Source organism: Gemelliphila sp. 1F1, from assembly GCF_056897515.1.
In genome coordinates this window covers 57,672-115,342 of sequence record NZ_JBXHBE010000001.1, presented here as the reverse complement: position 1 = coordinate 115,342, position 57,671 = coordinate 57,672, and the positions used below count along the sequence as shown (strand labels likewise).

The window sequence follows — 57,671 nt, the reverse complement described above, 5'->3', positions numbered from 1 at the left end:
GTATCGCCCATAAAAATTTTTGCAGGTTTTTTGTTAAATAATAGAAATCCTAATAAAGATCCTATAATACACAAACAAAATATTAATATTGGAATATTATTTTCTTTGTAACTGATAAGTGCAAACGCTGATGTAGTTATTATAGTTACACTAGTAGCTAATCCATCTAATCCATCAGTTAAGTTTACTGCATTAGAAAATCCTGTTTGCCAAAATACTACAAAAGCTGCATAAATTAGAGATAAATTAAGCTTATAATCTATAAATGGTATCTCTATATAGTTAATATCAGCATAGACGAATGTAAGCAATAAATAAAATATAAAAGAAAATAATATTTGCAATGCTAATTTTTTTCGAGGTGATAATCCATCATTTTTTTTCTTAACAACTATTAACATATCATCAATATAACCAATTATTGCAAAAGATATTGTAGTATATATAAATAATAAGTAATATTTTATATTGATACTATCTAGAAATGAAGCAATAACTAATGTTATTACTATTGATAGTATAAAAGATATTCCCCCCATAGTCGGCGTTCCTTTTTTCGCAGCGTGACTCTGTGGTCCCTCTTCCCTTATTGCTTGACCGAATTTTAGTTTATGCAAATACTTTATTAAACTCGGCAAAATAGCTACTGTTATAACAAACGAACAAGACAGCATTGCTATCATATATAGTGTATTCATTAGTTTCTCCTCATTTTATTCTAATTTTACTTTTAATTTATCTCCATTTTTTATTACTTTATTTGACGATATGGATTGATCTTTTACATATCCATTACCTTCAATTTCTATATCTATCCCTGTTAATTCCTTGTACCTCAATATGTCAGTTTTTGACCAACCTTTAAAATTTGGTAAAACGATATTTTCTGTACTAGTAACAACAAATACTTTATCATTTACATTAACAATACTACCTTCATTAGGAAATTGTTGTAAAACTGTTGTTCCATTACCTATTAATACTGTATTTTCTGTATACTTAGATAAATTAGAAACAACACTATTAGTACTTTGACCAACATAGTTATTTATTTTATATGTTTTGTTATTAGATTCAGATTTTTCTTTTTGGACATTAAGATAATCTAGTATGTTGGTCATAATAGGGTTAAACAATTCTTTAGTTGAATTACTGTAGTTTTGGACAGCATTTTTTGTTGGTAATTTTATAGCAGTATATAAAATAACTTCAGGGTTTTCACTAGGTGCATATCCTATAAACGAGTGCATAACTTTATAAGGACTAGAATAATAAGTTCCAGTTTCAGGATTAACTAATTCTGCAGTTCCTGTTTTTCCAGAAACTGTATATCCTTCTAATTGATATTTTGAACCACCATTAGCCCATTCACCATTAACAACTCCGTATAATTCTTCTCTAGTTTTTTCGGCAGTTTCTTTTGAAATAGGGTTTCCTACAACTGTACGCTCTCCTTTGTTAACATCTACATCATTTGTTTTATCATGAATTTTTTGAAGAAAATATGGTCTTAACATTTCTCCATCATTAACAATTGCTGTTTCTGCTTGTAACATTTGAATAGGAGTTACTGTACTACCTTGTCCAAAGACAGTTGTAGAAGCTGAAACTTTATTACCAAAAGCTAGTTCTCCTCTAGATTCATTTTCAAAAAGTGAACTTGTTGTTTTTCCAAAACCGAATTTCTCTAATCCATATTTTAGTTTATCCGTTCCTAGAGATTCTAACATAGTCAACATTAGAGTATTAGACGATTCTTGGAATCCGTGGCGATAAGTAATTGTTCCCCATCCTACTCTATTGTAATCTCTTATTACCGCATCTTCTACTTTATACGATCCCGATAAATATGTTTTGTTAGGATTGTAAATACCATTTTCTATCATAAGGGCTAACGTATAAGTTTTCATAGTAGATCCAGGCTCCAAAGCAGAATTATAAATAGCATTAGTCCATGCGCTAGAAATATTTTCTTTAGTATTAGGATTAAAAGCAGGTGTTTGTCCTATTCCCAAAATTTCCCCAGTTTTTGCACTAATAGCTACTGCAAATGCACTTTCTGGTTCATACTTAGATTGAATATCAGACAGACTGTTATCTATAAAAGTTTGAATATTTTTATCAATAGTTAAATATATATCAGATCCATCAACAGGTTTAATTTCTGTAGTTGGCTCATTAGAAACTACCCTTCCCCAAGCGTCTCTAGCATAAATAATTCTTCCGTTTTTTCCTCTCAAATAATAATCAAAAACTTTTTCAATACCTAAACGTCCAACAATTAAATTACTATCATCAGACGATTGAGCAAAGCCTAAAAAATTACCTAAAAGCGTTCCATTAGGATAGTAACGTTTAGTAGTTGTTTCAAATTTTAAGCCCGGTAAATTTAAGTTCTCTATTTTCTTTTTGTTTTCTATACTTATATCTTTACCATAACTACCAAATTCAACTTGATAAGCTTTATCATTGTTTAAAATATCTAAAATACTACTTTTATCTAAATTTATTATTTTTGACAGTTCTTCTGCGGTTTTATCCTTATCTACTACATGAAGCCGTTGTGCAGAATCATCTAATCCCTCAGAAGCTTTATCCGATAATACTGCAACTAATTTATATGATTCGATATTATCTGCCAAAATGCTACCATTACGATCATATATTTTACCACGATTAGGCTCTAATACTCTATCTACTACATATTTTTCTTGAGCTATTTCATTAAGATTTTGGCCTCTTATAGTTCCTAAAACAGTCATTTGTCCTATATTTAATATTAATACCCATACAAATAAAAAAACAAAAAGTATTGTAAATATCATTTTTGTTCTTTTTCTTGATATATAATCTTTTGTTTTTATACTTTTAGGATCTTCCAAAAATCTTAATGTCAACAATCTTAAGAATTTTTTCAATTATCTCACTACCTTTACATTATCTTTTTGTGTCTCCATTCCTAACAGTTCTGCTATTCCTCTTATTCTTTCGTAAGAAGACAAGTCATTTATTATAACTCTTTGCTCTTCAGTGTCATTTTTCATTTTTTTGATTTCAGATGCATTTCTAGTTTCTTGATTTTGTAAACTATATACTTCTCCACTATAGCTTAGCATAAAATATATAGAAACTATTATAACTACCGGTAATGCAATATACGCAAATATTTCCGGTCTAGTTAATGTTACTTTTTCTTCTACTTTTTTGACACCATATTCTCTGCTATATACTTTTAATGTCGCCACTTTTCTTATTCCTCTCTATTTTAATATATTTATCTTTGAATTTCCACTATTCTTAATTTAGCACTTCGTGATCTATTATTTTCCCCTATTTCTTTTTCTGAAGGTAACATAGGTTTTTTATTAATCAATTTTAACTTTTGTTGATATTCTGATGGTATTATAGGTAAATTTCTAGGTACATTTTGTTCTTTTGCATAAGAATTGAATATTTGTTTACACAGTCTATCTTCTAGAGAATGAAAAGTAATTACCGCTATTCTTCCGCCAATATTTACTAAATCTATAGCTTGTTCTAATGAACTTTCAAATACTCCTAATTCGTTATTAACAGCTATTCTGATAGCTTGAAAAGTCCTTTTGGCTGGATGCCCGCCTTTTCTTCTTGCTGCTGCTGGAATTGCTGCTTTAATAATCTCTACTAATTCAAAAGTTGTTTCTATAGGATTTTGTGCTCTTTTTTGTTCTATTTTTCTAGCAATTTGTTTTGAAAATTTTTCTTCCCCATATCTATAAAATATCTTTACTAATTCATGATAATCATAATTATTAACTACTTCATAAGCACTAAGTTCTGAATCAGTATCCATACGCATATCTAATCTAGTATCAAAATTATAGCTAAATCCTCTCTCAGGGGTATCTAGTTGAGGAGAAGATACACCCAAATCATAAAGAATACCGTCAACTTTTTCTATTCCTAATTTATTTAATTCATATTTAATATTTTCAAAATTTGATTTTATAAAAACTACTTTATCTTTATAATCTATTAATTTTTTTTTAGCATTTTCTATAGCAACTATATCTTGATCAAAAGCATACAATTTGCCAGTAGTAAGTTTTTTTAATATTTCTAGACTATGCCCTGCTCCACCCAGAGTACAATCAACATATATACCATCTTCTTTTACTGCTAAACCGTCTACAGCTTCATTTAGCAGCACACTATAATGCTTAAACATCTAATACCTCTCATAATTCTAAAAATCAAAATTTTCTAATTCTTCTGCTATCTCTTCGAATGTTTCTTCACTATCAACTAACAAAATATCCCATTTTTCTCTATCCCATATTTCTATTCTATTAGAAACACCATTTACAACACATTCTTTAGTCAATTTAGCATGTTCTATAAGAGATTTAGGAATATTTATACGTCCTTGTTTATCGATCTCTACTTCTGCAGCTCCAGAAAAGAAGAATCTCTGGAAAGCTCTGGCATTTTTTTTCGTTATTGGTAGTGATTTTATTTTACTCTCTATTTTTTGCCATTCTTGTAGTGAATATCCAAATAGACACGAATCTAGCCCTCTAGTTATTATAAATTTTGAGCCTAACTCTTCTCTAAATTTTATAGGCATACTAATTCGCCCTTTTGAATCCATTTTATTATTGTATTGACCGATAAACATAATTTCACCACCTTACTAATATAATTTACCACATTTCCCCACTTTTTTCCACTATTTATAAAAAATTTATTTATTTTTTTGAATAAATTATTAAAATTAAATTATTACTTATAATATAAAAATTAAAAAACACTATTTTAAAGAAAACAAAAAGGAGATTTACTCAAATTTGAGTAAACCTCCTTTTATTGTATTATCAATTATGATAAAATAAATTTTTCAATTTCTTCTTCTGGTAGAGAAGAATCCATTACTATTTTTAATTTAGTATTTCTTACTAACAATGCAGGAACTGTTTTTATATCATATTTATCTCTAAACTCTACTAAATTATCATCAAAAATATTTTCACTATCTACAAAATAAATAGTCTTTTCTAATTTGTCTGCTACACTTCTTAATTTAGGTGCAAATTTTCTACAAAAAGGACAACTAGAGCGTCCTACGAAAACTATAGTACCTTCTTCAAGCAATTTCTTTTGTGCCTCTTCTGACATTATCTTCAAAAAATTTTTTGTACTATCTTCAAAAGTTTGCATAATTTTATCCTCCTTAATGAATTAAAATTATAACACAAAATATAATTGCAATAAATTAATATTGCTCAATTAACTAAAAGTTATATGGAATATACGATAAGAACACTACTGCAAAAAATAATAAATAGAAAAATATAAACAGCCATTTTAACTTTACTATTATTGCAACATACTCTCTAATAAACGCACTAGGAATATAATAACTAGCTGTACTACAACCTAAACCGTCACCTTTCATTTTGATTCTTTTTGCATAAGTACTAGTTCTAAAAACATGATAATCATTTGTAACAAATAAAAATTTAGGATTATCTATTATCTGCTCTCCTAACTTTTTAGAATTAACTAAATTTTCATAAGTAGTTCTTGATTCATCCTCTAGGATAACCCTATCTGATGGTACATCTCCTCTGCTCTCAATATAATTATAAATAGCTTGGGCTTCAGATATCTTCTCATCAGACCCCTGTCCCCCACTAGCTATTAATTTTACATCTTTATTTTTTGATCGATGAAAAGCCTCAATTGCTTTATCAATTCTTTTACGCAGTAAAGGAGTTACAACTTCACCATTTATTAATCCTGCCCCATGAATAATAATAAAATCGTATGATTTATTTTTAGGAATAATATTATATAAAATAGAATAAAATAAATATCCTACAAAACTAAAAACAAATAAAACAAAAGTATAAAATATAAATCCATTTATTATAGATAACAAGGGATTATCAATCAATATAGAACGTATATAATTGTTATTCATATTAGTAATAAAGAAATTAATATAAAATAACAAAATTGAAATACCTAAAAATAAAGATAAAATATTAGTTTTTGAATAGCCTTCTTTTCTTAGAATAATAATACCATTATAAATCAAAAATATTCCCATAACGAGTATTGCCAATGGAATTCCTGCAAATCCTGCAATCAATAATATTGTATAAATAGTAGAATACCCAATATCAAAGAAGACTTGCAGTAACGAGATATAAAAGAAAAAGAGAAATATTATTAAAAAAATAGGATTTAATAAACTTCTCAAATCTTTATACATAGAAATTACAAGCATGACAAATACTATAAATGTAATTATATATAAAAACATAATTTCTCCTTTTGATTCAACTTAATATATACTATGTAATTATACCCAAAATTAAAAGTGAACGCAACAATAAAAAGATACTCAGTTTGAAATATCAAACCCAGTATCTTTTTTTCTTACATATTTTTTTCTATATGATTTACTAAATCACTAATTTTTTCTATATTACTAGCATCTTCATCAGAAAACTCAAATCCGTATTTATCTTCTATATCCATAACAACTTCTGCTATTTCAATAGAATCTGCATCTAAATCATCATTAAGACTTGACTCTAATTTTATATCTTCTTCATTTACATGTATGTGTTTTGTAATTATTTCTTTTAATTCTTCAAATATTCCCATAATTATTCTCCTTTTATTACCTCAATCATCTTACTATATAAATTTGTTTTATACATTTGCTTAGCTTGTTGAACAGCAAAATGAACAGCTTTTTCATCAGCAGAACCATGAATTTTTATTGCAGGTTTTTGTAATCCTAGTAATATAGCTCCTCCATACTCACTATAATCAAACTTTTGCCTAAATGTTTTTAAACCTGACTTTACTAAAAGTGCTGATATTTTAGTTTTAATATTTTTTAAAAATATTCCTTTAAGTAATCCACTAAATGAAATAGCTACTCCTTCAATAGTTTTCAAAATAATATTTCCTGCAAATCCGTCAGCTATTACAACATCATACTTGTGATTCAATATATCTCTGGCTTCTATATTTCCTTGAAAGTTAGTAATATTATCTTTTAATAAATTATGTGTTTCTTTATATAATTTATTTCCTTTTGTAGGTTCTGCACCTATATTTAATAACGATGTACTAGGATTATCTTTTCCATACATATAATTTATATAAAGATTTCCTAGTTTGGCATAGTTCAACAAATCATCTGGCTTAGCTTCCACATTAGCACCTAAATCTGTAAGTAAAAATTTATGATCAGTTACTGTTGGCAACATTGTTGCTAATGCTGGCTTAGCCACCCCTTCTATTCTACCTAAAATAAATAAAGAACTTGCCATAAAAGCACCTGTACTACCTGCTGATATAGATATATCTATATTACCATCTTGTTGATCTTGTAACATTTTTATCATTGTAGAATCTTTTTTTCTTCTGTGTACACGCGCTGAATCGTCTTCAATTAAAACCTCTTCTGTACACAATATTTTCTCTACATTGTTATTATTTGTTATTAAGTTTAAATCTTCTTGCAAACCATATACAACAAAAGTTATATTCTCTTTATTAGAATTAATATAGTTAATTAATTGTTGTTTATCATCTGCTCCTCTTAAATCTAATCCTATTTTCATGTTATACTGTTTCTTCTCCGATTAATTTTGCTTCAACCACAAAGCGTTCTTCCCAAACACCAGTATTATAATTATACGCATCACAAGTAAACATTGTTAGCTTTTTAGGTTCTCCTGGTTTTTGATCAAGTATTTCTACTTGGGTGTCTGTAACATTATAAATCTTTGAAACCTCATATGTCAATAGTCTATCTTTCGTAGCTATTTTTACTGTAGTTCCCATCTTTATTTTTCGCAAGTTATAAAATCTAATATCAATTCCTTGAACACTATGCCCCGCTAAAACTACATTTTGATCATCTAATGTTTGATTATGATCAACAGTAGCTACACCATTTATTAAGTTAATTTCACTATCACCTTGAAATATAGGCTCTTGAATTTTTAAATCATCTATTAATAAAATACCTAACATAGAATCTGTAAGTTTTATGTTAGATGAATTATCTGTAAATAATTTTTGCCACCATGGTATATTAACATCATTTTCGTTATTTTTATACGCTGTGATTATCTTATCATTAACAGAACCTGTTAAATATTCTCTAATTTTATCTTTAAATATTAAAACTCCTGAAGTGATTAATAGAACTACTATCAAGATATTTATTAAGATATTTTTTAATCTCTTTTTGTTCATTCTTCCTCCTAATCAAAAATTATTACTTTCTATACCTAAATAATTAAGCAATTTTTCTTTATTATCAGTAACCTCTATTATTTTTGATGACAATTTCTTAGCTAAATACATCAATTCTGTATCGTTCAATAAATCTGCTGCCCTAAAACTAGGTAATCCGCTCTGTTTCGTTCCGAAGAAGTCCCCTGGTCCTCTTTGCTTCAAATCAAATTCCGCTATTTTAAATCCATCATTTTCTAAACACATTATATCTACACGTTCATTTTTGCTATCACAAATTAAAATACAGTAAGATTGATGACTACTTCTTCCAACTCGCCCTCTAAGTTGATGTAATGTAGCTAAGCCGAATCTATTTGCATCAACTATCATCATAAAAGTAGCATTAGGAACATTGACACCTACTTCTATTACTGTAGTAGATATTAATATATGTATATCCCCTTTTACAAAACAATCAACTATATAGTCTTTTTCTTTATTAGTCATCTTTCCGTGCAAAATGGCTACTTTGTATTTATTTCCTAGGTAAGATTGAATTCTATCATACATTTCTTCAACATTTTTTAATTCAATTTTTTCAGACTCTTCAATTAAAGGACAAACTACATAACCTTGCCGTCCTTTATCTAATTCTAATACTATATTATCCAAAACGGAATTTAATTGTTTATTGGTTGCCTTATATGTATGAACTTTCTTTCTACCACGAGGAAGTTCATCAATAGTTGATACTTTTATATCCGTTATTAATGTAATTGCTAAGCTTCTTGGAATCGGTGTTGCCGTCATCATCAAAGAATTAACTTTTTCTCCTTTTTCTCCAAAAATTTTTCTTTGATTTACTCCAAATCTATGTTGTTCATCAGTAATTACAAATTTTAAATTTTTAAATTCTACATCATTTTGAATTAATGAATGTGTTCCTATGAGAACATCTATCTCACCAATCTTTAAAAGTTCTAAGATTTTTAATCTTTCTTTCTTTGGAGTACTGCTTGTCAATAACGCTACACTAATATTCAAATCTTTAAAAAAATTAAAAAATGTATCAAAGTGTTGATTAGCTAATATCTCTGTAGGTGCCATAATTGCTGTCTGATAACCTTGCTTTATTACAGCATATATTAAAGTAGCAGCTACTACTGTTTTTCCACACCCCACATCTCCTTGTAACAGCCTATTCATAATATAAGGGGATGATAAATCTTTTGATATTTCGTCAATAACTTTTTTTTGTGAATTAGTTAGATCAAATGATAAATTACTAATAAAGAAATTAACATCATCTTCAGACACTTTAACTTGATATTCTATATCCATTAGTCTAGTTGAAATATTTTGTAATTGTAACTTTAATTGATAATCAAATAGTTCATGAAAAGCAAACATTTTTTTTGCTTTATCAAAAGATACACTATTTTCTGGAAAATGTAAAGTATATAGTATTTTCTTTAACGGCCATATCCCTTTAAAATCTTTAGGAACAAAATTAATAATTTTTTTATTGGTTATGTAATTAAAACAATTTTCTACAATTTCTCTATATTTTTTTTGAGTTATTCCTTGCTTTAAATGATAACTAACTTCTATACTATCATCACTAGAAAAAGATAAGTCTTTTGAAGAACTAGAAATACTAGAAGCAGTTATAGTGTTATTTCCAATATTGTATGTTCCTTTTACAATAATTTCTTTTCCTTCAGTCAGATTTTTTTTCAAGTATACTTGATTGAAAAATACTATCTTTACTGAACCATTTTCTGTATGCAATGAAAAATAAGATCTACTTTTTTTATTACCATAAAATTGAGTAATAATTCTATTTTCTACTATTCCTCTAGTTACAACTTTATCACCTTGACTCAAATTATTAGAAAATTGTGATGTCATAACTACTTTATAAGGTATATTAAATAATATATCTTTAATACTATAAATATCCATACTATTTAATATCTCTGCAGTTTTAGGTCCTATTCCTTTTAACACAGTTATATTATTAAGCAATACATTATCCATTTCCTAATAATATACTCCTATATTCTTCTCCAGTTTTTGTTATTGCTAAGCCACCTTTAGCTGTTTCTTTTAAAGTTGGCGACATTTCTTGACCTATTCTATACATCGCATCCAAAACTTCATCAGCAGGAATTTTACTTTTTATACCACTAAGTGCCATATCAGCTGCCATAACAGCAATACTTGTTCCCGCAGCATTTCTTTTTACACAAGGGACTTCTACTAAACCAGCTACTGGATCGCATACCAAGCCCAATAGATTCTTTAAAGCTATCGCAAAAGCATGACCTGCCATTTCTGGAGTTCCTCCCATAGTTTCTACTATAGCTGCAGCTGCCATAGCACTTGCAGAGCCTATCTCTGCTTGACATCCACCTTCGGCACCAGATACAGAGGCATTATTAGCTACAACAAAACCAAAAGCGCCTGCTGTTAATAACATATTAACTTGTTGTTCATAACTAATATTGAACTTTTTCTTTAATATATGAATACAACCTGGTAATACACCCGCAGAACCTGCAGTAGGAGTAGCACAAATAATTCCTAAAGAAGCATTTACTTCGTTAGTAGCAATAGCAGCTATAACTCCGTTTAAAAAATCTTCTCCAGATATTGATTTTCCACTATTTACATATTCTTGTAATTTTTTAGCATCTCCTCCAGTTAAACCACTTTTTGACTTAACTCCTTGTATTCCATCATCTATTGCAGAAAGCATAATTTCTAAATTTTTTCCCATTCGACTCAGAATCTGTTCTTTTGTAGTGCCATTAAGTTCTATTTCTTGTTCTATCATTACTTCATAAATTTTTTTATTGTTGTTCTGTGCTTGAAATATTAAATCTTCTAAACTAATAAACATGGTGTACTCTCCTTATATTTGGGGTGAATATTTGATACTATCTACAAATTCTAATGACAATAAATAATCAACCACTTCGTCCTCATAATTTTCCATTTCTATATAGAGTAAATTACGTCCTTCTATTATAGAACTAGAAAATTTATAACTTTTTATATTTTTTTTAAAAGATAATATTGATTCTTCCAGTTCCTCTTTATTTTCATCGGTCATTTCAAAAAAGACAAATATCGTTGGAAAATCTGCAGAAATTTCCACATCAAATCCTTGTATTTCAAAAATAACCATTTTTCCTCCACCAATAGATTTTCCACTAACTTCCAAAAATTCACCATTTCCTTCTAATTCTATCGTTGTAGTGTTGGGATGTATGGGTGTTATTTCACTTTCAATAAATTTAAAATTTATCCCTTGAGATTTTGCATCTTCTAGACTTGTTCTAATCCCTTTGTCAAAAGTATCACACCCTAATAATCCACCTATAATTGCAATATCAGTTCCATGTCCTTTATACGTATCTTTAAATGATCCATACAAGGTAACTTCTATATTTTGAGGTGAATTGTTGAATAAATTTCTAGTAAACAGTCCTATACGTGCAGCTCCTGCTGTATGAGAACTAGATGGACCCACCATTATTGGTCCTATAATATCAAATACACTTCTAAATTTCATACTTTTATCTCCTTACAAAAAGAAGTATAAAGTAGTAATACTCTATACTTCTTTTTTTAAACCTCTATTATTGTAGGTATTATTACTGGTGTTCTTCCAGCCTCTTTTTCTAAGTAACTACTTAACTTATCTATTATAGTTTGTCTAATGTTGTACATAGTACAAGCTTCATTTGACATTAAAATTGAAGAAATTTCTTCCTTAATTACTGATTTACAACTATCAATTAATTCTTTTGAATCAGTGTTTTGTATAAATCCTCTAGAAATAATATCGGGATTGCTCATTAATATCTTTTTATCTATATTTAGCACGATAGATACTATTAATGCACCTTTTTCAGAAAGTTCTTTCCTATCTCTTATAACTACACTTCCTATATCACCTATACCTAAACCATCAACATAAACATCTCCGGCTTCAATCTTTCCTGCTACTCTTGCACTATCCTTAGTTAATGCAAGAATATCACCATTACTTAAAATAAACGTATTTTCTTCCTTTACGTCACATTCAACCGCAGTTTTTGCGTGCATAACTTGCATTCTATATTCTCCATGAATAGGCATAAAATATTTAGGTTTAATTAATCTAAACATTAATTTTTGCTCTTCTTTAGCTCCATGTCCTGAAGTATGAACATTGTTAATACTAGATGTGATGACATTAGCGCCTAATTTAGAAAGTAAGTCAATATTTTTATTAATTGATACTGCATTTCCTGGTATAGCAGAACTGGCAAAAACTACAGTATCAGTAGGCATTATAGTTATTTTTTTATGAGTTCCGTGAGCTATTCTAGTTAGTGCTGCTAACTCTTCTCCCTGTGTTCCTGTACATAAAATTAGCAACTTATTTGGATCAACTTGCTTTAGATGTTTAGGATTTATAAAAGCATCTTTAGGTGCTTTTATATAACCTAACTCGGTTCCAATTTTTATTGCTTTTTCCATTGAACGTCCAAAAACAGCTATTTTTCTATCATGTTCTATACAAGCTTCTACTACTTGTTTAACTCTAAAAACATTAGAAGCAAATGTAGCAAAAATAATTCTATTTTTTACTTTTCTCAAAATATTAGAGATAGTAATTCCTACTTCTTTTTCACTCATAGTAAATTCATTTCGCTCAGAGTTTGTAGAATCAGACAGTAGGCATAAAACTCCTTCTTCTCCTACTTTAGCCATTTTGTACAAATTAGCTGGTTCTCCTACAGGTGTAAAATCAAATTTAAAATCACCTGTATGAACAACTTTTCCTTGCGGGGTATTTACTATAATTCCAAAAGCATCTGGTATTGAGTGTGTAGTATTGTGAAATTCTATTTTTAAATATTTAAAATTTAATACTGTATCTTCATCTATTTCATGAAATTCAGCCTTCGATAATAAATTGTGTTCTTCTAATTTAGATTTTATTAATCTTAACGCTAAAGGGCCTCCGTAGATAGGCAAACTTACATTTTTTAATAAAAATGGTATTCCTCCTATATGATCTTCGTGACCATGAGTTATTATTAATGCTTTTACTTTATCTATATTTTTCTCTATATAACTATAATCCGGAATTATATAGTCTATACCTAACATATTATCTCCGGGGAATTTAACTCCAGCATCAATAATTATTATCTCATCACGATATTGAATAGCATAAGTATTTTTACCTATCTCTCCCATACCACCTATAGCTGCTATTCCTACTTCGTGTTTATTGATAAATCTATCCATTTACCTTCTCCAATTTGAAATTAGCAGATTCTTTTTCAAATTCTAAATACTTTTCTCCTAATTCTTGTACAAATTCTATATTATAATTTCTATCATCTAAATATTTCAAAACTTCTGGAATACTTTCTGCTTCTACATATATTACTTCAGTATTTTCTCTTACTGGTATTTCTTGTGAATTTTCTTGATAATATACTTTAAAAATTGCCATTATATCTCTCCTATCATATTTTTTATTATATTAATTGTATAATCTATTTCTTCAAAATTAGTATTTCTATTTATAAATGAAAATTGTAAAATATTTTTTTCTCGTAAATATGAGCTATTATAATGAATAAATATATTATTTATAGATAGCGAATCCCCTATATTAACACTAGAAAACTCCTTAGGTACTTCTACTGTCAAAATAACTGGCGATAACTCTTCAGTATTTATTGACATAATAGGTAAATTCAATTGCTCTAATTTAGCTCGCATATAATTATATTTTTTTACTACATTGTTGTACGGAGTGTCTGATTCAAATTCATCTAAAGCTGAATTAAGCGCTTCTATTAATAAAGACGGTTGTGTAAACGGTATAGAGCTTAACTTATTAGCATAGTATAAATCTAGATAAATAGTTTCTTTTTCTAATTCTACTAATTCACAATTAGTCCCAACTATAGCCAATCCTGCTATCGAACAAAATGCCTTTCCAGATGAACAAGCCACATAATCTACATCTGAATAATTATATTTTATTGCACCCACTGCCGATATAGCGTCAACAGCTAGAACTAAATTATATTCCTTTGCAATATTAATTATTTCATCCAAATTATTCAAAATTCCAACACTAGTTTCGTGATGAACTACATATATAAACTTATAATTATTAGCTACAACATCTTTACGTAATTTTGCCAAATCAAAACTTTCTCCAAAGTCAACAATATAACTGTCATAGTCTAAAGCATGTCTTTTAGCTTGATTAACTAATCTATTTCCAAATTCTCCATTTGCTAAAATAACACCTTTTCCTAATTTTCTTTGTGCTAATTGAGCTAGTATTGCTTCATTGGCTAAAGTTCCTGATCCATGCAAAATAGTTACATCTTTAACATTTAAAATATTTTTTACTTTCCTTAATGTGTCTAACGTTAAACTAACAAATTCTTTACTTCTATGAGAATAAAGTTGTTTAGAGAACTTAGTCAATACATTTGAGGATAAATCTACTGGCCCTGGCAAATAATTTATTCTCTTTTGTGTAGATAACCTATCTACTATTCTATTACTTTCTCTTAAATCAAGTACCATAGGTATATACTGAGCATTCTCTGTACCTACATTATCGTGAAATCTAGAAAACCCTATATGACTATATAATTTTTCTTGGCGAGTTGTTCCAGATATAAAAACTAAATCATATGAATGTTGAGCTATATAATTAAATGTTCTCTCTAACAACCCAAAAAAAGCTTTTGTCTTTCTATATTCTTCCTTAATGGCCAATAACCTAATTTCTACTGGATTTCTAAAATCCTTTTTATAAACTTTCTCAATACTTCCTAATTTTTCATCTAACGAAAAAGGTCTCTCTGAATTTAGAGCAATCATAGCCACTATCTCTTCATTTTTCTTAGCTATTATATATGTATTTTTATCATGAAATTTATCTACTAAAATTTTTCCGTCATTTTCTTTATGCTGAGGAATTTCATCAACAAAAGTTGCGTAGTTTAATTTAAATATTTGATTATATTCTTCCTGTGTGTTAGCTATTTTATAAATCATATTCTTCCTCATATTTTATTTAAAAATTTCCTAACTTATATGATACCATATTGTTAAACATTTTTCAAACAAACGTTCTAACCAAGATATTATAAATTATTAAAAACTAATAAAGATTTAGTTAAAAAACTAAATCTTTATTGTCTTATATAATTAAAAATTTTTTCATTAAAATATTCTTTGATTTCTTATAGCTGTTTTTAAATTAGTGCATTCATTTATAGCTTTGGCTTCAATTGCTTTTTTAGTTTTAGCTGCTAAGAAACCTTTATATTTAAGTCCCATTGCAGCAGCTATTGCATCTTTAGAGCCTAGTGAACAAACTACTCCACGATTAATATATTTAAAGTTAGGTGTTGAATTACCTTCCAATCTATTTACTATATGTTTTGCTACATAAGTACCCATTTGACAAGCTATTTGTGCAGTTGTAGGGTATGGTCTTTCTTGTCCTTCTTCTATAAATGCAGCACAATCTCCAACTATATAAATTTCTTCTAAACTTGGAACTGTTAATTGTTGCGTAGTTACTAAACGTCCATTTTTAGATAATTCTGGGAATGTAGCATCCATAATTCTACTTCCTTTAACTCCAGCAGTCCATACTAATGTGCTAGCTAACAATTCACGACGTTCTCCATCTACTTCAATAATAAATCTATCTGAAGTAGCTCCTTTTATACCAGCTCCTAGCAAAATCTCAATTCCACGATCTTCTAAAAATTTTCTTGCATAATCACTATATGATTTTTCAAACATTGGTAATAGTACTGGAGCGGCATCTAAACCATAAATTTTAACTAATTTTTCATCAATACCGTATTTTTTACACAATTCTTTTCTAGTTTCTACTAATTCAGCTAAAAATTCAATTCCGGCTAATCCTGTACCGCCTACTACTACAGATATATCTTTAATATCTTTTTCTTCTGATTCTGCATATTTTTTGAAGTTATCTTCTAAACGTTTTGATATTTTTTCAGCAGCATTTACGTCTGTTATAGGTAAAGCATTCTCTAACATTCCTTCAATACCGAATGTTTGTGTTTCAAATCCTAGCCCTACTACTAACAAATCAAAATCAAGTTCCTGTTGCTTTGTATATACGATTTTTTTCTCTGTATCAATTTTTATAACTTCATCTTGAACAAAATTTACACCATCTGTTATAATGTCTTTTATTTCAATACAAATATCTTCTCTTTTGATATTTCCAGCAGATAATTCGTGTAAATTAACAGTATCATAGTGATAAGAATTTTTGTTTACTAACGTAACCTTAACTTTTCCTTCTTTTGCAACTTTTTTTAATCCTTTTAATGCAGTTAATCCTCCGTAACCTGCTCCTAATATTACTACATTTTTCATTTATATTCTCCTTTTTCTCTTTTCTTTTTAAATATAGTATTTAATTAATAACAACAACCACGACCGCAACAACCATCTTTTTCGTCATTTAAGTCAGATATTATGTTAGGGTTATCTAGTGTAAAATTTTCTCCAGATTCATCCATTATGTAATCGATATTTAAACCATTCAATAACAATTCGTCCTCTTCATTTACAATAATTTTTAAGCCATTATAATTATAAATCTTATCATTTTCTAAAGGGTTTTGTACTATATCCATATTATAATACATATTAGTTCCTTCTAATTCCAATGAAATTTTTAGAAAAGAATCCTGTTCACTTGCATCAAATAGCATTTGTTTAAATTTATCGATAGCTATATCTGTAATTGATATTAATTGATTTTTTTCAAAATCCATGTTATTCCCTCTTTTATTTTTTATACTATCATTATAACTGTTTTTATAGTAAAATAATAGTCTAAAGTTTTATTTTGTAAATTTTTTTTGAAAATATAACTAATTACAAGATACGAGGTTTTTTTACAATGAATTCTGAGTTAAATATTATAAACAAAATTAAATTTGAATTAGAGAAAATAAGACCTAAACTAAAATTAGATGGTGGAGATATAGAATTTATTAATTATAAAGATGGTATATTAAAAGTTAGAATGTTAGGTGAGTGTTCTACTTGTTCTATGGTTGATATTACTATGAAATATGCTATTGAAGATGTTATAAAATCTAAGATACCTGAAGTCAAAAAAGTTTTAAACGTTAAAATAACTATTAATTAAAAAACGAGCAGTATAAAATTTTACCGCTCGTTTTACTATTAATTTTATTGTTAAGAAACTCTACATCATAGGCATCTGTGGTGTAGTATCTTCTTCTGTGATATCTGCAACGACAGCTTCTGTAGATAAGAATAAACTAGAAACACTTGCTGCATTTTGTAATGCTGAACGTGTAACTTTTGTAGGATCAACAATTCCTGATTTTATCATATCTACCCACTCTCCAGTCGCTGCATTATAACCAAATCCTACTTCCGATTCTTTTAATTTAGCTACTATCACGCTACTTTCTACTCCTGCATTTTTTGCTATTTGACGTATTGGGGCCTCTAATGCAGTTTTTATAATATTAATTCCTGTTTGAACATCACCTTCCGCACGTAGTTTCTCTACTTCTGAAATTACTTGAATAAGTGCTGTTCCCCCACCGGCTACAATTCCTTCTTCTACTGCTGCCCTAGTAGAATTTAATGCATCTTCTATTCGTAATTTTCTTTCTTTTAACTCTGTTTCTGTTGCAGCACCAACTTTAATTACAGCAACTCCTCCAGAAAGTTTAGCTAGACGCTCTTGTAATTTCTCTCTATCAAATTCTGATGTTGCCTCTTTATGTAACGATTTTATTTGATTAGTTCTAGCTATTATTTCTTCTTTATTTCCTTTTCCGTCTACAATTACCGTGTTATCTTTAGTTACAGAAACTTTATTAGCAGTTCCTAACATAGTGATATTAGCATCTTTTAAATCATATCCTAAATCACTAGTTATTAACGTAGCTCCTGTTAGGATAGCTATATCTTCTAAGATAGCTTTTCTTCTTTCACCAAATCCTGGTGCTTTTACTCCTACTACATTAAATACTCCTCTAAGCTTATTTACTACCAATTGCTGACTAGCTTCTGCCTCAAAATCATCTGCTATAATTACTAGTGGCTTAGACGCTTGAACAAGTTCTTCTAATAAAGGTAAGATTTCTTGAATATTAGTTAACTTTTTGTCTGTTACCAAAATATATGGATTATCTAAGTTTGCTATCATTTTTTCTGTATCAGATACCATATATGGCGAAATATAACCTCTATCAAACTTCATTCCTTCTACAATTTCCAAAGTAGTTTCTAAACCTTGCGATTCTTCAATAGTAATAACACCATCATTTCCTACTCTTTCCATTGCTTCTGATATAAAAGATCCTATTTCTTCATCTGCTGCTGATATAGAACCTACTTGAGCTATTTTATCTTTAGAATCTACAGTTACGCTAATTTCTTGTAATTTTTTTACAGCTACTTTAACTGCTTGCTCCATACCTTTTCTAAGTCCTATAGGATTAGCTCCAGATGTTACGTTTTTCAAACCATCTGTTATCATTGCTTGTGCCAAAATAGTTGCAGTAGTTGTCCCATCTCCTGCAATTTCATTAGTTTTATTAGCTACTTCCGCTACTAATTTTGCTCCCATATTTTCATAGGGATCTTCTAATTCAATTTCTTTAGCAATAGAGACTCCATCATTAGTAATTAGTGGAGAGCCAAATTTTCTATCTAACACTACATTTCTTCCTTTTGGACCAAGAGTTACTTTTACTGCATTAGCTAATTTATCAACCCCTCTTTTCATTGACTGACGTGCATCTTCCGAGAATTTTATTTCCTTTACCATATTTCCATTCCTATCTATAAATTAATCTAAAATTGCTAATAATTCTTCTTCATTCACTACATAAAATACTTCATTATTGTAGTTTACTTTTTTATAATTATCAGAGAAAATAACTTTATTTCCTTTAGTTAATTCTCCTCCATTTTCTACTGAAAGTACGCTAGCCTCACCAATAGCATATATTTCTCCTATATTTGCATTAGTATCATTGGTATTTAATACGATACCACTTACAGTAGATTGTTTTTCTTCCACCTTTTTTAAAATTACATTATCAAATACTGGTTTAATCATTTTATTCTCCTATCTAAATAATAAAACTATTAATTATTTTTTACAAAATATATTACTATACTCTTTTATAAAAGTCAAATAAAGTCAATTATCCCGAATTTCTAAGTCCCGTCGCAATTCCATTTATCGTCGTATGAATTATTTGTTGATAACTTTCTAATATTTCATTAGTTCTTTCTCTTTTTATTAACTCTATTTGAATATAATTCAATGTATTAAAATATGGTAATCTATTTTTCAAACTATATTTTAAATATTCATTATCAGCTAATAATTCTTTATTATTTTCTATTTGTAAAATAACTTTTTTTGTAAGTTGCCATTCATTATAAATAATATCAAACACTTTTTTTGTATTTTCATTATTACTTAAATTAGCATATTCTCTAGCTATTGTCATATCTGTTTTTGACAATACCATATCTACATTAGATAACAACGATCTAAAAAACGGCCATTTTTGATATATTTCTTGCAAAATTTTAATATTATTTTTATCTTTATCTATATATTGTTTAAATGCTGATCCTACTCCATACCAACCTGGTAACATAACTCTATTTTGTGACCAAGAAAATACCCAAGGAATTGCACGAAGCCCACCTATTTCTGTAATAACTTTTCTAGCAGCTGGACGCGATCCTATGTTTAAACTAGAAATTTCTTTTATAGGCGTAGCTTCAAAGAAATAGTTATAAAAATCGTTATTTTCAAAAACTAAATTACGATATACATTATAACTTGTAGATACTATTTCATCAATAATAGCCGTGTATTCAGACTTTTTATTAGTTCTATCAATACTACCTATCATTCTATCAATAGTTGCTGATATCATAGTTTCTAAATTATAATATGCAGCATCTTTATTACCATACTTAGTCCCTATTACTTCTCCTTGCTCAGTAATTCTAATTTTATCGTTAATGCTTCTTAATGGTTGAGATATAATCGCCTCATAACTAGGTCCTCCACCACGACCTACAGTTCCTCCTCGACCGTGGAAAAATGTTATATTAACATTATTTCTATCACCTACATCTGCCAAATTATTTTGTGCTTTATAAAGTGTCCATCCAGATGATAAATATCCACCATCCTTATTGCTATCAGAATAACCCAACATAATTTCTTGATAATTATTATTACTATTAATCCATGTTTTAACTACATCTAAAGCTAAATAATTCTCCATAATAGCGACTGAATTATCCAAATCTTCAATAGTTTCAAATAGAGGAACAATTTGAATTCTAGAAAAGTCTTTATCAATTAAATTAACTTCTTTTAGCATAACTGCTAACTCTAACAAATCAGAAACACTGGTAGTATGAGAAATTATACTCTGTTTTATAATTTCATCACCTAACTTGTCTTTTAATTCTCTTGCAGTTTTTAATATTGTTAGCTCTTTGACTAATAATTCTGATTTTTTTACATTCGTAGACGATAATAATCTAGGTTCATTTGTTAATTGATTTAACAAAATTTTACATTTATCTTCTTCTGTAAGATTAGAGTAATTAGAAACTACATTTGCAGATTTTAGCAACTCTGCCACACATTCTTCGTGAACACTTGAATCTTGACGAAGATCAATACTTGCTAAATAAAAACCAAAAATTTTTACCGCTTGAATTAATTGCTCAAAATCTCCATCAATCATAACATACCCACAATTTTCTTCTAATGATTCTTTTACTATTAATAAATCAGCTAGAAATTCTTGTGATGTTTTGTAAAATTTTCCATCTTCGTTATTTATTTTTTCATTAAAATAATACTTAGTATTTTTTAATTTAGTTTTTATTTCAAAAATTGCTTTTCTATAATATTCTTTTTCTCTAAATTCTGAATTATCGCCTGATTGATTTGCCAATTCTTTTAATTTAATAGAAGTATTTACTAATGAGCTAGACATAGAATATGAACGATAGAGTTCATCTAACTTTTCTTCATAGTAATTAACAATAACATCAAACTGCAAATTAGCTGCAATTTTTAGCGTATCAGCAGTTACATAAGGATTACCATCTCTATCTCCACCTATCCACATTCCCATCGTTATTGGCGTTGATTTATCTAACTTTATCCCTTTGTCATTTGCTAATTTTCTATATTTTATTGTAAGATTAGTTATGGCATCTATAAGAGAAGTATGGTAATACTCCATAACATTACTTATTTCATTCGTAACTTTTAATTTTTTCTCTCTTATTATGTCTGTTTGCATAATAATTTCTACATATTTTTTTAATTCATTATGCCACTTTTCTTTATTAATAAGGCCTAATTTAACATCTCTATGTTTCCTTAATAAATTATGTATTTTATTGTTCAAATCTAACATACTTTTTCTTTGGACTTGTGTAGGATGGGCTGTTAAAACTGGAACAACATTAACTTTCTCTAATATATCCTTTGCATTAGATAATTTAGAAACATCATCAATAGTTTTTGAGATTTTTCCTAAATATTCTTTGTTAACATTGTTTTTATAATTTATCTCATAAGCTAAGTCAACATCTTCTGAAATATTTATTAATAACGGAAGAATAGAAAAAAATCTAGCAACTATGTCAATTTCTTCATCATTTAGTTTTTCTATTTCTAAATATAATTTTTCATAATCATTATTATTAGCTAAGTCTTTTATATATTTTATTTTTAAAAACGTTTCTTTTGACGTCATTTTTTCTGTAGCTTCTTCTAGAAGTTTTGTAAGTAACTCAATTTCTTCATTTATGATTTCTTTATTCATACTACTTTCCAGTTTTTTTATTGTCACCAAAGTTCACCTCAAATTATAAAAAATATTTAATACTCCATAAATAATAGTGATGAATATGAAAGAAAGTATTATTTATAATTTAATTTAAGTTTTCTTTCGATATATCATCACTATAATTATTTATATGCTAGTTTTCGTTTTCTATTATTTCTTCTTTTTCTGCTAATGTTACAGTAGCTACTTTTTGAGAATCAACTAAATTAATTAATTTAACTCCTGTTGCAGTTCTTCCTAGTGTATTAATCATAGATATATCTATTCTTATTATTATTCCTTGATCAGTCATAACCATTAAGTCTTCATTTCCACTTATAGTTTTTACAGCAACTATTTTACCTGTTTTTTTCGTTATTTTAGCTACTCGGATACCTTTTCCACCCCTATTAGTAACTTTAAACTCATTTTCTTTAGAGATTTTTCCTATACCATTTTCTGTTACAGTAAGAATTTTTTTATCTTTATTAATAACCTGCATTCCTATAACATAGTCATCTACACCTAGAGTGATACCTTTAACCCCTCTACTAACTCTACCCATTTGACGAACTTTTTCTTCATTAATTCGAATAGCTTGACCTACAGCAGTAACAATCATTATATCATTATTTTTAGTTATTTTTTGAACTTCAATTAATGTATCATTATCATCAAGTTTTAAAGCTATTTTTCCTTTTTTCATTATACTAGCATAGTCTGCAAGATTAGATTTTTTGATGACTCCATATTTTGTAACAAATACTAAACTTGTATCTTCTTCATTCAAATCTGAAATTGCTATAATTGAGTTTACTTTTTCTTCTTTATCAATTTCCAGAAGATTTATTATCGGTATTCCTTTAGCTTGTCTACTCATCTGATTAATTTCATAACCTTTTAACGTGTACACTTTTCCTTTGTCTGTAAAGAATAAAATATGATCATGTGTAGAACAAGTAAGCATATATTCAATATTATCCTCATCATTTGTAGTCATACCATTTATTCCACGACCACCACGTCCTTGTGATTTATAAGTACTAGCTGCAAGACGTTTAATATATTGATTATAAGATAATGTTATTACTATCTGTTCTTTTTCTATAAGATCTTCGTTTTCTATTTCGTCTATTTGTCCTTCTACTATAACACTACGGCGTTCATCATTATATTTATTTTTAATTTCTAGAAGTTCATCTTTAATTATTTGAATTACTCGATCTTCTTTTGATAAAATATCTTCTAAATCTTTTATAAGCTCTATAAGCTTATTATATTCTTCTTCAATCTTACCTCTTTCCAAACCTGTAAGTCGCTGCAATCTCATATCTAATATTGCTTGAGCTTGGATTTCTGTTAAATTGAATCCCTGCATAAGACCAATTCTTGCTTCATCAGTAGTTTGTGAAGAACGAATAAGCTCTATTATTCTATCTATGTTATCTAGTGCTATTCTTAGACCTTCTAAAATATGAGCTCTATCTTTAGCTTTTTTTAAGTCAAATTTAGTTCTTCTTACTATTACTTCTTTTTGATGTTCTAAGTAATAATATAAAGTTTCTTTTAAATTTAACGTTTTAGGGCGTCCATTTACTAGAGCTACCATATTAACTCCGAAAGAACTTTGCAAAGGAGTTAGCTTGAATAGATTATTCAAAATTACATTGCTATTAGCATCACGTCTTAATTCGATAACGATTTTTATTCCTTCTTTTAGGTTACTTTCATCACGTAAATCTGTAATTCCTTCAATTTTTTTCTCACGTGCTAAATCTGCTATTTTTTCCACTAATTTTGCTTTATTAACTTGATAAGGAATTTCTGTTATAAGTATGCGCTCTTTACCGTTTTTCATCTTCTCAATAGAAGTTTTACCTCGCATAATTATAGATCCACGTCCTGTATTATAAGCTTTTACGATACCACTTTTTCCTAGGATAAGCGCACCTGTCGGAAAATCAGGACCTTTTATTTTAGTCATAAGTTCATTAATAGATATTTCTGGATTATCTGCTAAAGATATAACTCCGTCTATAACTTCACCTAAATTATGTGGTGGTATATTAGTTGCCATACCTACTGCAATACCACTACCTCCATTTACTAATAAATTAGGTATTCTTGCTGGTAGTACTTTAGGTTCTTTTAGGCTACCATCATAGTTATCTTGATAGTCAACAGTATCTTTATTAATATCTCTCACCATTTCAGAAGCTATTCTACTAAGTTTAGCTTCTGTATAACGCATAGCTGCAGCACTGTCTCCATCTATAGAACCAAAGTTACCTTGTCCTGCAACCATAGGATATCTACTATTAAAATCCTGTGCTAGCCTAACTATTGTTCCATAAGTAGCTGAATCTCCATGTGGATGATATTTCCCCATTACTTCTCCGACTACAGTTGCACTTTTTCTAAATGATTTGTCATATGTAAGACCTAATTCATTAAAAGCATACAGTATACGTCTATGAACAGGTTTTAATCCATCACGCACATCAGGCAATGCACGCGAAACTATAACACTCATTGAATAATCTAGAAATGAATTTTCGATTTCGGTAGTTATATTGCGTAGTGTAATATTTTTCTCTTCCATTTATTTTCCTTTCATTATATATCTAAATTAACAACATTTAATGCATTTTCTTCAATAAATTTACGTCTAGGTTCTACTTTTTCTCCCATTAAAGTATCAAATGCTGCATCAGCAATAATGGCATCATCTATACTTACTTTATACATACGTCTAGTTTCTGGATCCATAGTAGTTTCCCATAACTCTTCTGCATTCATTTCTCCAAGACCTTTATATCTCTGAACGCTATATTTTTTATCTTTAGCATAGTTTTCTATATCATTTTTTAATTCTTCTTCAGTAAATGAATAATAAACTTTTTTTCCTACTTTCAAGCCATATAAAGGTGGTCTAGCTATATAAATATGTCCCGCTTCTATTAACTCCTTCATGTATCTAAAGAAGAATGTGAGTAATAATGTTCTTATATGACTTCCATCAACGTCAGCATCGGTCATAATTACTATTTTATGATAGCGTAATTTATCTACGTTCATTCCTTCTCCAATTCCCATACCAGCAGCTGTTATTAGAGAACGAATTTCATCACTTGCCAATACTCTATCAATTCTTACTTTCTCAACATTTAATATTTTACCTCTAAGCGGTAATATAGCTTGAAAATTACTATCTCGTCCTAGTTTAGCACTACCACCAGCAGAGTCCCCTTCGACTAAAAATAGTTCACACTTACTTGCATCTTTACTAGAACAATCCGCTAATTTTCCTGGTAAATTAGTAAATTCTAAAGCATTTTTTCTTCTAGTAGATTCACGTGCTTTTTTAGCAGCTATTCTGGCTCTTGATGCTTGGATAGCTTTTTCTATTATCGTTTTTGCGACTTTAGGATTTTCTAATAAGAATCTATCAAATTCTTCTGAGAACAATTTGTTAGTTATTGTACTCATTTCTGAATTTCCTAATTTTGTCTTAGTTTGTCCTTCAAACTGTGGATTAGGATGTTTTATAGAGATTATTGCAACCAATCCCTCACGAACGTCATCACCTGTTAAAGTTTCTTTTTCTTTTATAATATTATTTTTTTTACCATAACTATTTATAATCCTAGTTAATGCTGTCTTAAATCCTGATTCGTGAGTACCTCCTTCATGAGTATTTATGTTATTTGCATAACTTAATATATTATTAGAATATCCCGAATTATATTGCATTGATATTTCTACTTCTTTTCCATCCATTTCAGAATGTATATAGATAGCTTCGTGAATAGGATCTTTGTTTTCATTTAACATAGCCACATATTCTAAAATACCACCTTCGTAAAAGAATACTTCTTCTTTTATATCTTCTAGGCGTTCATCACGTAAAGTTATTGTAATACCTTTATTTAAGAATGCTAATTCTCTTATACGTGTTCTCAGTATATCATATTCGTAAATAGTAGTTTCTTGGAATATTGTAGGATCAGCTTTAAATCTAATAATAGTCCCTGTTTTATTAGTTGAACCCACTATCTCTAATGCTTGTACTACTTCACCTTTTTCAAAAGACATAGCATAAATATTACCATCTCTATGAACTTCTGCTTCTAAATTAGTAGACAATGCATTAACTACACTAGCTCCAACTCCGTGTAATCCACCAGATACCTTGTAGCCTCCGCCACCAAACTTTCCTCCAGCATGTAATACCGTAAGTATAACTTCTAAAGCAGGTTTACCTGTTTGCTCCTGTACATCAACTGGTATTCCTCGACCGTTATCCTCTACTCTTATCCAATTATCTTTTTCTATAGTCACTATAATATTATCACAATAACCTGCTAATGCTTCGTCTATAGAATTATCTACAATCTCCCATACCAAATGGTGTAATCCTCTACTTGAAGTTGATCCTATATACATACCAGGTCTTATTCGAACAGCTTCAAGTCCTTCTAAAACTTGTATTTGATCAGCATTATATTCTTGATTAATTTTCTTCTCTACCATTTTAAATCCTTTCAATATTATCACTATCGTCATCAATAGTTCCATTCTTTATATGGAAAACTATAGCATTATCTAGTAAGTCTTTTGTTATCTCATTAACTGATGGTGTCGTAATAAATGTTTGCACCTCATTATTTATTATAGATAACATTTTTTCTTGTCTATTTTTATCCAATTCACTTAAAACATCATCTAAAAGCAAAATTGGATATTCTCCTGTTTTTTCTTTTAAAAAATAAATTTCTGCTAATCTTAATGATAAAACTATACTTCTTTGTTGTCCTTGGGAAGCAAATTGCTTCGCATCCATATCATTAAGTAAAAATAATAAATCGTCGTGGTGTACCCCTATCTTTGTACTTCCATTATTTATATCATCATGCATTCTTCTCATCATAATTTTTCTTAACGATTCTTCATTAAATTTATCATCTTCAATATTATTAACTTTCAATGATTCCATTACTGATGATTTGTATATTATTTTTAATTTTTCTTTATTATCCGAAATTTTCAACATAGTATCGTAAGCAAAACTATTAATTTTTTTTACGAAACTTACCCTTTCTTTAGTTATATAAATTGCCAACTTGGCTAACTGTAAAGTTAATGTTTCTAAATACATTTTTGATACTTCATCATTACGATTTTTTCGCATTTCTTTGAGAAAAGTATTACGTTGTTTTAATAAATGTTTATAGGTCAAAGAATATTTATGATATATTTTAGAAAATTGATAAAATTCTCTATCAATAAAATCTCTTCTTAGTGATGGGGAACCTTTCACTAATTGTAAATCTTCTGGAGAAAATAAAACAATATTTAACTCTCCTACAAAATCAGTTAATTTTGATCTTTTTATTCCAGAAACTTTAGCATTTTTTCCTTTTTGATTAATTGCCAACATAATATCTTTTTCAGTATAATTATCTTGAAGAATACATGATACACATGTAGCTTCTTCACCAAACTTAATACATTCTGTATCTTTTTTAGTTCTAAAACTCTTTCCTAGAGCAAGTAAAAAAATCGATTCAATAATATTTGTTTTTCCGTTAGCATTATCCCCTACCAAAACATTCAATGACGGGTGTAAATTGATATTTATAAAATCGTAATTTCTAAAATATAATAAATTCAAATTTTTAATTTTCATTTACAATTAAATATTTCTCGTCAAATAGTTCTACTACATCGTTGTTATATAATTTCTTACCACGTCTATTTTCTTCTTCATCATTTAAAACAACATTATTATCTATTAGAAAATGTTTAGCTTCTCCTCCAGAACCTATGAAACCTTCAATTTTTAGAAATTGTGTCAAAGTTATAAATTCACTATCAATAAAAATTTTTTTCATACAACCTCCATAAAATTAAAACTAGATGCAAAACGCATCTTAACCTATTAATTATACCATACTAAACTATATTTTACAATTTTGAAACAGTAATTATACAGCTAATATCCATATATCAAGAATTTGTGTAGATAAAATTAAATTAATATTTTATTTTATGAATAATATTATAAATTTATATTTTTACGACAAAACATATCGCCTTAATTTACATTTTTACACTACTGTTATATAATTTAAGTAGGTGGTGATCTTATGAATATTAAACATAAAATAGAAAAAATTTTAAACGAAGAAGTTATAGATATTAAAAAAACTAGTTACGGAATTACAAACAACAACTATATCGTATCTACAAAAACAAAAAAATATTTTTGTAGAGTTCCAAAGGATAACTTATTATTATCTAAGAAAAACAATGAATCAGAAGCATTAAATATACTACAAGAAGAGCCTTATTTCCTAAAACCTGTTTATTATAGCCAAAGCTTGCTAATAACTCCTTTCCAAGCAAATGCAAAAACATTTATATCTAACAAGAATCTTTCAACAATAGTTGAAATAGCACGTATTTTAAAAGATTTTCATAATAAAAAATATATTGTAGAAAATGAATTTAATCCGCTAACTAAATTCAAACAATATTTTGAACAATTAGAAAATGACAATAACGATATAAGCAAGTACATATACTTATTAGATGACTTCGAAAAAGTTTATAGCCCTGACCGTTTATGTCACAATGATTTAGTAGAGGGAAACTTTTTATTTGTAAAAAATAATATTTACTTAATTGATTTTGAATATTGCGGACTTAATGATTATTATTTTGATATAGCTAGTTTTATATCAGAAAACAATTTAAATTATCAAGAAACAGTTACATTTTTAAAAAACTATTTTAATGATGAGCAGTGCAACTTCGAAAAATTAGATACATTCTTAAAATTTGCAGACCTTCTTTGGTACACTTGGGCATTGCTTCTCTATGAAAAAAGAGGAGAAGAAGTATATAAAACCATATTTGAAGAAAAACTAAATAATTTAAAATATCCAAGACAAATTAAATATTAGGAGAATTATATGGACTTAGGAAAAATTGGATTTGGAACTTACAAACTAGTAGATGAAGAACAAACAGTAAAAGCTATACATTTCGCATTAGAAAATGGCTATAAACTTATAGATACTGCATCATACTATAATAATGAACATATTATCGGAAAAGCTATAAAAGATTTAAACAGAAATGATTTTTTGGTAACTACAAAAATTTGGCCAACTGACTTATCATATGACGATGCAATGCGCTCATTTGAAGCTAGCTACGAAAAACTTAATGGAAAAATAGATATTTTATTAGTACATTGGCCTCATCCAGACAAGTATTTAGATGGTTATAAAGCATTAGAAGAACTGAAAGAAGAAAAAGTAGTAAAAGAAATCGGTGTTGCTAATTTTGAAATAAGACACCTAGAACAATTAAAAAATAAAGCAAATATCAAACCTTTTCTAAATCAAATAGAGGCACATCCAAAATTTGCTCAAAACGAACTGCATAGATATCTTGAAAAAGAAAATATTTTGTTGCAATCTTGGTCGCCTACTGCCCGTGGAAAATATAACGATGATGAAATTATTACAGAAATAGCAAAAAAACACAATGCAACTACTACTCAAATTTTATTAAGTTGGCATGTAACTAGAGGTTATCATCCAATTCCGAAATCTTCTACCCCTAAACATATTTTAGAAAATATACAAAGCTCTAAAATTAAGTTAGAAAGTGATGATATGATAAAATTAAATAGTTTAGATAGTGGTTTAAGACTTGGACATAACCCCGAACTATTCCCATATGAAAAATAACTAAAAGATTAATATATAAAAATAAAACTAGTCTAAAAAATTTAGACTAGTTTTATTAAGTTAATCTAGGAATTTTTAAAGATTGACCTACTGTTAAATTATCATTGTTTAAGTTATTTTCTTGCTTTATTGCATCAACTCCCGCTTGAGCATTTGTATCTCCATACGCTCTAGCTGATATTTCAAATAAAGTATCACCTGATTTTACAACATAGCTAGATCCAACAGTTATTGATAAATTACTCTGTGTTTGCTCAGTTGTACTATTAGTATTGTTTTGTGATTGATTTTGACCTTGTGTTGAATCATTGCTTGAAGAAGGTGAAGATGCACTAGGCATTTGTTGATCTTTCTTTTCTTCTTGTGGAACTTGCGCAACATTTTGACTATTACTAGTTGTAGTAGTTACTTTGTTACTAATATTTTGTCCCAAAAATGTTAATAAATATAATAACACTGGTGTTATTAATATAAGAACTATCGCTATTAAACTATTTCTTACTTTCTTATTCATATTTATTCTACAACCTCAAAATATTCTTTATAAAAGCCTCCTATTTTTCCACTATTATCCTTTATAAAAATATATTCATCTGTTTCGTTAACTACTTCATACACTTTTCCTACTGTAAGTACATTGTTTACAGTAAACTTCTTAGCATTGACGTTTATTACTTTTACTTGTTTCATAGTCTTTCTCCTTCAAAATAAAAATTCTTATCTTTCAATTTATTGTAACATATATTTGAAATAATTAAAAATACTATAAGTGATAAAATTAATGAAATTACAACAGGCTCTACAAAAGTTATTTTGTAAAATCTTTTAAAAATTATATAGCTTATTAAACCTATCGCAGTGGAAGCAAAAGCTCCGTACTTCTCTGCCTTTTTCCAGTATAGTCCCAAAATTATTGGCCATAAAAATGTCGCTTCTAAACCTCCAAAAGCAAATAAATTAATTTCGACTATCAGTGATGGCGGAGTAATACTAATCATTATCGCTAATAATATAATTATTAAATTAACTATATAAACTAGCATCGGTATTTTTTTGTCCGTAATTCTATTTTTTATCAAACTAATATTTAGCAACACATCCTTTACTAAAGTAGAAGAAACTAACAAAAATTGTGCATTGACAGTTGTTATTATTGCTGCCATTGGAGCCGAAAGAACTATGGCAACTAAATACCAAGGTAAGATTTTTAAAGCTACTATAGGTATTACTGAATCATAATCTGTTATATTAGGGAATACTCCTCTTGAAATAACTCCTATAAAATGAACTCCAAACATAACTATAAATATAACTATAGTTCCTATAATAATTGATTGTTTTAAGCTACGATTATTTTTGTACAACATTGAATTTATGGCAATTTGAGGTATTCCTACTAAACCTACACCTACTAACACCCAAAATGAAGATACATATATACTCGTTAAACTTTTATCCGCTCCGTACGGAGTTAATAAATTTGGATTTTGGCTGTATAAATTTTGCATTATAGAGTTTATTCCTCCACCATAATTAATTATAGCTAAAAACAAAACAACTGTTGCAAAAATCATAATCATACCTTGTATCATGTCCGTTATTAGTATATTTCTTAATCCACCGAATACAACACAGAATAAAATTATTAATGAAATAATTAATATACCTTTTTTGTAATCTATGTTTAATAAGGCAGATAAAAGTTTTGCTCCACCTATCCATTGTGCTGACATAGCTGCTAACAAAAATGCAATCATAGCTGTTGCAGATACATTAGCCAAAAATTTTGATTTATAACGATGACGTAAATAATCAGTTATTGTAATAGCATTTATTTTCTTCGCAATTGATTGAAACTTTCTAGCTAAAACTAATAGTACGAAATATCCTGCTGTTACTTGAATAACAGCTAACAATACCCATCCTAATCCTAATTTATACGCAATTCCTGGTCCTGATAAAAAGGTAGAAGCCGAACCATAAGTAGACATCAATGTTATAGCTAGTATAACTCCACTTACTTTTCTATCAGCTAAATAATATCGTTCAAAAAAACTACCTTTAAAATTTTTTGATGAATTAAATTTACTAATTAATAAAGGCATTAAAATTATAGTTAAAAATATCAAAGAAAATAAAATTACAATTTTATAATTTTCTATATTATTCATTTTCGTTAAATCGTCTTTCTTTTTCTATATCTTTGTTAAATATTATATTACAAATAATTATTAGCAACACAATAACAAAAATACTTACAACTACCGAACTGTAGAAAAACCATTCTGGCATTCCTAAAATATATTTATAGTCTTCTACAGCAACATTTTTATATTTTATATAAGCAAAATAATACCACAGTACAAAATGTATGGTTACTAAAAATATAGCATAAATATAATCTTTATTTTTCATCTTCAAGCCCCGTAATATTAGAAAATATAGTATATATATTAATATAAAATACTTTTACCAAATCTACCACTAAACTTCCTAACAGAACACCTGCAACAACATCTGTTACATAATGTGCTCCAACTATTACCCTTGCTATACAAATCAAAATTATAGCTATAGGTGCGATTTTTTTTATAACATCTACCTTTTTATTGTTAACTATAAATATCAATGATAAGAAAAATAATGTTGCTACTGTAGCATGACCACTCGGGAAACTAAAACCATCATACATTTCTAATGGTCTTGGTCTTTGGATAATATTTTTGAAAAATAACGCTAATATTGAACCAAAAAATGCAGTAGACAGAATAAATATTGATTTCTTATAGTATTTTGTAAAAAATAAAAATAAACCCAGTAATCCCATAAGTAAAAGTAATATTTTATCATGTAATAAATAAGAAATAAATTTGCCTATACTACTAAAAAACACACCACCAAAGACAGAAGTTGCTATATCAGATAAAATATAATCAAATAAATTATTGGGATATACTACTGCTATTAGTAAAAGCATAAAAAAAGCTAATATTTTTAAGTATGTTGTTATTTTAATATTTTTCAAAACTATCCTCCACTAAATGAACTATTTTTTTATAAAAAGTTTCAACATTATTTATTATGTTTTTCTCTTGCTTATAATTAATTATATTATCTTTATAATGTTGGAGATTATTGTAGAAAGCTAATATTTGTGCACTATCAAATCCATATAAATCTTCTTCGTTTACTACCTTAGAAAATCCTTTTCGCAAGAAAAATTGTGCATTTTCTAGCTGATCACCTCTACTTTGATTTGTTCCTAAAGGAATTAATATTGAAGGGATGTTTAATGCCAAAAATTCATAAATTGAATTTGCTCCCGCACGAGATATTGTAAAGTCAGTTATCGAAAAAATATCAAACAATTCTTTATTAACAAATTCAAATTGTTTGTATCCGTTTTTTTCTATATCATTATTATAAAATCCTTTTCCGACTATATGAACAATTTGAAATTCTTTTAGTAATTCTTCTAAATTGTTCCAGATAAACTCGTTTATTATTTTGGATCCTAAAGAACCGCCCATAATCAAAATAACAGGCTTGTTATTATTAAATTGACAAAGCTCATACCCTTTTTGTTTATTACCAGAATAAATATCATCACGAACTATTGCTCCAATTAAGCTAGATTTATCGTGTGGTAAATAATTTAAAGTTTCTTCAAAAGTTGTAAAAATATGATTACAAAATTTTATATTTATTTTATTTGCCAGTCCTGGACTTAAATCTGATTCGTGTAATATTGTAGGTACTTTTAATAATTTTGCTGCAATACATACAGGTACGCTAACAAAGCCTCCTTTAGAAAAAACAAAATTTGGTCGTTCTTTTCTAATTATTTTGATAGAATCAAATATCCCTTTAATAACTCTAAAAGGATCAGTGAAATTTTTAAAATCAAAATATCTACGTAATTTTCCAGAACTTATAGGATAATATTTTATATTATCTATTTTATTTACCATCTCTTTTTCTATTCCTTGCTTGCTACCTATATAAGATATTTTATATCCATTTTTAGCAAATTCGGGGATTAACGCTATATTAACTGATACATGACCTGCAGTTCCTCCCCCTGTGAATAATACTTTTTTCACGGTTATTCCTCTTTCAATTTTTTTTCTAATTTTTCTGATACTGCCGTAGGAACCAATTTTGTAAGATCAGCTCCAAAACCAGAAACTCCCTTTACAATACTTGAACTTATAAAAGAATATTTTGTATTTGTCATCATATAAAACGTTTCTATACTATCATCTAAAACTTTATTCATAGATGTAAGTTGCATTTCATATTCAAAATCAGATACTGCCCTAAGACCTCTAACTATAATATTAGAATTAACTTTTTTAGCATAGTTTACTAACAAACCAGAAAAAGTATCAACTCTTATATTACTTCGTTCTGATAATTCTTTTAAAGAATCTTCTATCATATCAATTCTTTCTTCAAGTGTAAATAAATATTTTTTATCTGGATTAACAAGAATAGCAACAATTATTTCATCAAAAATTTTGCTACTTCTTTCTATTATATCCATATGACCATTAGTTATTGGGTCAAAACTTCCTGGAATTATAGCTATTTTCTTTTTCAATATTATTTCTCCCTATAATTATAAATAGTAATCTTTATGCTACCATACTTTTTTTCTTTTTCTATTTCAAGTCTTTCATCAACAAAATTTATCGTTTCATCACTACTAGATTCACATACAATAGTAGAATTATTTTCTAATAAATTATACTTTAATAAATTTTCTAATGCATTGTCTATTATTTTTTTGTTGTAAGGGGGATCTAAAAAAACAATATCAAATTTTTCGCCCTTTTTTGATAATATTTTTAAAGCTCGCAAATAATCATTTCTATAAACAGCGTAGTTTTCTTTAGGAATTTTGCATTTTTCTAAGTTACTATTAATAACTTTCACTGCGTCTATGCTGCCATCTATAAAAATCACATTAGAAGCCCCTCTACTAAGAGCTTCTATACCTAATCCTCCACTACCGCCAAATAAGTCTAAAACTTTTGTATCATGACAATAAAGCATATTGAATAAACTTTCTTTTACTTTATCGGTTGTTGGCCTAGTTCCCATTCCTTCTAGACTATTTAATTTAATTGATCTATACCTTCCTGATATTACTCTCATTATAAATTAATACTCCTTAGATACTTCAAGTGATTTATCCAATTTAGCGAAATCAAATGACAATTCAGTCAATTCTGATTTTATTATTTTTTTTACATATTTTTTTGATTCTAGTTCTAATATTATATTATCAGCTTTACTTTCATCAACATATAAACAAATATATCTATTTTTTTTTGAAAAAGATATTACATTCCCGTATTTTTCTAATTTCTGTATATCTCTTACATGTTTAAAATAAACATATATTCCTTGTCTTTTTTTTTCAAACAATTCCATAATTATCCTCTACAATACAATTGCAGCATCCACTCTACCTTTATCATCAATATTTATTACTTTTACTTGAACAGTATCACCTATATTAACAACATCTTCTACTTTTGCTACTCGTTCTTTTGAAAGTTTTGAGATATGAACTAATGCATCTGTTCCTGCAAATAATTCAACAAAAGCTCCAAATTTCTCTATTCTTTTTACTGTTGCTAAGTAAACTTCTCCTATTTCTGCTTCTCGCGTAATATTTTCAATAATTTCTATAGCTTTATTTATGTCTGATATGCTTGTAGAAGCTATAAATACATCTCCATTTTGTTCAATATCAATCTTAACACCTGTTTGTTCAATAATTTCATTAATAACTTTTCCTCCAGAACCAATAACATCTTTAATTTTCTCTGGTTTAATTTTAATTATTTTTATTTTCGGTGCATATTCAGAAACTTCTTCTCTAGGCTTATCAATAATACTATTCATATGATTAAGTATTTCTAAACGTCCTATTCTAGCTTGCTCTAAAGATTCTTTAAGTATCTGTTCACTAAGTCCATCAATTTTTATATCCATTTGTAATGCCGTAATACCTTTTTCTGTTCCAGCAACTTTAAAATCCATATCTCCAAGATGATCTTCCATACCTTGAATATCTGTTAGTATAGTATAATTTTCATCTTTTTTTATTAATCCCATAGCTATACCAGCCACTTGAGCTTTTATTGGTACACCTGCTGCCATAAGAGCCATAGATCCAGAACAAATAGTAGCTTGTGAACTTGATCCATTAGATTCCAGTATTTCAGAAACTACTCGAATTGTATAAGGAAATTCTTCTTGGGAAGGTATTACTTGCTCTAAAGCTCTTTCTCCTAATGCACCATGACCTATTTCACGACGTCCTGGAGCGCGCATAAATCCGACTTCTCCAACAGAATACGCTGGAAAATTGTAATGAAGCATAAAGCGTTTATTTTCTTCTAAAGTTAAATCATCTATTATTTGTTCGTCAGAAATATTCCCCAATGTAACAACTCCTAAAGACTGTGTTTGTCCTCTAGTAAACAATGCTGATCCGTGTGTTCTCGGTAATATATCTATTCGGGAAGATAGTGGACGTATCTCTGTTAAAGCTCTACCATCTGGACGAACTTTATCTTCTGTTATTTCTCTTCTAACTTCATCTTTAACAATTTTATCTAATGATCCTTTTACTTCTTTAAGTAATGATTCTAAATCTTCTATTTCTAGTTGTTCATAAGAAGCCAGTACTTCTTCTTTTACTTTATTTATAGCATCATCTCGACTTTGTTTATCTTTTATAGAAATTGCATTTTTCATATCAGTAATAGATTTTTCATAAACTTCTTTATATACATCTTCATCTAAAAGTTTTAATACAACTTCCATTTTTTCTTGACCTATTTCTGATACAATATCTTGTTGGAATGATATCAATCTTTTTATTTCTTCATGGCCAAACATTATTGCATCCAACATAACTTTTTCAGATACTTCTTTAGAACCTGCTTCTACCATATTTATAGCATCTACAGTTCCTGCAACTTTTAAATCTATTAAAGATTTTTCTAAAGTTTCTACATCAGGGTTAATTATATATTTACCATCTACATACCCTACAGTAACTCCTGCTATTGGTCCTTTAAAAGGAATATTTGATACTGATAAAGCAAGAGAACTTCCTAGCATAGCCGCCATAACTGGATCACAATCATACTCTACAGATAAAACTGTAGAAATAACCTGAACTTCATTTCTAAATCCATCTTCAAATAATGGACGTATTGGACGATCTATAAGGCGTGCTGCTAAAGTAGCTTCAGTTCCTGCTCTCCCTTCACGACGTAAAAAACCACCAGGAATTTTTCCAACAGCATACATTTTTTCTTCATAATTTACAGTTAATGGAAAGAAATCTACATCTTTAGCTTCTTTTGAAGCAACGGCTGTAGTCAATACTACTGTATCTCCATATCTCACTAATACAGCTGCATTAGCTTGACGAGCAACCTCTCCTATTTCAACTATTAAATCTTTATCAGCTAACGTTGTTTTATATACTTTTTTTTCTTGAAACATATCTGCACCTTTCATTCTTATTTTTTCAATACAAAATCACTACTATATTATACTATGTAAGAACTTAAAATACAATGAAATATAACCTTTTAATAATATAAAATTATAATTATTACTAAATTTTAATAAATTATTTTTCTATAATTTTTTGATTGCTTATAATTATTCATAAATATTTTTATCATCTATACTCAATATAAAATAAATTAAAAATAGGATTAATGATTTTATCATCAATCCTATTTACTATAAAATATAGATCTTTAACATTATTTATTTAATGTAACATATTGCTGAATAGCGTCACATACATATTGTGCTGTTCCATTTCCAAATTTATCTAAATTATTTTTAAATTCTTCATTTTGAACATATCCATAACCAATACTTGAAAATACATCTATTTTACAATCAAAAGCATATGTACAAATACACTTATGAAGTTGCTCTGCTAAATCTACGTTTTCTTTAGATGTAGCACTTATTCCATTCGACATATTTTTTGAAAAAGCAAAAAAAATTTTATTAAATTCATCTACGACTTCTTGCTCTTTTCCTTTTTGTTTCGAAATAGCTTGTTCAATAACTTCTTTGCCGTACTTATCTATTGCCTCTTGTTTGTATTTTTGATTATCCTGATATGTGAACCCATTAAATTTTTCTTCAATTGTCATATTTATCCTCCTTTCTTCAGAAATAATAGTTTTTTCTAATGTATTTATTAACGTTAGGAGTCTATCTTTCTCTTTATTCATTAATATTAATTGTTGTTTTAGTTTAGACAAAATTTTATCAGAATCTTCAATTAATAAATTTTTTATTTCTTCTAAAGAAAATCCTAAATACTTATAAAATAGTATTATCTGCAATTTAGACATGTCTTTTTCTGTATAGTATCTATAACCATTATCTTTCTTTTTTGGTATTAATAGCCCTATACTTTCATAGTGTCTTAAAGTGCGCACCGATAAGCCACTAAGTTCGCTTGCTTTCTTTATTAAATACATACGATACCTCCTAACAATATTAAGTATATTCTATGACGTTACGTTATAGTCAACTATTTTTTAAAAAAAATTTTTTCGAAAATAAAAAACAAACTACTATCATCAATAAATCTCATACTATTAGCTTTATTAATGACAATAGTTCATTATTTACTGAATATAATAATTAATCAATTATTAAAAAATCTGCAAAAACATCATTACCGTAAAATAAACCTTTTCTTGTCAAACTTAATATATTATTTTTTAATTTTAAATATCCAGCATTGATATTTTTCTCAATACTATCTTTATAAAGTTCTCTAGTTTTAATATTATACTTATTATCTACTACATCTAAATCTATTCCATTTAGTAATCTTAAACCTAAAAAAAATTGTTCTTCTATTTTTTCTTTTATCGTAACTTTGTTCTCAATTCTGCGAGCATGACCTTTTTCTAAAATACTCTTGATATAGAATTTTACAGGAGCTTGATTAGAATACCTTACACCATCAATATATCCGTGAGCTCCAGCACCTATACCATAATATTCATAATTTCTCCAATAATTGCTATTATGTATGCTTTCATACCCTTTTTTGCTGAAATTACTTATTTCATACTGATTAAATCCATTATCTTTTAAATAATTTATCGTTAAATCATACATTTGCTCCTCAACTTCATTAGTCGGTAAAATTATATGTTTACTCTTAACTTGATTATACAGTTTAGTTCTCTGCTCTAAAATTAATGAATAACAAGAAACATGAGTAATTCCATACGAAACTATTTTTTCCATACTAATTTGCAAATCTGAAATAGTTTGCTCTGGTAAAGCAAACATCAAATCAATATTAATATTATCAATACCTATACTCTTTAAATTATAAATAGCATTTTCAACATCAATCGCCCTATGTCCTCGTCCTATAATTTTTAATATCTTATTATTTAACGTTTGAACTCCCATACTAACTCTATTTATACCATAATTTTTCAAAATAGTAACTCTTCTCAAAGTTAAATCCTCTGGATTAGCTTCAAAAGAAAATTCTTTTAAATTAGACACATCTACTGTTTCATTAATAGATGATAACAACTTTATTAATTGTTCATCATTTAAAGCACTCGGAGTTCCACCACCTATATAAACAGTTTCTATACTATCATCACGTATTTGTTTTAATTCGATAATTAAACTATCTATATAATCATCAACAGGTTGATGTTGAATATAGAATTTATTAAAATCACAATAACTACATATATATTTACAAAAGGGAATATGTATATATATTCCCTTTTTACTATTTATTTTATTCATCATCCATTTTTAGAACAGCCATAAATGCATCTTGAGGTACTTCTACACTCCCTACTGCTTTCATACGTTCTTTTCCTTTTTTCTGTTTCTCTAATAACTTACGCTTTCTACTAATATCTCCACCATAACATTTCGCTAAAACATTTTTACGCATAGCTTTTATAGTTTCTCTAGATATTATTTTATTACCTATTGCCGCTTGAACTGGTATTTCAAATTGTTGTCTAGGTATTAATTTTTTTAATTTCTCTACAATCACTTTACCACGTTGATATGCAAACTCTCTATGAACAATAAAACTTAAAGCATCGACCTGCTCACCATTTAATAAAATATCCATTTTCACTAAATTACTTGGTTCATAACCCGTCATTTCATAATCAAATGAAGCATATCCTTTTGTGTTTGACTTTAGTTGATCGAAGAAATCAAATACTATTTCAGACAATGGAATATTATAAGTTATATTTACACGTGTAGAATCTATATAATCCATATTCAAAAATATTCCACGTTTCTTTTGACACAATTCCATTACAGAACCTACATAATCATTAGGTACCATTATACTCGCTTTTACATAAGGTTCTCTTATAGAATTAATTTTTTGTGGATCTGGCATTTCTGATGGATTGGATACTTCTATTTCAGTTCCGTCAGTCTGTTCAACTTTGTAAACTACTGATGGTGCAGTTGCAATAATATCAATATTAAATTCTCGTTCTATTCGCTCTTGAATAATCTCCATATGTAACATTCCCAAGAAACCACATCTAAATCCAAAACCAAGTGCTTGAGAAGTTTCTGCTTCATATTGTAAAGCTGAATCGTTCAATTCTAATTTCTCTAGAGCTTCTCTTAAATCGTTATACTTAGCTGAATCTATAGGATAAAGACCACAATATACCATAGGATTTAATTTTCTATATCCCGGTAATGCTTCCGTAGCTGGATTATGATAATTTGTTATAGTATCTCCTACTCTAGTCTCACTAACATTTTTAATAGAAGCACAAATAAAGCCAACATCTCCTACCGTAAGCTCATCAACTTGTTTTTCTTTAGGTGTATGTATTCCTACTTCTGTAACATCAAAGATGCCACCGGTCGCCATCATCTTTATTTTATCCCCTGGTTTTACTGACCCATTTTTTATACGAACAGAAACTATTACTCCTCTATAAGGATCATAAACAGAATCAAATATTAAAGCCTGCAAAGGTTCTTCAGAATCTCCATCAGGTGCTGGTATATATTCTACTATTTGCTCTAAAATTTCTTCTATACCTATTCCTGCTTTTGCAGATGCTAGAACTATATCATCTGTAGGTAGACCTATAACATCTTCTATCTCTGTTTTTACTTTTTCTGGATCTGCAGCAGGCAAATCTATTTTGTTAATAATAGGTATTATTTCTAAATTATTATCAAGTGCTAAATAAACATTAGCCAACGTTTGGGCTTCAATTCCCTGAGCAGCATCTACTACTAATATAGCACCTTCGCAAGCTGCCAACGATCTAGAAACTTCATAAGTAAAATCTACGTGCCCTGGCGTATCTATTAAGTGGAAAATATACTCTTCGCCATCTTTAGCTGTATATTTTAATTGAACAGCATTTAATTTTATAGTTATTCCTCGTTCTCTTTCTATATCCATGGAGTCAAGTAACTGTGCTTTCATTTCACGAGATTCTATAGCTTTAGTCTTTTCCAAAATTCTATCAGCTAAAGTTGACTTTCCATGATCTATATGTGCAATAATAGAAAAATTTCTTATTTTCTTTTGCCTATCATTTCTTTTATTCATTTATAATCTTCCTTTAAAAATCTATTTCTTCTAAGTAGTCTTTTATGTCACCATAAGAGAACCCATCTCTAAGCAATCTATCGATAATTTTTTTCTTCAAAATATATCTATCAACGTATTTCTTACTAAATTTATTATAAGCTTTTTCATAATATTTTTGAATAATATTATTACCCTCTTCACTATCTTGATGATTCTCTAAATAAATTTTGAACGCTGAATTTATTATATCAAAAGAATAGCCGTTTGTGTAAAGTTTAGTAGTTATTTTTTGTATTTTTTTTGTTTTTGGTTCATTTTTTTTATTATATTCTTTTTCTATAATACTATAAACAATATCAATCATTTTATCATTAGTACAAACTTCTTTTAGAGCAGTATATATAAATTCTGAGGATACTTTCTTTTTTTCAAGATTTCTTCTTATATAATTAGGTCCTTTTTTCTTCAATAAGAAATAATCTCTACTATAGGACTTAGCATATTCATCATCTTTTATATAATTGAATTCTTTTAATTTTTTTATTGCGTAATCAATTTGATCTTTAGAAAATTCTTTTTTTACCAGATACTCTCTAATTTCATATTCAGTCTTCATTCCATAGCTTAAATAATTCAATGCTTTAGTAAAAGATTGTTCCTTACCCTCAAATATTTGAATTTCTTTTAATGTATTTTCTGATATGTTCCCTTTTTTTATTATATTGTATTTTAATAAAGTATTTTCTGATAAATAAATAGATGTACCATTTCCAAAATCTACTTTATATTTCTTTTTTAATTTTGTTATATTAATTATTTCCATTATTAACACTCTCAATAAATAAAGTTATGTCGTTTAAAATAGTTTGTTTCTCTATATTTTCCAAATCGTATTTATGTACTTCATTCATTTTATTCCTAAACCACGTTAATTGTCTTTTGGCATAATTTCTAGAATTTTTCTGAATTAACTCAATCATAAACTCCCTACTAATTTCACCGTTTAAATAAGAAACAACTTCCTTATAACCTATTGCATTCAGTGGCTGTAAATCTCTACCATACTTTTTTATAATATTAGTTACTTCTTGTTCCAAACCTTTATCAAGCATAATTTCTACACGACTATTTATTCTAGAATACAACATTTCTCTGCTTCTATCTAAAAATATTATATAAGCATTGTATTTATAATAAATATCGTTACCAAATTTATTTTCTAACGTTGATTTTTTCTCATTAATTACATATTTATATGCATTTATAATTCTTCTATTATTGTCTAAATCCAACGTTTTGTAGATATCTGCATAATTATTTTTTAAGTAATCTTTCATACTATCAATATCATCTTCTATATGATTACTATCACTATAACTACTAAATTGATAATTATTCAAAACAGCGTTCATATAATAACCTGTTCCTCCAATAAGCAAAGGAATTTTACCTCTACTAAATACATCTTCTATCTTCCTACGAGCCAATTTTTGAAACTCATAAACAGAAAATTTTTCTGTTGGATTTAGTATATCAATAAGATGATGTGGAACGCCCAACATTTCTTCTTTAGTTATTTTTGCAGAACCTATATTAAATTCTTTATAAATTTGTACACTATCTATAGAAATTATTTCACAGTTGAATTTTTTAGCTATTTCTATACTTAATTCTGTTTTTCCTACAGCTGTTGCTCCAACTATAGCTATAATAGGTATTTTTTTCTCCATAATATTCTTCTCTAAACTATTCTCTTAAACATTTTTTCTAAATCTTTTTTAGTCATTTTTGTAATAATAGGTCTACCGTGAGGACAAGTAAAAGGATTCTCACAAGTATAAAGATCAGCAATAAGCTTTTCCATTTCTTCTAACGATAATGATTGATTAGCTTTTATAGAAGCTTTGCAACTAGCCATAGCTATAGCATCATTGCGTAATTCTTTTAATGATATATTTTTATTATTTAATACTTTTTCAACTATTTCTTTTATAATATTTTCTTCGTCATTTTCTATCCAACTAGGATATTCTCTTACGACATAAGTATTATTTCCAAATTCTTCTAATTCTAATCCTATTTCACTAAATTTATCTATTAAATTATTTATTGCTGCTACCTCATCAATCGAAAAATTAAAACTATAAGGAATTAGTAATTGTTTTTTGTACTTGTTTCTTTCTTCAAAAATTTTCTGTAATCTTTCGTAATTATAACGTTCTTGAGCAGCATGTTGATCTATTAGATATAGTTCATCTCCTGTTTGGCATAAAATATATGTTTTAAATATTTGAGCTAGTGCTTGCATTTGTGGGAGATGTTTGGTACTGCTTGAGTCTTCCATATTCTCGCTAATATAAATATCTGCAACATTACTTTTTATATCTTCATCACCAAAAACAAAAGTTTCTTCTTTTTCTGATTTTATAAAATCAAAAAAATTATCTCTTTCTTTTTCAAAATTATCATTAATATTCTTTTTATAATTATGACCTGACTGTTCTTTTACTACGTACGAATTATCTAATTTATCAGCAAAAGATACTTGCTCTAATTTATCCATATTCTTATTTTTATTAGATATATTATTAATAGCATTAGGTATGTAAGTATTGTTTGCTAATCTTGTTGCAACAACTTCCTTAATTAGTTTTATCAATTCTCCTTCTTTTGATAATCGAACCTCTTGCTTAGTAGGGTGAACATTGACATCTAATAAAATGCTATCCATCTCAATATTTACTATAGCTATCGGGTATCTATTTTTCATTAAAAATGTCCCATATCCCTCTACTATAGCATTTTGTATTAAATAGTTTTTTATATATCTGCCATTAATAAATATATTAATATAATTTTTGCTAGCTCTGGTTTCTTCTGGTTTAGAGATGTAGCCAGTTATTTTATAGTCATCATTACTACCACTAAAATTCAACATATTTTTAGCTACTTCATTGTTATAAACTTTCGCTATTAACTTTTGACTATTATTATCTCCATAAGTTTTAAGAACTATTTTTCCATCTATTATTACTTCAAACGAAATTGCTGAGTAAGACAAAGCTAGTTTATTAATAACATTCATTATATTAGCCTGCTCTGTATGTGGATTTTTTAAATATTTTAGTCTAGCAGGCGTATTATAGAATAAATTTTTCACTGTAATATCCGTTCCTTTTATTGGAGCGTAATATTCATTTCTAACTATTTTCCCATTTTTAAGTTCTAAATGTTTACCTTGTGGTTCACCTGCACAACTCTTTATATCTACATCACTAACAGATGCTATACTAGCCAAAGCTTCTCCTCTAAATCCTAATGTATTAATATGAAATAAATCATAGTCATTTTTTATTTTGCTCGTAGCATGACGCATAAAAGCAGTTTCTATATCATCATTAGCAATCCCTGAACCATTATCAATTATTCTAATTTCTTGTATCCCAAATTCTTTTATAACAATTTTAATATTTGTACTACCAGCATCAATAGAGTTTTCCAACAATTCTTTCACAACAGAAGCTGGACGTTCTACTACTTCTCCAGCTGCTATTTTATTTGCTAAAGTATTTGATAATATATTAATTTTCCCCATCTAGTATCCCCCTATAAATATATTATTCATTTATTTTATTTTTCAAATCATTTAATATTTCCATAGCTTGAAACATTGTAGTATGTAGCAAATCTACTTTCTCTAGTTTTTCTTTTATATAATCAAACTTTTCATTATCTATATCCAAATCAAATGATAGTTTTTGATAACTTGATTGTTTTGAGTTGTTTGATACTTCTTTTATTTTTGAAACTAACTGCTTCGAATTATTATAATGATTAGTTTTATCTATAATAATTTCTTTATTATTAGTTTCTAAATATTCTAATATATTATTAGCATTAAAAATAATATCTTCAGGTAAGTTAGCTAGCTTTGCTACATGAATACCATAACTTTTCTCTATAGCTCCTTGTTTTACTTTATATAAAAATATTAGTTCTCCATTATCCTCTTTTGCAGAGACATGAACATTTTTTATTCCTTTATTTTGCTGCTCAAGTTTTGTTAATTCGTGATAATGTGTAGAAAATAAAGTTTTACATTTTATATTATTGTTTATATATTCTAAAATAGATTGTGCAAGTGCAATTCCATCATAAGTTGATGTTCCACGACCTATTTCATCAAATATTAATAACGAATTTTCCGTAGAATCAACTAGTGCATTACGCGCTTCAATCATCTCAACCATAAAAGTTGATTTGCCTCCTGCTAAATCGTCAGATGCGCCAATACGGGTAAATATTTTATCAAAGATAGGAAGATTTGCTTTAGTACAAGGAACGTAAGAACCTATTTGTGCTAAAATTACAATAAGAGCTAATTGTCGCATATATGTAGATTTTCCTGACATATTTGGTCCCGTTATAAGCAATACATTGTTATTAGTATCAATATAACAATCATTACTTATATAACTATCGACGTCTACCATACGTTCTACTATTGGATGGCGTCCCTCTATTATGTCTATAATTTTTTTATTATTAAAGCTAGGTTTAACATATCCGTATTCTTCCGCAATCATAGCTAACGATATATATACGTCAATATCACTTAATATATCTGCTAACTTTTGTAAATTAATGGTATGTTTTTGAACTTCTTGTTTTACATCTTGGAATAATTTTAATTCCAATTCTTCTATTTTTGATTCCGAATTAACTATATACTCTTCTGTTTTTTTCAAATCATCTGAAACAAAACGCTCACAGTTTGATAAAGTTTGTTTTCTGTGGTATCCAAAAGAAGAAGTATCAATATTTTTTAAACTAACCTTAGATATTTCTATATAATATCCAAAAATTCTATTGTATCCTATTTTTAAATTTTTTATCCCTGTTCTTTCTTTTTCTCTTTGCTCTATTTCTAGTAGCATCTTATCCCCATTTTGTTTAGCATTACGATATTTATCAAGTTCTTCGCTAAAACCGGACTTTATCACGTTACCATCTTTTATTGTCTGTCCTGCATCATCATCTACTGCTCTTATTAAATAATTTTTTAATTCTTCTAGCAGATGGATTTTACTATTAAGAACTTCAATATTTCTAGAATTTATTTCTTTTAATAAATTTTTTAAGACAGGAATTTTCTCTAAAGTATTTTTTAAATTGCTAAGCTCTTTAGGTGTAACTATATTATAAGAAACTTTAGTAGCTATTCTTTCTAAATCATAAACTTCTCTTAGCAAGTTTTGTATATCGTTTCTTATAAAATAATTATCTATAAAATCGCTAATTATATCTTGTCGTATTTTTATTTCATCAAGATTTAAAAGAGGATTTTCTAACCATTTTTTTATTTTTCTTGATCCAGCCGCAGTTTTTGTTTTATCAATTATGCTAAGTAATGATCCTTTTTTAGAACCATTAGCCATATTTTGAGTTATTTCTAGATTTTTTATCGAATAATTGGTCATATAAACATATCTATCTTTGAAATAAAATTCAAAATCTTTTAAACTAGAAATTTCCTTATTTTGTGTAGTTTCTACATAATGCAACAAGTGATCACAACTTATTTTTAAATTTTTATTTGTTATATTCGACGTTTTTTCTTGTACTAAATTATGAATATAATCAATATTAGTTATATAAATGTTATTTAAAGATAATAACTCTCCATTTATATTAAGAATCTCTTTAATATTATTTTTTAATATTTCATCTAACAACTCTATCTCAGTATCAAGAATTATACATCTACTATCCCCAGTCATAATATCACAAAATGATAAATAATATTTATTATCATTATGGTAAACACATCCTAGATAGTTATTCTCATCAAAATTTTTATAATTCATATAAGTACCAGGTGTTATTACTTGAATTACTTTTCTTTCTACTATTTTTCCTTGTCCTGCTTCAGATACTTGCTCACAAATAGCAACTTTATATCCATTATTAACTAGTGTATCTATATAAGTTGCTGCCGAGTGAAAAGGTACTCCACACATAGGAATTTTTTCTCCTACTCCGGCGTCTCTTCCAGTCAAAGTTATCTCTAAAATTTTTGAGGCTTTGACAGCATCTTCAAAAAATAGTTCATAAAAATCCCCTAATCTATAAAATAAAAACATATCTTTATAATTTTCTTTTATTTTTAAATATTGTTCTATCATTGGAGTATATTTCACTGTTATTACCTCATTACAAATTTATTTTATTAAATATTAACTATAAAATATAGTTATTGCTATTAAATTTCTTCTAGTGTATAATATTTCTTAATAAAAGGAGTTGAGATTTTGAAAAAATTTATTACAGACAAAAGTAATTTTTCTCTTTTATTTTTTTATTTTTCACTAGCATTTATTAGTATAGTGTCAATATTTTTAGCAGAATACAGTAACGGCAAAACACCCACATTATTTATAAAACAAATGTTATTTTATGGAGTTAGCTTGTTCATTATCTATATAATGCAACAAATATCTGTACAGACTTACGAAAAAATGAGTATTCTATTTTTCATATTTACACTTTCTATGTTAGTTTTGGTTTTAATAGCACCAGAAAGTATAGCTCCTACTGTTAATGGTGCTAAAGGATGGTTTAATTTTAGATTTTTTACTATTCAACCTTCAGAATTTGCTAAAGTATCTTCAGTTGGAATAGTTAGTTTCTTAATAATTCAAGATCATTTCAAAAAATCATCTGATATTATAAAATTAATTGAATTAGCTATTATTCTAATTATGCCCTTCATCTTAATAATGAAAGAAAATGATTTAGGAAATGGCTTATATTTTATATTTTTATTTTTATCACTAGTATTTTTAGTTAGCAGTAGAAATAAAACATTTTTTGTTATTTATTCTACTGTAGTAGGAATATTATCATTATTACTTTTATGTGCGATATATTTCCCATCTATTCTAAATTTAGTCGGGCTAAAAAATTATCAATTAAATAGAATTTTATCTTGGCTAAGTCCAGAAGAATTTATGTATGATTATTCTTATCAAATTACACAAGCTCTTAACGCTATAAAATCAGGAGGACTGACAGGAACATTTGCCAAAAATCCGGTTTATATTGATGAACAATTCAATGACTTTATTATCACTGTAATCGCAAAAAATTTCGGATTTGTTGGGAGTTTTCTATTTATAACCCTTTACTTTTTATTTATTATAAAAATAATGAAAATAGCTAAACAATGTCAACAAGGAAATTTTAGTTATTACTTTACTATATTAACTGCATTTAGTTTTGCACTACCATTTATCATTAACACATATTCATCTACTGGATTAATACCAGTTATAGGGATTAGTCTACCATTTATAAGTTATGGTGGAAGTTCTCTTCTCGCTAATTCAATATTACTAGGCGTAATATTTAAAATAAATAAAACTATTTACGAAGAACAATTAGCTGATGAAGAAGATGAATATTATAATGACTATATCGATGATGATAATAACTATCAAGAAAATTAGTTTACAAATTAAAATACAAAAAATTACAATTTTGAGGATAAGTTCAGTAAATTGAATTTATCCTCATTAATATTTTTAATAAATTTAATTATTCATAATATTAAAATTATAATACTTACAATCTAATTTCTTCTATAAAGATATCATCTACTGAATAAAGTAATTTAGTAACTATATCTTTTGCTGCTAAATAATCTCTAATGTCAATAATAGCGTTATGTGTATGGATATATCTTCCACAAATTCCTATTACTGCAGTAGGTATACCTAATTGAGCTTGGTGAATAGCCCCAGCGTCAGTTCCACCAGGAGATGTAAAATATTGATATTTAATATTATTATCATCAGCTAAATTAACAATCTTTTCTCTCAAATTAGCACGTAAAACCATAGTTCTATCCATAAGCCTTACTAAGAAACCTTCTCCCAATTTGCCATTAGCATTAACACTACCATCCATATCATTTGCAGGACTGCAGTCCACTACTAAGCACAAATCAGGATTTATCATATTAGCTGCTATAGTTGCACCTCTTAGTCCTACTTCTTCTTGAACAGTTGCACATACCACCAAGTTACAATCTAATTCTATATTAGCTAATTCTTCTAACAACTCAGTTATTAAAACACAACCATATCTATTATCAAAAGCCTTTGCCATTATTCTATTGTTAGATAATCGTTCAAAGTCCGTTTTAGGAACAACAAAATCTCCTTCTTTAATACCCCATTCTCTAACTTCTTTATCTGAACTAGCACCTATATCTAAAGTCATATCGCTAATTTTCACATTTTGTTGTAGACCTCCTACAAAATGTTTTGGTATAGAAGGAATTACTCCTGTGAACTTTTTCCCAGTTATAGTAGTAACTGTAAATTTCTGCGCTAATAGAACATCCTCTCTAAATCCGCCTAAGGTTTCAAATTTCAAAAATCCATTAGGTAAAATTTTAGTTATCATAAAGCCAACTTCGTCCATATGAGCAGCTACCATGACTGTTTTGGCATTTTTATTTTTTGATTTTTTTATCGCATAAACACCACCAAGATTATCACGCTTTATTTCATCGGCATAAGGTCTTAATTTATCTATTAGATAATTAGCAACCTCACTTTCAAAGCCAGAAGTGGCATCTAATGATGTTAGTTCTTCAAAAATTTTTATTGATTTTTCCATATTTATACCTCTTTTATACTAACTATTTTATTATCCACTTTATTGAAAACAACAGTATAGTTACCATTTTTATAATCAGTAAATGTAAATTCTAAATAGTTGTTCTCTGGTAAATTAAAACACCAGCTATCCTTAATTTCATATCCTAAATCTAATATTTGCCTTTTACATTCTTTAATATAATTATCTTCTTTTTGAAGTTTAGTAACTTTTTTATAAACTGGATAAGTACACAGTCCCAATGCTACAAAAAATATTATTTTCTTTTTCATAATTATCTATCTTCCTTATCTTGTTCGATTTTTTTATTAATTTTTTCTTCCATATAGTTGGATATATTGATTAATTCTTTTTCTAAAAATTCTTTTCTTTGAATATATTGTATATAAATAGGTATTTTCTCTAATTCACTATATATTTCTTTAATTTCCTCATCCAAAGATGTTACCAAATCATATTTTTCAGTAGCTTCAAAAAATACAATCTTTTTTTGTAACTCTTTTATTTTCCGTATTTTTTCGGTAACAATTTTATTTTTTTCTAATTTTTGTTCAATACCCTTAAAAGTTTTCAAATCAAATTCTCTAGATAATATATTATTTAACTCAGATAATTGTTTATCAAAATCTGTATTATTCATTATCTAAACTCATTACATAACTCTTCAAATAAATTTTTATCTAGTAATAATTCTGCACTTGATAAAGATTTATCTTTGTTATATCCTCTTAAATTATCCTCAAAACATTTTTTCGTATCATTTCTATATACAATACCTGTAACTAAATCATTATACTCATCTAAAATTTGATAAGCAGACAATTTATTAGTACAATCATAATTTTCTATATCATCCAAATTCGTTAAATTTTCTTTGAACCATTTAGGAGTATTTTTGTAATTATAAGTATGACAAGGACTAAAGATATTTACTAAAGAGAATCCTTTATGTTTTATGGCCTCTTCTATTATTTGAGTCATTTGTTTCATATTACCTGTAAATGCCTGAGCAACAAATGTCACATCTGATGCTAGTGCTATCTTCATAGGAGATAACGGGATATCAGTAACTCCCTCTAAAGAAGTAGTAGTAACAAATTCTTCATCAGATCTTGGGGAAGCTTGCGCTTTCGTTAAGGCATAAAGTTGATTATCCATAACTATATATGTCATATCTATATTTCTACGCATAGCATGAATTGCGTGTCCAATACCTATCGCATATCCATCTCCATCTCCACCCATAGCTACTACTGTTAAATTATGATTAGCGAGTTTTACTCCTTGCGCTACTGGCAAAGCTCTTCCATGTAGTCCTTGAACACCATAGGCTTTTGTATAACCGCTAATTTTCCCAGAACATCCTATTCCTGCTGAGATAACTAAATTTTCTGGACGGATGTTTAAATTTACAGCAGCTTTATTAATTCCTGCTAATACAGAAAAATCTCCACATCCTGCACACCAATCAGGTCTTACATCATTTCGATAATCTTTTAATGTAATCGTCATTTTAGTTATCTCCTTTCTCAATTTTTTCGACTATTTCTCTAGCATACATTATGTCACCGTTATATTTTAAAATACTTTTCAACTCATTACTTAAATTCAAATTATTAGATAATACTGTATTTAATTGTTTATTATAATTATGTTCTACCACATAAACCTGTTTGTAGCTATTAATAATTTTTTCCAGCTCTTTAGATACAGGAAATAGTTGTCTTATATGAATAGTATCGACTCCCATATTTTTTCTATTTAATTTTTTAGCAGCTTCATCTATAGTTCCACATATAGAATTAATACCTATTAATAAAATGTTTCTATCTTTTCCTAATTCATTGTAAACGTAAGGTTTTGTTATAAATGCAGACGAAACTTTTTTCATTCTCTTTTCTGTTTGTTTAGCTCTGATAACAGGATTTTCCGAAGGTAGACCATATTCTGAATGTTCAGAACTATTGGCATTATGAATTCCTCCTATTTGTCCCGGTATTGCTCTGTTAGAAACTAAATTTTCTAAATCATAGCGTTTGAAATATACAGTATTCTCCAATTGTGATAATTCTTCTTCTGTCAATAATTTACCTCTGTTTATAACTATCTTACTACAATCAAAGTCTTCAACAGTTTCTTTATTCATAGATAATTGCAAATCAGATAATACTATTACTGGAGTTTGATATTCTTCAGCTATATTGAATGCATCAATCATAATATAAAAACAATCTTCTACACTAGTTGCTGCCAAAACTACTCGTGAGGCATCACCAGCTCCACCATATACTGCATGAAAAATGTCTGATTGTTCTATTTTAGTAGGTAAGCCTGTAGCAGGTCCCCCTCTTTGAGCATCAAAAACAACTGCTGGTTGCTCACTTATAGTACCCAATCCTAAAAACTCTGTCATAAGAGCCATTCCCGGACCAGAAGTTGCCGTCATAGCTCTTACACCTGCATAATTAGCTCCTAGTACAACACCTAGAGCTGCTAATTCGTCTTCTGTTTGAATATAAGCTCCACCAACCTTGTGCAAATTCTCAAACATATATTCCATAACTTCTGTCGCAGGAGTTATAGGATATCCTGCATACAATCTACATCCTGCTGCTATAGAGCCTAATGCTGCAGCATGGTTCCCAATAAGCCACATATTATCCTTTTCTTTTTTTGAAAGTTTTTTTAGATAATATTGATTGTCAATGTTATTTTCTATCATATAAGTTCGCATTAAATCTCTTCCAACTTCAAAAGCACGAATATTACTATTTACTACTTCCTCCCCTTTAGAAGAAAATTTTGTTTCAATCATCTCTCTAAATAAAGAAATATCAATATCTAATAACTTAGAACATATTCCCAATGTTATTATATTTTTAATTATTGGAGTAGCTATCTCCTTAGCAAAAGTTGTTATAGGAAAAATAGCAACTTTACAAGTTATTTCCTCTGGAATTATAGGTTTAATCTTTTCATCTACAATTATAATACTATCGTTATGTAATTCATCTATATAGTTTTCCAGTGTAGCTTGATCAAATGCAACTAATATATCTGTGTGATATGATATTGCATTCTTTTTATCTTCATTTACACAAATTTTACTATTACTATGACCACCTTTAATTCTACTAGCAAAATTTCTTGTAGAATACATATTATATCCCAATTTATTTATTACCGAAGAAAAAATTTCTGCTGTACTTTCTAAGCCTTCTCCTTGTTCTCCACCAATCTTCCAAGATAATTTATTAATCATTAGTCAATCTCCTTCAATAGAAATTTTAATTAATAATTTTCTTATTATTAACATTTCCTTATTATAAATATTATTTTATCTTTACTTTATAACATCGCTATAGTATCATAACATTATATCATATTTCATATATTTTTTCACTAATTTGAAAGGAGAAAAGATGCAATCATTAACAGCTAAATTAAGACCAAAGAAGTTAGAAGATGTTATTGGTCAAGATCACCTTATAGGTGCTGACAAAATATTAACGAAAATATTAACATCTAATAATATGTTCTCTTTTATATTATACGGAGCTCCTGGAACAGGAAAAACTACAATAGCATCAGCATTGGCAAATGAACTTGATTATAAATTCAAAATATTAAATGCAGTTAATTGCTCTAAAAAAGATTTGACGAACGTTATTGAAGAATCTAAACGTTTCAAAAAAATCATCTTACTCCTTGATGAATTTCATCGTTTAACAAAACCTATGCAAGATATTTTGTTACCAGAAATAGAATTTGATAACATATATGTTATAGGATGCACAACACAAAATCCATATCATAGTGTAGCTCCAGCAATTAGATCAAGACTAAAAATATTTGAATTAAAACAATTAACTAAAGATACTATATACATTTATTTGAAAAATATAGTTAACAATAAAGATATATTCAATAAAAATATAAATATTACAGACGAGGTTTTGAAACAAATAGCAATTGATTGTTCAGGAGATATGAGATTTGCTATAAATACACTAGATATTATTTATAATACAGGTGATAGTGGAGAGACAATAACAATAGAAAAATTTAATAATTTATCACTAGGAGTTTATAAAAACTACGACGATAATGGAGATTACTTCTACGATACAATTAGTGCTTTTCAAAAATCTATTCGTGGTAGCGACGTTAATGCTTCTTTATACTATTTAGCATTACTTATTGATAGTGGAGATTTAGATACTATTTGCAGAAGACTTTCAGTAATAGCTTATGAAGACATAGGACTAGCTAATCCTAATATAGGACCTTTTATAGATGCTGCTATTAATAGTGCTAAAATGCTAGGATTTCCAGAAGCTAGAATACCTCTAGCTAATGCTGTAATTCAACTATCTCTTTCTGTAAAATCTAATAGTGCCGTAACAGCCATTGATAGTGCTTTGAATACTGTGGCTAAAAATCCAAAGTTCAATATACCAAATCACTTACGTGACAATCATTATGTTGGTGCTGATAAACTAGGAAATGGATTAGATTATAAATATCCTCATAATTATCCTAACAATTATGTTTATCAACAATATTTGCCTAACAATTTAATAAATAGCAATTTTTACATCCCTACGTTAACTAACAAAAACGAAAAAACGCTCAATTTATATATGGAATTTATAAAAAAATTAAATAATAAGTTATAAAATACAAAACAACAATTTATATCATTAGATATAGATTGTTGTTTTTTTGTTAATTTATTTTTTATCTTTTGGTAAAAAGGCATTTAATAATACACCTGCAATTGCAGATAGAGCCATAGACGGTAATTCAAAATTAATACTTTCAAATTTTAGGATAGCTCCCCCAACTCCTAAAACTATTATTACAGAAGAAATTACTAAATTACGATTAACACTTAAATCAACCTTTTCATCTACTAACATTCTAAGCCCACTAGAAGCTATAATACCAAATAATAATATTGACACTCCTCCCATTACCGGAGATGGTATAGTAGATATTAACGCAGCAAATTTACCAATAAAACTTAATACTAAAGCACAAACAGCTGCACCTGCAAGGACAAAAACAGAGAAAATTCTTGTGATAGCTAGCACACCTATATTTTCTCCGTATGTTGTGCTAGGTGGTCCTCCTAATAATGAAGCAAACATCATAGCAGTTCCGTCTGCTAATAGCGATCTATTAAGTCCTGGATCTTTAATAAAATTTTTACCCACAACTTCTGATAATACCATTTGATGCCCTATATGTTCATTAATAGTTACAATAGCTATAGGTACCATTACTAAAGCTGCTATATTCCACTCAGGAGTATATGTAACAAAAGGTACCATAAAATTAGGAACACTAAACCACGGCGCATCTACTACAGCTTTGAAATCTACTAATCCCATTATACAAGCAAATATATAACCGAATATAATTCCTAACAATACTGGTATCTGTTTAGCAAATCCGCGCAAAGCTACACTACACAAAATAGTGATAGCTAAAGTTACCATAGCAACTGTAAAATAAGTTAAGTCATACTGTTTTACACCATTTACTGTTTTGTTCATAGCCATATCCACAGCTGTAGGTGCTATTCCTAAACCAATTACGATTATTATAGGTCCGACAACTACTGGTGGTAATAATTTTAGTAACCATTCTACACCAAATTTAGAAATAAATAATGATATAACTCCATAAACTAAACTTGCTAAAAATGCCCCTAACATAGCTGTTTGCACATTGTGTGTTGTAGAAAGAACAATTATAGGATTAATAAAAGCAAATGAAGACCCTAAGTATGCCGGTATCTTTCCTCTAGTTATAGCAATATATGTTAGAGTTCCTATCCCTGACGTCGCCAACGCCACACTAGCATCAAGTCCAGTTAAAATAGGTACTAAAACTGTTGCACCAAACATAGCAAACAAATGTTGAAAACTTAATGTTATCCATAACGCAATATTTGGTTTTTCGTTAACGTCTAAAATAGGTTTTAATCTATATTTCTCACGTTCCATTTTCTTCTCCTTAATATAAAATTTTAAATAAAGTCTAAATATATTATATAGTAATCTAAAATTTTTTCAAGAAAATATTCTTATAAAAATAAAAAGTTAAATTACAATTAATTTTATTAACATAATTCTTGTTAAGTCATATAAATAAATTGTAATTTAACTTTAAAATTATCGCTTATCTACTTTTTTTACAATATAATCACCTAAATATTGTATGGTAAATACTATAATTAATATTACTATTGTAGCAACAAATGTCACTGCATTATTATTTCTTTGGAACCCATCTAAGTATGCCAAATTACCTAGACCTCCAGCTCCTATTACTCCCGCCATAGCTGTCGATCCAATTAAAGCTATTGCAGTTACAGTAAGACCTGAAATAAGTGCCGGCTTACTCTCCGGAAGTAATACTTTTGTTATTATAGTAATATTTTTTGCTCCCATTGACTTAGCCGCTTCTATAACACCCTTATCTACTTCACGTAGTGCTATTTCTACCAATCTCGCATAAAAAGGTGCAGCAGAAACTATAAGTGCTGGTATGGCCGCTTGTGCTCCTAACATAGTACCTACCAATGCTTTTGTTACTGGTATTAACAATACTATTAAAATAATAAATGGTATTGCTCTAAAAATATTCACTATCCCTGTTATCGTTAAATAAATAACTTTTACAAACTTATTGTTACTATTAGATGTAAGATATAATAACAATCCTAGAATAATACCTAACACTAAAACAGCTACTAAAGCATACCCAGCCATAACTAGTGTCTCTAAAGTTTTTTCTTGTAGCTTATCCCAATTTACTTTTGAAAAATCCATAATTACAACACCTCCACCGTAATTTCTAAGTTAGTTAATTTCTCAATAGCTTTATCTATCTCAATATCATCACCTAATAACTGTGCATAAAGAGTTCCTATATATCCATTTTTCGTTTTATCAACTTTACCTTGAATAATATTTAATTTAACGTCAAATTCATGAGTTATATCATTTATTATCGGCTCATTAAAGTTTTTGTTACTAAAAGTTAATTTAACAATTTTTCCATTGACAAATTCTTCTTTCCAATTGGCTAAATTTTGGCTGGCAGACTTCTCAGAACTAAACGCTGTTTGTTTCAAGAAATTCTTAGTTACATCTTTTTGTGGATTATAAAAAACATCAGAAACTAGCCCTTCTTCTACTATTCTTCCACCGTCAATTACTGCAACTTTAGTACAAATAGTTTTAACTACATTCATTTCGTGAGTTATTAAAACTACAGTTATATTAGTTTTCTTATGTATCTCATTAATAAGATCTAGTACATCTGCTGTAGTTTCTGGATCCAAAGCACTAGTTG

General features: G+C 28.0%; 55 protein-coding genes (2 of these 55 cut by a window edge). 5 read left to right on the top strand and 50 right to left on the bottom strand.

What is annotated here, in order from left to right; genetic code table 11:
- From mraY to AC1XWJ_RS00400, 18 genes are all read right to left on the bottom strand, one after another.
- On the bottom strand, nt 1–698 hold the 5' portion of the coding sequence (mraY, locus tag AC1XWJ_RS00485) for a phospho-N-acetylmuramoyl-pentapeptide-transferase (RefSeq protein ID WP_483333817.1). Its footprint begins 277 nt before the window's first position; only the first 698 of its 975 coding nucleotides appear in the window; its start codon is at nt 696–698; the stop codon falls past the left edge of the window.
- 15 nt (nt 699–713) lie between these two features.
- On the bottom strand, nt 714–2,918 hold the full coding sequence (locus AC1XWJ_RS00480) for a penicillin-binding transpeptidase domain-containing protein (protein ID WP_483333815.1): 2,205 nt from the start codon (nt 2,916–2,918) through the stop codon (nt 714–716).
- Nucleotides 2,919–3,245 (bottom strand): cell division protein FtsL, encoded by a 327-nt coding sequence (locus AC1XWJ_RS00475; RefSeq protein WP_483333814.1) that lies wholly within the window; start codon nt 3,243–3,245, stop codon nt 2,919–2,921.
- A gap of 29 nt (nt 3,246–3,274) precedes the next feature.
- On the bottom strand, nt 3,275–4,207 hold the full coding sequence (gene rsmH / locus AC1XWJ_RS00470) for a 16S rRNA (cytosine(1402)-N(4))-methyltransferase RsmH (RefSeq protein ID WP_483333812.1): 933 nt from the start codon (nt 4,205–4,207) through the stop codon (nt 3,275–3,277).
- An 18-nt stretch (nt 4,208–4,225) separates the two neighbouring features.
- Nucleotides 4,226–4,657, bottom strand: a complete 432-nt coding sequence (gene mraZ, locus AC1XWJ_RS00465; protein WP_483333811.1) for a division/cell wall cluster transcriptional repressor MraZ — start codon at nt 4,655–4,657, stop codon at nt 4,226–4,228.
- 200 nt (nt 4,658–4,857) lie between these two features.
- Nucleotides 4,858–5,196: a DUF6568 family protein gene (locus tag AC1XWJ_RS00460; protein WP_483333809.1), complete on the bottom strand. Its 339-nt coding sequence runs from the start codon at nt 5,194–5,196 to the stop codon at nt 4,858–4,860.
- Between the two features lie 73 nt (nt 5,197–5,269).
- The gene (locus AC1XWJ_RS00455; protein ID WP_483333808.1) at nt 5,270–6,307 is read right to left on the bottom strand and encodes a YdcF family protein; all 1,038 of its coding nucleotides are present in this window, start codon (nt 6,305–6,307) and stop codon (nt 5,270–5,272) included.
- Between the two features lie 116 nt (nt 6,308–6,423).
- On the bottom strand, nt 6,424–6,654 hold the full coding sequence (locus tag AC1XWJ_RS00450; protein ID WP_483333807.1) for an acyl carrier protein: 231 nt from the start codon (nt 6,652–6,654) through the stop codon (nt 6,424–6,426).
- 2 nt (nt 6,655–6,656) lie between these two features.
- Nucleotides 6,657–7,625 carry a phosphate acyltransferase PlsX gene (plsX, locus tag AC1XWJ_RS00445; RefSeq protein ID WP_483333806.1) on the bottom strand — a complete coding sequence of 323 codons (969 nt, stop codon included), beginning with the start codon at nt 7,623–7,625 and terminating at the stop codon, nt 6,657–6,659.
- Nucleotide 7,626: 1 nt separating this feature from the next.
- Entirely contained in the window at nt 7,627–8,265 is a 639-nt protein-coding gene (locus tag AC1XWJ_RS00440; protein ID WP_483333805.1) for a class A sortase, read from the bottom strand.
- 12 nt (nt 8,266–8,277) lie between these two features.
- Nucleotides 8,278–10,287: an ATP-dependent DNA helicase RecG gene (gene recG / locus AC1XWJ_RS00435; RefSeq protein ID WP_483333804.1), complete on the bottom strand. Its 2,010-nt coding sequence runs from the start codon at nt 10,285–10,287 to the stop codon at nt 8,278–8,280.
- The gene (gene sdaAA / locus AC1XWJ_RS00430) at nt 10,280–11,152 is read right to left on the bottom strand and encodes an L-serine ammonia-lyase, iron-sulfur-dependent, subunit alpha (RefSeq protein ID WP_483333803.1); all 873 of its coding nucleotides are present in this window, start codon (nt 11,150–11,152) and stop codon (nt 10,280–10,282) included. The genes recG and sdaAA overlap by 8 nt, the downstream gene beginning before the upstream one ends.
- A 12-nt stretch (nt 11,153–11,164) precedes the next feature.
- Nucleotides 11,165–11,827, bottom strand: a complete 663-nt coding sequence (sdaAB, locus tag AC1XWJ_RS00425; RefSeq protein ID WP_483333802.1) for an L-serine ammonia-lyase, iron-sulfur-dependent subunit beta — start codon at nt 11,825–11,827, stop codon at nt 11,165–11,167.
- A 56-nt stretch (nt 11,828–11,883) separates the two neighbouring features.
- Complete coding sequence (rnjA, locus tag AC1XWJ_RS00420; protein ID WP_483333801.1) at nt 11,884–13,557, bottom strand: ribonuclease J1; 1,674 nt, start codon at nt 13,555–13,557, stop codon at nt 11,884–11,886.
- Nucleotides 13,550–13,768, bottom strand: a complete 219-nt coding sequence (locus AC1XWJ_RS00415; RefSeq protein ID WP_483333800.1) for a DNA-dependent RNA polymerase subunit epsilon — start codon at nt 13,766–13,768, stop codon at nt 13,550–13,552. Before AC1XWJ_RS00415 ends, rnjA begins: the two co-directional genes overlap by 8 nt.
- The gene (locus tag AC1XWJ_RS00410; protein WP_483333799.1) at nt 13,768–15,342 is read right to left on the bottom strand and encodes an aminotransferase class V-fold PLP-dependent enzyme; all 1,575 of its coding nucleotides are present in this window, start codon (nt 15,340–15,342) and stop codon (nt 13,768–13,770) included. Before AC1XWJ_RS00410 ends, AC1XWJ_RS00415 begins: the two co-directional genes overlap by 1 nt.
- Nucleotides 15,343–15,510: 168 nt before the next feature.
- Nucleotides 15,511–16,710, bottom strand: coding sequence for an NAD(P)/FAD-dependent oxidoreductase (locus AC1XWJ_RS00405; RefSeq protein ID WP_483333798.1), 1,200 nt, complete (start codon nt 16,708–16,710; stop codon nt 15,511–15,513).
- Nucleotides 16,711–16,754: 44 nt separating this feature from the next.
- Nucleotides 16,755–17,114, bottom strand: coding sequence for a HesB/IscA family protein (locus tag AC1XWJ_RS00400; RefSeq protein WP_483333797.1), 360 nt, complete (start codon nt 17,112–17,114; stop codon nt 16,755–16,757).
- A 128-nt stretch (nt 17,115–17,242) separates the two neighbouring features.
- Here AC1XWJ_RS00400 and AC1XWJ_RS00395 point away from each other — a divergent pair, with 128 nt between their 5' ends.
- Entirely contained in the window at nt 17,243–17,494 is a 252-nt protein-coding gene (locus tag AC1XWJ_RS00395; protein ID WP_483333796.1) for a NifU family protein, read from the top strand.
- 60 nt (nt 17,495–17,554) lie between these two features.
- Here AC1XWJ_RS00395 and groL read toward each other — a convergent pair whose 3' ends face one another.
- The 7 genes from groL to yaaA form a co-directional block, all read right to left on the bottom strand.
- Nucleotides 17,555–19,156, bottom strand: coding sequence for a chaperonin GroEL (gene groL / locus AC1XWJ_RS00390; protein ID WP_483333794.1), 1,602 nt, complete (start codon nt 19,154–19,156; stop codon nt 17,555–17,557).
- A 21-nt stretch (nt 19,157–19,177) separates the two neighbouring features.
- A complete protein-coding gene (locus tag AC1XWJ_RS00385; protein ID WP_483333793.1) occupies nt 19,178–19,450 on the bottom strand; it encodes a co-chaperone GroES in 273 nt (90 codons plus the stop codon).
- Nucleotides 19,451–19,538: 88 nt separating this feature from the next.
- On the bottom strand, nt 19,539–22,238 hold the full coding sequence (ppc, locus tag AC1XWJ_RS00380; protein ID WP_483333792.1) for a phosphoenolpyruvate carboxylase: 2,700 nt from the start codon (nt 22,236–22,238) through the stop codon (nt 19,539–19,541).
- A 130-nt stretch (nt 22,239–22,368) separates the two neighbouring features.
- Nucleotides 22,369–24,816, bottom strand: coding sequence for a DNA gyrase subunit A (gyrA, locus tag AC1XWJ_RS00375; protein ID WP_483333790.1), 2,448 nt, complete (start codon nt 24,814–24,816; stop codon nt 22,369–22,371).
- Nucleotides 24,817–24,830: 14 nt separating this feature from the next.
- Nucleotides 24,831–26,747, bottom strand: coding sequence for a DNA topoisomerase (ATP-hydrolyzing) subunit B (gyrB, locus tag AC1XWJ_RS00370; RefSeq protein ID WP_483334265.1), 1,917 nt, complete (start codon nt 26,745–26,747; stop codon nt 24,831–24,833).
- Between the two features lies 1 nt (nt 26,748).
- Nucleotides 26,749–27,903 carry a DNA replication/repair protein RecF gene (recF, locus tag AC1XWJ_RS00365; protein ID WP_483333789.1) on the bottom strand — a complete coding sequence of 385 codons (1,155 nt, stop codon included), beginning with the start codon at nt 27,901–27,903 and terminating at the stop codon, nt 26,749–26,751.
- Nucleotides 27,893–28,108 carry a S4 domain-containing protein YaaA gene (gene yaaA, locus AC1XWJ_RS00360; protein WP_483333787.1) on the bottom strand — a complete coding sequence of 72 codons (216 nt, stop codon included), beginning with the start codon at nt 28,106–28,108 and terminating at the stop codon, nt 27,893–27,895. Before yaaA ends, recF begins: the two co-directional genes overlap by 11 nt.
- Nucleotides 28,109–28,363: 255 nt before the next feature.
- Between yaaA and AC1XWJ_RS00355 the strand changes: the two genes are divergently transcribed.
- Entirely contained in the window at nt 28,364–29,182 is an 819-nt protein-coding gene (locus AC1XWJ_RS00355) for a phosphotransferase (protein ID WP_483333785.1), read from the top strand.
- A 9-nt stretch (nt 29,183–29,191) separates the two neighbouring features.
- Nucleotides 29,192–29,977 (top strand): aldo/keto reductase, encoded by a 786-nt coding sequence (locus AC1XWJ_RS00350; protein ID WP_483333784.1) that lies wholly within the window; start codon nt 29,192–29,194, stop codon nt 29,975–29,977.
- A 55-nt stretch (nt 29,978–30,032) separates the two neighbouring features.
- On the opposite strand, the gene AC1XWJ_RS00345 is transcribed toward AC1XWJ_RS00350, so the two are convergent.
- The 17 genes from AC1XWJ_RS00345 to mutS all read right to left on the bottom strand — a co-directional run bounded on the left by AC1XWJ_RS00345 (nt 30,033) and on the right by mutS (nt 47,818).
- Nucleotides 30,033–30,491 (bottom strand): LysM peptidoglycan-binding domain-containing protein, encoded by a 459-nt coding sequence (locus tag AC1XWJ_RS00345; protein WP_483333783.1) that lies wholly within the window; start codon nt 30,489–30,491, stop codon nt 30,033–30,035.
- Between the two features lie 2 nt (nt 30,492–30,493).
- Nucleotides 30,494–30,667: a DUF6501 family protein gene (locus AC1XWJ_RS00340; RefSeq protein WP_483333781.1), complete on the bottom strand. Its 174-nt coding sequence runs from the start codon at nt 30,665–30,667 to the stop codon at nt 30,494–30,496.
- Complete coding sequence (panF, locus tag AC1XWJ_RS00335; protein ID WP_483333780.1) at nt 30,664–32,148, bottom strand: sodium/pantothenate symporter; 1,485 nt, start codon at nt 32,146–32,148, stop codon at nt 30,664–30,666. Before panF ends, AC1XWJ_RS00340 begins: the two co-directional genes overlap by 4 nt.
- Nucleotides 32,141–32,392 carry a DUF997 family protein gene (locus AC1XWJ_RS00330; RefSeq protein ID WP_483333779.1) on the bottom strand — a complete coding sequence of 84 codons (252 nt, stop codon included), beginning with the start codon at nt 32,390–32,392 and terminating at the stop codon, nt 32,141–32,143. The genes panF and AC1XWJ_RS00330 overlap by 8 nt, the downstream gene beginning before the upstream one ends.
- Nucleotides 32,382–33,002, bottom strand: a complete 621-nt coding sequence (locus AC1XWJ_RS00325) for a phosphatase PAP2 family protein (protein ID WP_483333778.1) — start codon at nt 33,000–33,002, stop codon at nt 32,382–32,384. Before AC1XWJ_RS00325 ends, AC1XWJ_RS00330 begins: the two co-directional genes overlap by 11 nt.
- The gene (locus AC1XWJ_RS00320) at nt 32,989–34,080 is read right to left on the bottom strand and encodes an undecaprenyldiphospho-muramoylpentapeptide beta-N-acetylglucosaminyltransferase (RefSeq protein ID WP_483333777.1); all 1,092 of its coding nucleotides are present in this window, start codon (nt 34,078–34,080) and stop codon (nt 32,989–32,991) included. Before AC1XWJ_RS00320 ends, AC1XWJ_RS00325 begins: the two co-directional genes overlap by 14 nt.
- 2 nt (nt 34,081–34,082) lie before the next feature.
- Nucleotides 34,083–34,580: a pantetheine-phosphate adenylyltransferase gene (gene coaD, locus AC1XWJ_RS00315; protein WP_483333775.1), complete on the bottom strand. Its 498-nt coding sequence runs from the start codon at nt 34,578–34,580 to the stop codon at nt 34,083–34,085.
- Nucleotides 34,581–34,582: 2 nt separating this feature from the next.
- Nucleotides 34,583–35,137 carry a 16S rRNA (guanine(966)-N(2))-methyltransferase RsmD gene (gene rsmD, locus AC1XWJ_RS00310; RefSeq protein WP_483333774.1) on the bottom strand — a complete coding sequence of 185 codons (555 nt, stop codon included), beginning with the start codon at nt 35,135–35,137 and terminating at the stop codon, nt 34,583–34,585.
- Between the two features lie 6 nt (nt 35,138–35,143).
- Complete coding sequence (locus AC1XWJ_RS00305) at nt 35,144–35,416, bottom strand: DUF2129 domain-containing protein (protein WP_483333773.1); 273 nt, start codon at nt 35,414–35,416, stop codon at nt 35,144–35,146.
- Nucleotides 35,417–35,425: 9 nt separating this feature from the next.
- Nucleotides 35,426–37,510, bottom strand: a complete 2,085-nt coding sequence (gene pnp, locus AC1XWJ_RS00300) for a polyribonucleotide nucleotidyltransferase (protein WP_483333772.1) — start codon at nt 37,508–37,510, stop codon at nt 35,426–35,428.
- Nucleotides 37,511–37,779: 269 nt separating this feature from the next.
- Nucleotides 37,780–38,517 carry a MerR family transcriptional regulator gene (locus AC1XWJ_RS00295; protein WP_483333770.1) on the bottom strand — a complete coding sequence of 246 codons (738 nt, stop codon included), beginning with the start codon at nt 38,515–38,517 and terminating at the stop codon, nt 37,780–37,782.
- Between the two features lie 166 nt (nt 38,518–38,683).
- Nucleotides 38,684–39,826, bottom strand: coding sequence for a radical SAM family heme chaperone HemW (gene hemW, locus AC1XWJ_RS00290; RefSeq protein WP_483333768.1), 1,143 nt, complete (start codon nt 39,824–39,826; stop codon nt 38,684–38,686).
- Nucleotides 39,819–41,636, bottom strand: coding sequence for a translation elongation factor 4 (gene lepA / locus AC1XWJ_RS00285; RefSeq protein WP_483333767.1), 1,818 nt, complete (start codon nt 41,634–41,636; stop codon nt 39,819–39,821). Before lepA ends, hemW begins: the two co-directional genes overlap by 8 nt.
- Nucleotides 41,637–41,649: 13 nt before the next feature.
- Nucleotides 41,650–42,441: a RecX family transcriptional regulator gene (locus tag AC1XWJ_RS00280; protein ID WP_483333766.1), complete on the bottom strand. Its 792-nt coding sequence runs from the start codon at nt 42,439–42,441 to the stop codon at nt 41,650–41,652.
- Nucleotides 42,428–43,348 carry a tRNA (adenosine(37)-N6)-dimethylallyltransferase MiaA gene (miaA, locus tag AC1XWJ_RS00275; protein ID WP_483333765.1) on the bottom strand — a complete coding sequence of 307 codons (921 nt, stop codon included), beginning with the start codon at nt 43,346–43,348 and terminating at the stop codon, nt 42,428–42,430. Before miaA ends, AC1XWJ_RS00280 begins: the two co-directional genes overlap by 14 nt.
- A gap of 11 nt (nt 43,349–43,359) precedes the next feature.
- Nucleotides 43,360–45,213 carry a DNA mismatch repair endonuclease MutL gene (mutL, locus tag AC1XWJ_RS00270; RefSeq protein ID WP_483333764.1) on the bottom strand — a complete coding sequence of 618 codons (1,854 nt, stop codon included), beginning with the start codon at nt 45,211–45,213 and terminating at the stop codon, nt 43,360–43,362.
- 22 nt (nt 45,214–45,235) lie between these two features.
- Nucleotides 45,236–47,818: a DNA mismatch repair protein MutS gene (gene mutS, locus AC1XWJ_RS00265; RefSeq protein ID WP_483333763.1), complete on the bottom strand. Its 2,583-nt coding sequence runs from the start codon at nt 47,816–47,818 to the stop codon at nt 45,236–45,238.
- Nucleotides 47,819–47,929: 111 nt separating this feature from the next.
- Here mutS and AC1XWJ_RS00260 point away from each other — a divergent pair, with 111 nt between their 5' ends.
- The gene (locus tag AC1XWJ_RS00260; protein ID WP_483333762.1) at nt 47,930–49,126 is read left to right on the top strand and encodes an FtsW/RodA/SpoVE family cell cycle protein; all 1,197 of its coding nucleotides are present in this window, start codon (nt 47,930–47,932) and stop codon (nt 49,124–49,126) included.
- 115 nt (nt 49,127–49,241) lie between these two features.
- Here AC1XWJ_RS00260 and AC1XWJ_RS00255 read toward each other — a convergent pair whose 3' ends face one another.
- Genes AC1XWJ_RS00255 through AC1XWJ_RS00235 form a run of 5 tightly spaced genes read right to left on the bottom strand, consistent with a single transcriptional unit; the run spans nt 49,242 to nt 53,565 of the window.
- The gene (locus AC1XWJ_RS00255; protein WP_483333761.1) at nt 49,242–50,303 is read right to left on the bottom strand and encodes a M42 family metallopeptidase; all 1,062 of its coding nucleotides are present in this window, start codon (nt 50,301–50,303) and stop codon (nt 49,242–49,244) included.
- 2 nt (nt 50,304–50,305) lie between these two features.
- Nucleotides 50,306–50,575, bottom strand: a complete 270-nt coding sequence (locus AC1XWJ_RS00250; RefSeq protein WP_483333760.1) for a hypothetical protein — start codon at nt 50,573–50,575, stop codon at nt 50,306–50,308.
- Nucleotides 50,576–50,577: 2 nt separating this feature from the next.
- Nucleotides 50,578–50,943 (bottom strand): YlbF family regulator, encoded by a 366-nt coding sequence (locus tag AC1XWJ_RS00245; protein WP_483333759.1) that lies wholly within the window; start codon nt 50,941–50,943, stop codon nt 50,578–50,580.
- Nucleotides 50,943–51,815, bottom strand: coding sequence for a 2-oxoacid:ferredoxin oxidoreductase subunit beta (locus tag AC1XWJ_RS00240; protein WP_483333758.1), 873 nt, complete (start codon nt 51,813–51,815; stop codon nt 50,943–50,945). Before AC1XWJ_RS00240 ends, AC1XWJ_RS00245 begins: the two co-directional genes overlap by 1 nt.
- A 1-nt stretch (nt 51,816) precedes the next feature.
- On the bottom strand, nt 51,817–53,565 hold the full coding sequence (locus AC1XWJ_RS00235; protein ID WP_483333757.1) for a 2-oxoacid:acceptor oxidoreductase subunit alpha: 1,749 nt from the start codon (nt 53,563–53,565) through the stop codon (nt 51,817–51,819).
- A gap of 160 nt (nt 53,566–53,725) precedes the next feature.
- On the opposite strand from AC1XWJ_RS00235, the gene AC1XWJ_RS00230 reads away from it, so the two are divergent.
- Complete coding sequence (locus AC1XWJ_RS00230; protein WP_483333756.1) at nt 53,726–54,982, top strand: replication-associated recombination protein A; 1,257 nt, start codon at nt 53,726–53,728, stop codon at nt 54,980–54,982.
- A 54-nt stretch (nt 54,983–55,036) separates the two neighbouring features.
- On the opposite strand, the gene AC1XWJ_RS00225 is transcribed toward AC1XWJ_RS00230, so the two are convergent.
- The 3 genes from AC1XWJ_RS00225 to AC1XWJ_RS00215 form a co-directional block, all read right to left on the bottom strand.
- The gene (locus AC1XWJ_RS00225; RefSeq protein WP_483333755.1) at nt 55,037–56,317 is read right to left on the bottom strand and encodes a solute carrier family 23 protein; all 1,281 of its coding nucleotides are present in this window, start codon (nt 56,315–56,317) and stop codon (nt 55,037–55,039) included.
- Between the two features lie 168 nt (nt 56,318–56,485).
- On the bottom strand, nt 56,486–57,145 hold the full coding sequence (locus AC1XWJ_RS00220; RefSeq protein WP_483333754.1) for a methionine ABC transporter permease: 660 nt from the start codon (nt 57,143–57,145) through the stop codon (nt 56,486–56,488).
- Between the two features lie 2 nt (nt 57,146–57,147).
- Nucleotides 57,148–57,671: the 3' portion of a methionine ABC transporter ATP-binding protein gene (locus AC1XWJ_RS00215; protein ID WP_483334264.1), read on the bottom strand. Its footprint extends 490 nt past the window's final position; only the last 524 of its 1,014 coding nucleotides appear in the window; the start codon falls outside the window, past its right edge — the gene reads right to left on this strand; it ends in the stop codon at nt 57,148–57,150.

Excerpts from the sequence above, each read along its gene's own strand:
- rsmH (WP_483333812.1), bottom strand. The coding sequence starts at position 4,207 with ATGTTTAAGCATTATAGTGTGCTGCTAAATGAAGCTGTAGACGGTTTA.
- mraZ (WP_483333811.1), bottom strand. The coding sequence starts at position 4,657 with ATGTTTATCGGTCAATACAATAATAAAATGGATTCAAAAGGGCGAATT.
- AC1XWJ_RS00460 (WP_483333809.1), bottom strand. The coding sequence starts at position 5,196 with ATGCAAACTTTTGAAGATAGTACAAAAAATTTTTTGAAGATAATGTCA.
- AC1XWJ_RS00455 (WP_483333808.1), bottom strand. The coding sequence starts at position 6,307 with ATGTTTTTATATATAATTACATTTATAGTATTTGTCATGCTTGTAATT.
- AC1XWJ_RS00450 (WP_483333807.1), bottom strand. The coding sequence starts at position 6,654 with ATGGGAATATTTGAAGAATTAAAAGAAATAATTACAAAACACATACAT.
- plsX (WP_483333806.1), bottom strand. The coding sequence starts at position 7,625 with ATGAAAATAGGATTAGATTTAAGAGGAGCAGATGATAAACAACAATTA.
- AC1XWJ_RS00440 (WP_483333805.1), bottom strand. The coding sequence starts at position 8,265 with ATGAACAAAAAGAGATTAAAAAATATCTTAATAAATATCTTGATAGTA.
- recG (WP_483333804.1), bottom strand. The coding sequence starts at position 10,287 with ATGGATAATGTATTGCTTAATAATATAACTGTGTTAAAAGGAATAGGA.
- sdaAA (WP_483333803.1), bottom strand. The coding sequence starts at position 11,152 with ATGTTTATTAGTTTAGAAGATTTAATATTTCAAGCACAGAACAACAAT.
- sdaAB (WP_483333802.1), bottom strand. The coding sequence starts at position 11,827 with ATGAAATTTAGAAGTGTATTTGATATTATAGGACCAATAATGGTGGGT.
- rnjA (WP_483333801.1), bottom strand. The coding sequence starts at position 13,557 with ATGGATAGATTTATCAATAAACACGAAGTAGGAATAGCAGCTATAGGT.
- AC1XWJ_RS00415 (WP_483333800.1), bottom strand. The coding sequence starts at position 13,768 with ATGGCAATTTTTAAAGTATATTATCAAGAAAATTCACAAGAAATACCA.
- AC1XWJ_RS00410 (WP_483333799.1), bottom strand. The coding sequence starts at position 15,342 with ATGATTTATAAAATAGCTAACACACAGGAAGAATATAATCAAATATTT.
- AC1XWJ_RS00405 (WP_483333798.1), bottom strand. The coding sequence starts at position 16,710 with ATGAAAAATGTAGTAATATTAGGAGCAGGTTACGGAGGATTAACTGCA.
- AC1XWJ_RS00400 (WP_483333797.1), bottom strand. The coding sequence starts at position 17,114 with ATGGATTTTGAAAAAAATCAATTAATATCAATTACAGATATAGCTATC.
- AC1XWJ_RS00395 (WP_483333796.1), top strand. The coding sequence starts at position 17,243 with ATGAATTCTGAGTTAAATATTATAAACAAAATTAAATTTGAATTAGAG.
- groL (WP_483333794.1), bottom strand. The coding sequence starts at position 19,156 with ATGGTAAAGGAAATAAAATTCTCGGAAGATGCACGTCAGTCAATGAAA.
- AC1XWJ_RS00385 (WP_483333793.1), bottom strand. The coding sequence starts at position 19,450 with ATGATTAAACCAGTATTTGATAATGTAATTTTAAAAAAGGTGGAAGAA.
- gyrA (WP_483333790.1), bottom strand. The coding sequence starts at position 24,816 with ATGGAAGAGAAAAATATTACACTACGCAATATAACTACCGAAATCGAA.
- gyrB (WP_483334265.1), bottom strand. The coding sequence starts at position 26,747 with ATGGTAGAGAAGAAAATTAATCAAGAATATAATGCTGATCAAATACAA.
- recF (WP_483333789.1), bottom strand. The coding sequence starts at position 27,903 with ATGAAAATTAAAAATTTGAATTTATTATATTTTAGAAATTACGATTTT.
- yaaA (WP_483333787.1), bottom strand. The coding sequence starts at position 28,108 with ATGAAAAAAATTTTTATTGATAGTGAATTTATAACTTTGACACAATTT.
- AC1XWJ_RS00355 (WP_483333785.1), top strand. The coding sequence starts at position 28,364 with ATGAATATTAAACATAAAATAGAAAAAATTTTAAACGAAGAAGTTATA.
- AC1XWJ_RS00350 (WP_483333784.1), top strand. The coding sequence starts at position 29,192 with ATGGACTTAGGAAAAATTGGATTTGGAACTTACAAACTAGTAGATGAA.
- AC1XWJ_RS00345 (WP_483333783.1), bottom strand. The coding sequence starts at position 30,491 with ATGAATAAGAAAGTAAGAAATAGTTTAATAGCGATAGTTCTTATATTA.
- AC1XWJ_RS00340 (WP_483333781.1), bottom strand. The coding sequence starts at position 30,667 with ATGAAACAAGTAAAAGTAATAAACGTCAATGCTAAGAAGTTTACTGTA.
- panF (WP_483333780.1), bottom strand. The coding sequence starts at position 32,148 with ATGAATAATATAGAAAATTATAAAATTGTAATTTTATTTTCTTTGATA.
- AC1XWJ_RS00330 (WP_483333779.1), bottom strand. The coding sequence starts at position 32,392 with ATGAAAAATAAAGATTATATTTATGCTATATTTTTAGTAACCATACAT.
- rsmD (WP_483333774.1), bottom strand. The coding sequence starts at position 35,137 with ATGAGAGTAATATCAGGAAGGTATAGATCAATTAAATTAAATAGTCTA.
- AC1XWJ_RS00305 (WP_483333773.1), bottom strand. The coding sequence starts at position 35,416 with ATGGAATTGTTTGAAAAAAAAAGACAAGGAATATATGTTTATTTTAAA.
- pnp (WP_483333772.1), bottom strand. The coding sequence starts at position 37,510 with ATGTTTCAAGAAAAAAAAGTATATAAAACAACGTTAGCTGATAAAGAT.
- AC1XWJ_RS00295 (WP_483333770.1), bottom strand. The coding sequence starts at position 38,517 with ATGTATTTAATAAAGAAAGCAAGCGAACTTAGTGGCTTATCGGTGCGC.
- hemW (WP_483333768.1), bottom strand. The coding sequence starts at position 39,826 with ATGAATAAAATAAATAGTAAAAAGGGAATATATATACATATTCCCTTT.
- lepA (WP_483333767.1), bottom strand. The coding sequence starts at position 41,636 with ATGAATAAAAGAAATGATAGGCAAAAGAAAATAAGAAATTTTTCTATT.
- AC1XWJ_RS00280 (WP_483333766.1), bottom strand. The coding sequence starts at position 42,441 with ATGGAAATAATTAATATAACAAAATTAAAAAAGAAATATAAAGTAGAT.
- miaA (WP_483333765.1), bottom strand. The coding sequence starts at position 43,348 with ATGGAGAAAAAAATACCTATTATAGCTATAGTTGGAGCAACAGCTGTA.
- mutL (WP_483333764.1), bottom strand. The coding sequence starts at position 45,213 with ATGGGGAAAATTAATATATTATCAAATACTTTAGCAAATAAAATAGCA.
- AC1XWJ_RS00255 (WP_483333761.1), bottom strand. The coding sequence starts at position 50,303 with ATGGAAAAATCAATAAAAATTTTTGAAGAACTAACATCATTAGATGCC.
- AC1XWJ_RS00250 (WP_483333760.1), bottom strand. The coding sequence starts at position 50,575 with ATGAAAAAGAAAATAATATTTTTTGTAGCATTGGGACTGTGTACTTAT.
- AC1XWJ_RS00245 (WP_483333759.1), bottom strand. The coding sequence starts at position 50,943 with ATGAATAATACAGATTTTGATAAACAATTATCTGAGTTAAATAATATA.
- AC1XWJ_RS00240 (WP_483333758.1), bottom strand. The coding sequence starts at position 51,815 with ATGACGATTACATTAAAAGATTATCGAAATGATGTAAGACCTGATTGG.
- AC1XWJ_RS00235 (WP_483333757.1), bottom strand. The coding sequence starts at position 53,565 with ATGATTAATAAATTATCTTGGAAGATTGGTGGAGAACAAGGAGAAGGC.
- AC1XWJ_RS00230 (WP_483333756.1), top strand. The coding sequence starts at position 53,726 with ATGCAATCATTAACAGCTAAATTAAGACCAAAGAAGTTAGAAGATGTT.
- AC1XWJ_RS00225 (WP_483333755.1), bottom strand. The coding sequence starts at position 56,317 with ATGGAACGTGAGAAATATAGATTAAAACCTATTTTAGACGTTAACGAA.
- AC1XWJ_RS00220 (WP_483333754.1), bottom strand. The coding sequence starts at position 57,145 with ATGGATTTTTCAAAAGTAAATTGGGATAAGCTACAAGAAAAAACTTTA.